Origin of the sequence: Streptomyces longwoodensis, from assembly GCF_001514125.1 — a bacterium.
Lineage (GTDB): Bacteria > Actinomycetota > Actinomycetes > Streptomycetales > Streptomycetaceae > Streptomyces > Streptomyces longwoodensis.
Window position 1 is genome coordinate 1 of the sequence record NZ_KQ948567.1, and the last position, 57,533, is coordinate 57,533.

46 protein-coding genes and 1 riboswitch (1 of these 47 running past the window's edge) are annotated in these 57,533 nt (G+C 72.5%); of the genes, 15 read left to right on the plus strand and 31 right to left on the minus strand.

The genetic code is table 11. From position 1 onward, the window contains the following. Positions 1-237: 237 nt before the first annotated feature. Positions 238-1,479 (plus strand): MFS transporter, encoded by a 1,242-nt coding sequence (locus AQJ30_RS34700; protein WP_067241811.1) that lies wholly within the window; start codon positions 238-240, stop codon positions 1,477-1,479. Continuing rightward, positions 1,439-2,758, plus strand: a complete 1,320-nt coding sequence (locus tag AQJ30_RS34705; protein WP_067241813.1) for a D-arabinono-1,4-lactone oxidase — start codon at positions 1,439-1,441, stop codon at positions 2,756-2,758. Before AQJ30_RS34700 ends, AQJ30_RS34705 begins: the two co-directional genes overlap by 41 nt. Here AQJ30_RS34705 and AQJ30_RS34710 read toward each other — a convergent pair. Next, positions 2,682-3,545, minus strand: a complete 864-nt coding sequence (locus AQJ30_RS34710; protein WP_067241815.1) for a hypothetical protein — start codon at positions 3,543-3,545, stop codon at positions 2,682-2,684. The two genes, AQJ30_RS34705 and AQJ30_RS34710, sit on opposite strands and share 77 nt — an antisense overlap. A 518-nt stretch (positions 3,546-4,063) precedes the next feature. Between AQJ30_RS34710 and sepH the strand changes: the two genes are divergently transcribed. Next, positions 4,064-5,098 carry a septation protein SepH gene (gene sepH / locus AQJ30_RS34715; RefSeq protein ID WP_067241816.1) on the plus strand — a complete coding sequence of 345 codons (1,035 nt, stop codon included), beginning with the start codon at positions 4,064-4,066 and terminating at the stop codon, positions 5,096-5,098. A 70-nt stretch (positions 5,099-5,168) separates the two neighbouring features. Here sepH and AQJ30_RS34720 read toward each other — a convergent pair whose 3' ends face one another. Continuing rightward, the gene (locus AQJ30_RS34720; RefSeq protein WP_067241818.1) at positions 5,169-6,020 is read right to left on the minus strand and encodes a sulfurtransferase; all 852 of its coding nucleotides are present in this window, start codon (positions 6,018-6,020) and stop codon (positions 5,169-5,171) included. Positions 6,021-6,316: 296 nt separating this feature from the next. Here AQJ30_RS34720 and AQJ30_RS34725 point away from each other — a divergent pair, with 296 nt between their 5' ends. Then, positions 6,317-7,120, plus strand: coding sequence for a VOC family protein (locus AQJ30_RS34725; protein WP_067241820.1), 804 nt, complete (start codon positions 6,317-6,319; stop codon positions 7,118-7,120). A 95-nt stretch (positions 7,121-7,215) separates the two neighbouring features. Continuing rightward, positions 7,216-8,049: an SAM-dependent methyltransferase gene (locus AQJ30_RS34730; RefSeq protein ID WP_067241822.1), complete on the plus strand. Its 834-nt coding sequence runs from the start codon at positions 7,216-7,218 to the stop codon at positions 8,047-8,049. 13 nt (positions 8,050-8,062) lie between these two features. Here the strand turns inward: AQJ30_RS34730 and AQJ30_RS34735 are convergent, their stop codons facing one another. The 4 genes from AQJ30_RS34735 to AQJ30_RS34750 form a co-directional block, all read right to left on the minus strand. After that, complete coding sequence (locus AQJ30_RS34735; RefSeq protein WP_067241824.1) at positions 8,063-8,710, minus strand: thymidine kinase; 648 nt, start codon at positions 8,708-8,710, stop codon at positions 8,063-8,065. 61 nt (positions 8,711-8,771) lie between these two features. After that, positions 8,772-9,965 carry an alkaline phosphatase family protein gene (locus AQJ30_RS34740; protein WP_067241825.1) on the minus strand — a complete coding sequence of 398 codons (1,194 nt, stop codon included), beginning with the start codon at positions 9,963-9,965 and terminating at the stop codon, positions 8,772-8,774. Further along, positions 9,965-10,561, minus strand: a complete 597-nt coding sequence (locus AQJ30_RS34745; RefSeq protein WP_211279163.1) for a DUF5998 family protein — start codon at positions 10,559-10,561, stop codon at positions 9,965-9,967. The genes AQJ30_RS34740 and AQJ30_RS34745 overlap by 1 nt, the downstream gene beginning before the upstream one ends. 43 nt (positions 10,562-10,604) lie before the next feature. Further along, the gene (locus AQJ30_RS34750) at positions 10,605-13,517 is read right to left on the minus strand and encodes a bifunctional acetate--CoA ligase family protein/GNAT family N-acetyltransferase (protein WP_067241829.1); all 2,913 of its coding nucleotides are present in this window, start codon (positions 13,515-13,517) and stop codon (positions 10,605-10,607) included. Between the two features lie 179 nt (positions 13,518-13,696). On the opposite strand from AQJ30_RS34750, the gene AQJ30_RS34755 reads away from it, so the two are divergent. After that, positions 13,697-13,978: an HPr family phosphocarrier protein gene (locus tag AQJ30_RS34755; RefSeq protein WP_029382363.1), complete on the plus strand. Its 282-nt coding sequence runs from the start codon at positions 13,697-13,699 to the stop codon at positions 13,976-13,978. A gap of 285 nt (positions 13,979-14,263) precedes the next feature. Here the strand turns inward: AQJ30_RS34755 and AQJ30_RS34760 are convergent, their stop codons facing one another. From AQJ30_RS34760 to AQJ30_RS34775, 4 genes are all read right to left on the minus strand, one after another. Then, positions 14,264-14,959 carry a GntR family transcriptional regulator gene (locus AQJ30_RS34760; protein ID WP_067241830.1) on the minus strand — a complete coding sequence of 232 codons (696 nt, stop codon included), beginning with the start codon at positions 14,957-14,959 and terminating at the stop codon, positions 14,264-14,266. 187 nt (positions 14,960-15,146) lie between these two features. Further along, positions 15,147-15,899, minus strand: coding sequence for a M23 family metallopeptidase (locus AQJ30_RS34765; protein WP_067241832.1), 753 nt, complete (start codon positions 15,897-15,899; stop codon positions 15,147-15,149). Positions 15,900-15,912: 13 nt separating this feature from the next. Continuing rightward, positions 15,913-16,076: riboswitch (cyclic di-AMP (ydaO/yuaA leader) on the minus strand. A 227-nt stretch (positions 16,077-16,303) separates the two neighbouring features. After that, positions 16,304-17,692 carry a M16 family metallopeptidase gene (locus AQJ30_RS34770; protein ID WP_067241833.1) on the minus strand — a complete coding sequence of 463 codons (1,389 nt, stop codon included), beginning with the start codon at positions 17,690-17,692 and terminating at the stop codon, positions 16,304-16,306. Further along, a complete protein-coding gene (locus tag AQJ30_RS34775) occupies positions 17,689-19,080 on the minus strand; it encodes a M16 family metallopeptidase (protein ID WP_067241835.1) in 1,392 nt (463 codons plus the stop codon). The genes AQJ30_RS34770 and AQJ30_RS34775 overlap by 4 nt, the downstream gene beginning before the upstream one ends. 332 nt (positions 19,081-19,412) lie before the next feature. Here AQJ30_RS34775 and AQJ30_RS34780 point away from each other — a divergent pair, with 332 nt between their 5' ends. Continuing rightward, positions 19,413-21,869 (plus strand): DNA gyrase/topoisomerase IV subunit A, encoded by a 2,457-nt coding sequence (locus tag AQJ30_RS34780; protein WP_067241837.1) that lies wholly within the window; start codon positions 19,413-19,415, stop codon positions 21,867-21,869. Here the strand turns inward: AQJ30_RS34780 and AQJ30_RS34785 are convergent. Beyond that, the gene (locus AQJ30_RS34785) at positions 21,866-23,110 is read right to left on the minus strand and encodes a CobW family GTP-binding protein (RefSeq protein ID WP_067241839.1); all 1,245 of its coding nucleotides are present in this window, start codon (positions 23,108-23,110) and stop codon (positions 21,866-21,868) included. The genes AQJ30_RS34780 and AQJ30_RS34785 overlap by 4 nt on opposite strands. A 320-nt stretch (positions 23,111-23,430) precedes the next feature. On the opposite strand from AQJ30_RS34785, the gene AQJ30_RS34790 reads away from it, so the two are divergent. After that, positions 23,431-23,937, plus strand: coding sequence for a DUF6082 family protein (locus tag AQJ30_RS34790; RefSeq protein WP_067241841.1), 507 nt, complete (start codon positions 23,431-23,433; stop codon positions 23,935-23,937). A 37-nt stretch (positions 23,938-23,974) separates the two neighbouring features. Here AQJ30_RS34790 and AQJ30_RS34795 read toward each other — a convergent pair whose 3' ends face one another. Further along, positions 23,975-24,211: a hypothetical protein gene (locus AQJ30_RS34795; RefSeq protein WP_067241843.1), complete on the minus strand. Its 237-nt coding sequence runs from the start codon at positions 24,209-24,211 to the stop codon at positions 23,975-23,977. A gap of 395 nt (positions 24,212-24,606) precedes the next feature. Beyond that, positions 24,607-25,770 (minus strand): citrate synthase/methylcitrate synthase, encoded by a 1,164-nt coding sequence (locus AQJ30_RS34800; RefSeq protein ID WP_067241846.1) that lies wholly within the window; start codon positions 25,768-25,770, stop codon positions 24,607-24,609. 131 nt (positions 25,771-25,901) lie between these two features. On the opposite strand from AQJ30_RS34800, the gene AQJ30_RS34805 reads away from it, so the two are divergent. The 4 genes from AQJ30_RS34805 to AQJ30_RS34820 all read left to right on the plus strand — a co-directional run bounded on the left by AQJ30_RS34805 (position 25,902) and on the right by AQJ30_RS34820 (position 30,813). After that, positions 25,902-27,161 carry a citrate synthase gene (locus tag AQJ30_RS34805; protein ID WP_067241848.1) on the plus strand — a complete coding sequence of 420 codons (1,260 nt, stop codon included), beginning with the start codon at positions 25,902-25,904 and terminating at the stop codon, positions 27,159-27,161. A gap of 198 nt (positions 27,162-27,359) precedes the next feature. Then, on the plus strand, positions 27,360-28,304 hold the full coding sequence (locus AQJ30_RS34810; RefSeq protein ID WP_067241850.1) for a ferredoxin family protein: 945 nt from the start codon (positions 27,360-27,362) through the stop codon (positions 28,302-28,304). Between the two features lie 161 nt (positions 28,305-28,465). Beyond that, positions 28,466-30,136 (plus strand): ATP-binding protein, encoded by a 1,671-nt coding sequence (locus tag AQJ30_RS34815; protein WP_067241852.1) that lies wholly within the window; start codon positions 28,466-28,468, stop codon positions 30,134-30,136. Next, the gene (locus AQJ30_RS34820) at positions 30,133-30,813 is read left to right on the plus strand and encodes a response regulator (RefSeq protein WP_067241854.1); all 681 of its coding nucleotides are present in this window, start codon (positions 30,133-30,135) and stop codon (positions 30,811-30,813) included. Before AQJ30_RS34815 ends, AQJ30_RS34820 begins: the two co-directional genes overlap by 4 nt. A 40-nt stretch (positions 30,814-30,853) precedes the next feature. Here the strand turns inward: AQJ30_RS34820 and AQJ30_RS34825 are convergent, their stop codons facing one another. The 3 genes from AQJ30_RS34825 to AQJ30_RS34835 form a co-directional block, all read right to left on the minus strand. Then, complete coding sequence (locus AQJ30_RS34825) at positions 30,854-31,909, minus strand: ABC transporter substrate-binding protein (RefSeq protein WP_067241856.1); 1,056 nt, start codon at positions 31,907-31,909, stop codon at positions 30,854-30,856. A 71-nt stretch (positions 31,910-31,980) separates the two neighbouring features. Next, positions 31,981-32,844 carry an ABC transporter permease gene (locus AQJ30_RS34830; protein ID WP_067241858.1) on the minus strand — a complete coding sequence of 288 codons (864 nt, stop codon included), beginning with the start codon at positions 32,842-32,844 and terminating at the stop codon, positions 31,981-31,983. Next, positions 32,834-33,649 carry an ABC transporter ATP-binding protein gene (locus AQJ30_RS34835; protein ID WP_067241860.1) on the minus strand — a complete coding sequence of 272 codons (816 nt, stop codon included), beginning with the start codon at positions 33,647-33,649 and terminating at the stop codon, positions 32,834-32,836. Before AQJ30_RS34835 ends, AQJ30_RS34830 begins: the two co-directional genes overlap by 11 nt. 165 nt (positions 33,650-33,814) lie before the next feature. Here AQJ30_RS34835 and AQJ30_RS34840 point away from each other — a divergent pair, with 165 nt between their 5' ends. Beyond that, complete coding sequence (locus AQJ30_RS34840; RefSeq protein WP_067241862.1) at positions 33,815-34,507, plus strand: response regulator; 693 nt, start codon at positions 33,815-33,817, stop codon at positions 34,505-34,507. A 46-nt stretch (positions 34,508-34,553) separates the two neighbouring features. Here the strand turns inward: AQJ30_RS34840 and AQJ30_RS34845 are convergent, their stop codons facing one another. The 6 genes from AQJ30_RS34845 to AQJ30_RS34870 all read right to left on the minus strand — a co-directional run bounded on the left by AQJ30_RS34845 (position 34,554) and on the right by AQJ30_RS34870 (position 41,505). After that, positions 34,554-36,146 (minus strand): solute symporter family protein, encoded by a 1,593-nt coding sequence (locus tag AQJ30_RS34845; RefSeq protein WP_067241864.1) that lies wholly within the window; start codon positions 36,144-36,146, stop codon positions 34,554-34,556. Continuing rightward, positions 36,143-36,688 (minus strand): DUF485 domain-containing protein, encoded by a 546-nt coding sequence (locus tag AQJ30_RS34850; RefSeq protein WP_067241866.1) that lies wholly within the window; start codon positions 36,686-36,688, stop codon positions 36,143-36,145. Before AQJ30_RS34850 ends, AQJ30_RS34845 begins: the two co-directional genes overlap by 4 nt. A 94-nt stretch (positions 36,689-36,782) precedes the next feature. Continuing rightward, on the minus strand, positions 36,783-37,469 hold the full coding sequence (locus AQJ30_RS34855; protein ID WP_067241868.1) for a response regulator transcription factor: 687 nt from the start codon (positions 37,467-37,469) through the stop codon (positions 36,783-36,785). After that, the gene (locus tag AQJ30_RS34860; RefSeq protein ID WP_067241870.1) at positions 37,466-38,617 is read right to left on the minus strand and encodes a sensor histidine kinase; all 1,152 of its coding nucleotides are present in this window, start codon (positions 38,615-38,617) and stop codon (positions 37,466-37,468) included. The genes AQJ30_RS34855 and AQJ30_RS34860 overlap by 4 nt, the downstream gene beginning before the upstream one ends. Beyond that, the gene (locus AQJ30_RS34865; RefSeq protein ID WP_067241872.1) at positions 38,614-39,141 is read right to left on the minus strand and encodes a CcdC protein domain-containing protein; all 528 of its coding nucleotides are present in this window, start codon (positions 39,139-39,141) and stop codon (positions 38,614-38,616) included. Before AQJ30_RS34865 ends, AQJ30_RS34860 begins: the two co-directional genes overlap by 4 nt. A 240-nt stretch (positions 39,142-39,381) precedes the next feature. Then, positions 39,382-41,505 carry a DNA gyrase/topoisomerase IV subunit B gene (locus AQJ30_RS34870; RefSeq protein WP_067241874.1) on the minus strand — a complete coding sequence of 708 codons (2,124 nt, stop codon included), beginning with the start codon at positions 41,503-41,505 and terminating at the stop codon, positions 39,382-39,384. 442 nt (positions 41,506-41,947) lie between these two features. Here AQJ30_RS34870 and AQJ30_RS34875 point away from each other — a divergent pair, with 442 nt between their 5' ends. Further along, positions 41,948-42,178, plus strand: coding sequence for a DUF7455 domain-containing protein (locus tag AQJ30_RS34875; RefSeq protein ID WP_067241876.1), 231 nt, complete (start codon positions 41,948-41,950; stop codon positions 42,176-42,178). 112 nt (positions 42,179-42,290) lie between these two features. Here AQJ30_RS34875 and AQJ30_RS34880 read toward each other — a convergent pair whose 3' ends face one another. The 8 genes from AQJ30_RS34880 to AQJ30_RS34915 all read right to left on the minus strand — a co-directional run bounded on the left by AQJ30_RS34880 (position 42,291) and on the right by AQJ30_RS34915 (position 55,614). Next, positions 42,291-43,157: a S1 family serine peptidase gene (locus tag AQJ30_RS34880; RefSeq protein ID WP_067241878.1), complete on the minus strand. Its 867-nt coding sequence runs from the start codon at positions 43,155-43,157 to the stop codon at positions 42,291-42,293. Between the two features lie 133 nt (positions 43,158-43,290). Beyond that, positions 43,291-44,832: an RNA polymerase sigma factor gene (locus AQJ30_RS34885; protein ID WP_067241981.1), complete on the minus strand. Its 1,542-nt coding sequence runs from the start codon at positions 44,830-44,832 to the stop codon at positions 43,291-43,293. Between the two features lie 452 nt (positions 44,833-45,284). Then, positions 45,285-46,172 (minus strand): FadR/GntR family transcriptional regulator, encoded by an 888-nt coding sequence (locus AQJ30_RS34890; protein ID WP_079084509.1) that lies wholly within the window; start codon positions 46,170-46,172, stop codon positions 45,285-45,287. 162 nt (positions 46,173-46,334) lie between these two features. After that, positions 46,335-48,263, minus strand: a complete 1,929-nt coding sequence (locus tag AQJ30_RS34895; protein WP_067241882.1) for an ABC transporter ATP-binding protein — start codon at positions 48,261-48,263, stop codon at positions 46,335-46,337. A gap of 132 nt (positions 48,264-48,395) precedes the next feature. Further along, the gene (locus AQJ30_RS34900; RefSeq protein ID WP_067241884.1) at positions 48,396-49,154 is read right to left on the minus strand and encodes an NUDIX hydrolase; all 759 of its coding nucleotides are present in this window, start codon (positions 49,152-49,154) and stop codon (positions 48,396-48,398) included. Between the two features lie 140 nt (positions 49,155-49,294). Then, a complete protein-coding gene (locus AQJ30_RS34905) occupies positions 49,295-51,211 on the minus strand; it encodes a glycogen debranching N-terminal domain-containing protein (protein ID WP_067241983.1) in 1,917 nt (638 codons plus the stop codon). Between the two features lie 413 nt (positions 51,212-51,624). After that, positions 51,625-53,253, minus strand: a complete 1,629-nt coding sequence (locus tag AQJ30_RS34910; RefSeq protein WP_079084511.1) for a DUF4192 domain-containing protein — start codon at positions 53,251-53,253, stop codon at positions 51,625-51,627. A 201-nt stretch (positions 53,254-53,454) separates the two neighbouring features. Then, positions 53,455-55,614, minus strand: coding sequence for a RecQ family ATP-dependent DNA helicase (locus tag AQJ30_RS34915; protein ID WP_067241886.1), 2,160 nt, complete (start codon positions 55,612-55,614; stop codon positions 53,455-53,457). Between the two features lie 352 nt (positions 55,615-55,966). Here AQJ30_RS34915 and AQJ30_RS34920 point away from each other — a divergent pair, with 352 nt between their 5' ends. Further along, complete coding sequence (locus tag AQJ30_RS34920) at positions 55,967-56,578, plus strand: hypothetical protein (RefSeq protein ID WP_067241888.1); 612 nt, start codon at positions 55,967-55,969, stop codon at positions 56,576-56,578. Positions 56,579-56,934: 356 nt separating this feature from the next. Here the strand turns inward: AQJ30_RS34920 and AQJ30_RS34925 are convergent, their stop codons facing one another. After that, a protein-coding gene (locus AQJ30_RS34925) for a hypothetical protein (protein ID WP_079084512.1) crosses the window boundary here: on the minus strand, positions 56,935-57,533 show its 3' portion. Its footprint extends 31 nt past the window's final position; 599 of the gene's 630 nt are visible here — the last part of the coding sequence; its start codon lies beyond the right edge, outside the window; it ends in the stop codon at positions 56,935-56,937.

Below are 57,533 nucleotides of genomic sequence, written 5' to 3' on the forward strand. Positions count from 1 at the left end.
CAGCAGGAGCAGGGCGTCGTACGGGGTGGCATCGAGCACGTCTGGCATGGGTCGATCCTGCCACCAGCCGCTGACACCGGGAAAACGGCGGGGCGGCCGACGGAGTTCCCGGCCCCCTCCCGGGTGGTGCATGAGGGTGCCCTCACTCGTAAGCTGTATCGACTGCATTCGCACCTTACGAGCTCACCGCGCACCCCGCCGTCCCCGCGCGCGTGACCGCACCGACCGGAGCCGCCCGTGCCCAGCCCCTACCGCGCCCTGTTCGCCGCCCCCGGCTCCAGGAGCTTCTCGGCTGCCGGGTTCATCGGCCGGATGCCGCTGTCGATGATGGGCATCGGCGTGGTCACGATGGTCTCGCAGCTCACCGGGCGCTACGGACTCGCGGGGGCGCTGTCGGCGACCATCGCGCTCTCGGCGGCGCTGATCGGGCCGCAGATCTCGCGCCTGGTCGACCAGCACGGGCAGCGCCGGGTGCTGCGCCCGGCGACCCTGGTGGCGCTCGCGGCGGCGGCCGGGCTGCTGCTCGCCGCGCACTTCGACTGGCCGGAGGCGGTGCTGTTCGTGTGTGCGGCCGGCATCGGCTCGGTGCCGAGCCTCGGCGCGATGATCCGGGCGCGCTGGGCGGCGGTGTACCGGGGCACGCCCCAGCTGCACACGGCGTACTCGTTCGAGTCCGTGGTGGACGAGGTGTGCTTCATCTTCGGGCCGATCATCTCCATCGGCCTGTCGACGGCGTGGTTCCCGGAGGCGGGCCCGCTGCTGGCGGCGGGCTTCCTGGCGGCCGGTGTCTTCTGGCTGACCGCCCAGCGCGCCACCGAGCCGGAGCCGCACCCGCGCGGGCGCGACGGCCGCGGTGGCACGGCGCTGCGCTCCCCCGGCCTGCAGGTGCTGGTCGCCACCTTCGTGGCCACCGGTGCGATCTTCGGCGCGGTCGACGTGGTGACCGTCGCCTTCGCCGACGAGCGGGGCCACAAGAGCGCCGCGAGCGTCGTGCTCGCCCTGTACGCGGCGGGCTCCTGCGTGGCCGGGCTGGTCTTCGGACTGCTGCACGTGAAGGGGGCGCCGGAACGCCGCTGGCTCCTGGGCGTGCTCCTGATGTCCGTGAGTATGATCCCCCTCCTACTGGTCGGAAACTTGCCGTTTCTGGCCGTGGCGCTCTTCGTCGCGGGCCTGTTCATCGCTCCCACGATGATCACGACCATGTCCCTGATCGAGGAGCACGTACCACGCGCACAACTGACCGAGGGCATGACCTGGGTGAGCACGGGGCTCGCGGTCGGTGTGGCGCTGGGTTCGTCGGCGGCCGGCTGGGTCATCGACGCGGCCGGCGCCCGGGCCGGGTACGGGGTCCCGGCGGTGTCCGGGGCCGTCGCGGCCCTGGTCGGTTTCCTGGGGTTCCGCCGGCTCAGCAGGCCGGCTCCGGGTCGGGGAGGCACCGTTGAGCAGCACGACGAGCGGCAGGAACGGAACGTGGCGTAACTGGGGCGGCAACGTCGTCGCCCGGCCCGCGCGGGAGGTCACGCCCGCCTCCGTGGACGAACTGGCCGCGGAGGTCCGCCGGGCGGCCGAGGACGGCCTGACGGTCAAGGCCGTCGGCACGGGGCACTCCTTCACGGCGATAGCCGCCACGGACGGAGTGTTGATCCGCCCTCAACTGTTGACGGGCATCCGCGACATCGACCGTGACGCCATGACCGTCACGGTCGAGGCCGGGACGCCGCTCAAGCGACTCAACGTGGCCCTCGCGCGCGAGGGCCTGTCGCTGACCAACATGGGCGACATCATGGAGCAGACGGTCTCCGGCGCCACCAGCACGGGCACGCACGGCACGGGCCGCGAGTCCGGCTCCATCGCCGCCCAGATCCGGGGCCTGGAGCTGGTGACCGCCGACGGCTCGGTGCTCACCTGCTCCGAGAAGGAGAACCCGGACGTCTTCGCCGCCGCCCGGATCGGGCTCGGCGCGCTCGGCGTGGTCACCGCCCTCACCTTCGCCGTGGAGCCGGTCTTCCTGCTCTCCGCGCGCGAGGAGCCGATGCCGTTCGACAAGGTGCTCGCCGACTTCGACGAACTGTGGGCCGAGAACGAGCACTTCGAGTTCTACTGGTTCCCGCACACCGGCAACACCAACACCAAGCGCAACAACCGCAGCGCGGGCCCCCGGAAGCCGGTGCCGCAGCTCGCGGGCTGGTTCGAGGACGAGTTCCTCTCCAACGGCGTGTTCCAGGCGGCCCAGTGGGTCGGCCAGGCGGTGCCCGCGACCATCCCGGCGATCGCCCGGATCTCCAGCAAGGCGCTCTCCGCGCGCACCTACACCGACATCCCGTACAAGGTCTTCACCTCCCCGCGCCGGGTGCGCTTCGTGGAGATGGAGTACGCCGTTCCGCGCGAGGCGGTGACCGGGGCGCTGCGCGAGCTGAAGGCCATGGTCGAGCGATCCGGGCTGCGCGTCAGCTTCCCGGTCGAGGTGCGCACGGCGCCGGCCGACGACATCACCCTGTCCACCGCGTCCGGCCGGGACAGCGCGTACATCGCCGTCCACATGATGCGGGGGACGGCCTACCAGCGGTACTTCACCGACGCCGAGCGGATCTTCACCGCCCACGAGGGCCGGCCGCACTGGGGCAAGGTGCACACGCGCGACGCGGCGTACTTCGCCTCGGTCTACCCGCGCTTCGGGGAGTTCACGGCGCTTCGGGACCGGCTGGACCCGGACCGGCTGTTCCAGAACGACTACCTGCGGAGGGTGCTGGGCCAGTAGGGGCGGTGCCGGCCCCGTCGGAGGCGCCGGGTGCCGGGGTCTGCGAGGCGTCCGACCCGGTGTCCCCCGTGGCACCCGGCGTGGGGGTGGGGCTGGGGGTCGCGCCGGACGGCGTGCCGCTGTCCGTGGCCGTACCGCCCTCGTCCGTCGGGGTGCCGGAGGACGGACCGGCCGAGGGGGTCGGGTCGCCGTCGGCGGACGGTGTCGCGGCGGGCGGCGTCGGGGAGGGGTCGCCCCCGGAGCCGGACCGGGAGGTGCCGCCGGTGACCGCGTCGCTGACGGTGGTGCCCCGGCCGCCGCTGAAGCTGTCGCCCGACACCAGTTCGTACGCGGTGATCCCGGCCATGGTGACGCCGAACACCAGTGCGGCCGCGACGACCGGGCGCTTCCAGCTCCGGGTCCGCGCGCGGTAGACCGTGCCCGCCGAGTACTCCCCCGGCGCCCGGGGTCCGCGGGGCCCGCCGGGTGCCGAACGCGCCCTCGGTGCCGAGGTCTCGCGCGGCCGGGCGGCGACGGTCGCCCCACGGAGCTGCTCACCGGTCCGGCTGAAGAAGTGCTGGAAGACCGTGCCGCCGCAGGTGGCGACGATGCTGACGACACCGGCGCCCAGGATCGTGCCGTAGACCCCGAAGTACGAGGCGAGCTTGGCGGCGATCACGGCCGCCACGGCGCTGCCGGCCACCTGGGGGACGCTCAGGTCGAGGCGTTTCCCCGGCGGCGCCGCCACTTCCTCGGCGCTCTCCCCTCCTGGGGTCGACGTGTCGACGGCATCGGGCCTTTCGCGCATTCCGGAACCTTGCCTGCCTTTCCCGTACGTGATCCACGATCCACATGATCCACACGTTGACCGGCCAATCACCCTTGATCGGCCAACTGCACAAGAAGGGGACGTACGAGCGAAATCGATGGTTCCGATTCCGGGGATTCCGTGAAGTACGCCACGTGAACGATCACGACGGCCGCGTGACGGTCGGCCAAGTCGCACGCCTTGCCAGAAGTTGGGCGGCGCGCCAATCCACGCACGTGGCCCAAATGGAGTACTGTTGCGAGCCCTGGGTCCGGACTCCCGCCAGGGGTGTCCGGGGCCTTGCTGGACCGCCGGGAGGGGGCTTGTTGCTCAGGGTGAGCGAGTTGGTCACTCAGCGTGGCGAACAGGTAACCGTGCCATAACGGCGATCCGGGGTCCGAGCCCGACACGCCGGGCAACTCGGCAAGGTTGTGGCAGGCTGCACCCGGGCAGGCCACACTCGACTAGCGGAAGCAGCGACGCACGTGACGTCGGCAGGCACCACCCGGGAGGTCCCCATGCCCGAACTGCGTGTCGTGGCCGTCTCGAATGACGGCACACGGCTGGTGCTGAAGGCTGCGGACAGCACGGAGTACACGCTTCCGATCGACGAACGGCTCCGCGCCGCCGTGCGCGGCGACCGTCCCCGCCTCGGCCAGATCGAGATCGAGGTGGAGAGCCATCTCCGCCCCCGTGACATCCAGGCGCGCATACGTGCCGGCGCGACCGCGGAAGAGGTCGCCCAGATGGCCGGCATCCCCGTCGACCGCGTGCGCCGCTTCGAGGGGCCCGTGCTCGCCGAGCGCGCTTTCATGGCCGAGCGGGCCCGCAAGACGCCCGTCCGCCGCCCCGGTGAGAACGCCGCGGGACCCCAGCTCGGCGAGGCCGTCCAGGAGCGTCTGCTGCTGCGCGGCGCCGAGAAGGACACCGTGCAGTGGGACTCCTGGCGCCGCGACGACGGCACCTGGGAGGTCATGCTGGCCTACCAGGTGGCGGGCGAACCCCACTCGGCGAGCTGGACGTACGACCCGCCCCGGCGGCTCGTCCAGGCCGTCGACGAGGAGGCGCGCTCGCTGATCGGCGAGTCCGACGACCTCGCCGCGCCGGAGCCCAGCTTCCCGTTCGTCCCGCGCATCGCGCGCCTGCCGCGCGACCGCGGGATGGACCGCGCCCTCGACCGGCCGAGCTTGCCCGCGCAGGCCTCCGAGTCGGCCGAGGAGAGCACCGAGCGCGAACGGGACTCGCTGACCAGCCTCTTGGAGGCGGTGCCGAGCTTCCGCGGCGACCTGGTCGTCCCGGAGCGCCCCTCGGACGAGCCCGACGACGAGCCCGTGCCGGAGCCGGCCGCCGAGGAGCCCCCGGCGCCGGCCGCGTCCGCCGGCTCCGCCTACGCGGACGTCCTCATGCCGCGCTCGGTCGGCAGCCACCGCGACCGCCTGGTCGGCGCGACGGACCGTCAGGCCGAGGCGGACGGCGTCCGCCCGGGCCGCCGCGCGGCGGTCCCGAGCTGGGACGAGATCGTCTTCGGGACGCGCCGCAAGAAGCAGGAGTAGAGGCAGAGCAGGACAGGGCCAGGACACAGCGGTGAGGGCCGCGCCGGGAACGGTGCGGCCCTCAACCGTGTCACTGCGGGTCCGGTCCCACGGCCACCGGACGCGACGGGTCCGACGACCACTCCGACCAGGAACCGACGTACAGCGCCGCCTGGATGCCCGCCACCGCCAGCGCCAGCACCTCGTGCGCCCCCGACACGCCCGAGCCGCAGTACACGCCGACCTCGGTGCCGTCGGTGGCGCCCAGCGCCTTGAAGCGCGCGCCGAGCTCCTCGGCGGGCAGGAACCGGCCGTCCGGGCCGACGTTGTCGTTGGTGGGCGCGGAGACGGCGCCCGGGATGTGCCCGCCGACCCGGTCGATGGGCTCGACGTCGCCGCGGTACCGCTCACCCGCGCGCGCGTCGAACAGGACTCCGGAGCGGGCCAGCGCCGCGGCCCCGTCCGCGTCGAGCAGGCCTGCGGCCGCGGGAACGGGTGCGAAGTCGCCTTCGGCCGGCGAGGGGACGTCCGTGGAGAGCGGTCCCTCCCACGCCGTCAACCCGCCGTCGAGCACACTCACGTCCGGGTGACCCGTCCAGCGCAGCAGCCACCACGCGCGTGCCGCCGCCCAGCCCTGCCCGCCGTCGTACACGACGACCGGCCGCGCCGCCGACACGCCCGCCCGGCGCATCGCGGCGCCGAACTCCGCCAGGTCCGGCAGCGGATGGCGCCCCGCGGCACCAGCGGTGCCGGCCAACTCCCGGTCCAGGTCGACGAAGACGGCGCCCGGGAGGTGTCCGGCCAGGTATTCGGCGCGGCCGTCGAAGGGCGGCTCCCCGGCCGCCTTCGCCACGCTGAGCTGCCAGCGGACGTCGAGCAGCACCGGCGGGGTCCCGCCGGCCAGGGCGCTCGCGAGTTCGGATGCGGAGATGATGGCGTTCATGGGCCCATCCTCGCGCACGGGGTGGCCCCGCCGTCGATGTCCGGCTACTCTGCTCCGCCGGGCAGGCCCGGTCACGTGGCGTACGGGACCGGGCACGTGCCGTACAGCCGATCGACAGGCATCGGCCACCGCACCGAAACGGACGGGACACCGCACATCGGGCATCCTCCGGTCGCGGGCCACCGTGCGACGGCGCGCCCCGTGGCGCGCGGTACCACCGGTGGTGCGACCATCTGCGCGACGGCCGGAGGGCGGAAGCGACGCGGCCACCACGAGGGGCCGAGAAGAGAGTGACGATGACCGGGGCACGTGGGTCGGCCGGACACAACGGCGAAGCGCACGCTCGGTACGCGCCCGGCACACCCTGCTGGGTGAGTTTGATGGCGCACGGGTTGACGGCCACGCAGGAGTTCTACGGAGCCGTGTTCGGCTGGGAGTTCGTGCCCGGACCACCGCAACTGGGCCCGTACGCGCGGGCCCTGCTCGACGGCCGTGAGGTGGCCGGCATCGGCCAGCTCTCGCCGGACCGGCACCTGCCGGTCGCCTGGACGCCCTACCTCGCCTCGGACGACGTCGACGCCACCGCCGAGACGGTGCGGCTGTGCGGCGGCACCATCGGCGTGGGCCCCCTGGAGGCCGCCGACTTCGGCCGCCTCGCCATCGGCTCCGACCCCTCCGGCGCGGTGTTCGGCATCTGGCAGGGGGCCGCCCACCTCGGCACCGGCATCACGGGTGTGCACGGCACGCCCGCGTGGAACGAGCTGGTGACCATCGAGACGGCCGGCGTCGTCAAGTTCTACGAGACGGTGTTCGGTTACGAGCGCCGGGCCCCGGACCCCGCCGACCCGGACCACGTGACCCTCTGCCTCGACGGCCGCCCGGTCGCCGGCCTGCACGGCGTCGGTACCGCACTGCCCCGGGACCGGGGGCCGCACTGGATGACGTACTTCCAGGTCACGGACGTCGAGGCGGCCCTGTCCCTCGTCACCGAGCTGGGCGGGCGGGTGCTCACCGCGCCCCACGACGGCGCCCACGGGCGCGTGGCGACGGTCTCCGACCCCGAGGGGGCCGAGCTCGCCCTCGTGGAGGGGCCGCGCTGAGGGCCACCGCCGCGGGGCCCGCACGGGACGTCTTCGGGGATCCCTCCGCCCTCCGCGCCCAAAACCATGGTCAGGGAGGGCGTTTGCGGGAAAGAATGACGCCCATGACCGAAGGCCTCTCCATCGACCCCACCAAGCCGAGCATCGCGCGCGTCTACGACTACCTGCTCGGCGGCAAGGACAACTACGCGGTCGACCGGGAGGTGGGAGACGTGTTCAAGCGTGACCTGCCCGGTTCGGTTGCGATCGCGTTCGCCAACCGCGCGGCGCTGACCCGGGCGGTCCGGGAGATCGCTACGACCACCGGCGTACGGCAGTTCGTCGACCTGGGGAGCGGCCTGCCGACCGCCGACAACGTGCACGAGGTGGCGCAGCGGCACGCGCCGGGGTCGCGGGTCATATACGTCGACACCGACCCGCAGGTGCTGGTGCACGGCCGCGCGCTGCTGGAGAGGAACGAGCACACGCGCGTGGTCGCGGCGGACGTGCGCGAACCCGAGGCGATACGCCACCACCCGGACACCGTCGAGCTCATCGACTTCGAGCGGCCCGTCGCCGTGATGTTCAGCGCCATCCTGCACCACGTGAACGACGAGGAGGACCCGGCCGGCATCGTCCGCTACTGGAAGGACCAGGTGCCGTCGGGGAGTTACTTCTTCGTCAGCCACTTCCGGTCCGGCAACAACGCCGAGACGGCGGAGGCAGAGACGGTCCTGCAGCAGACGTTCGGCCGGGGCCGGTGGCGCACCGACGAGGAGATCCTGGCCCTGCTGGACGGCCTGGAGATACTCGAACCGGGCGTCGTCCCGGCGTCCCTGTGGCACCCCGACGAGGTGACCGAGGCCGACGGTCCGTGGCGCGGTCAGGCGCCTCGGGAGCTGACCGTCTGGGAGCACCTCATCGCCGCGACGCTGGCGCGCAAGCCGTAGGCGCCGCCGCTCGTCAGGCCTGGGTGACCGGCAGCACGTCGGGCGACAGGGCCGCCGCGCGGGCCGTCGCCGCCGTCATGCGGCGGCGGTGGTGGCGTCGGCACAGCACCTCGTAGCCCACGGTGGCCGACTGGTCGACGTCGCCGACGACGACCTGCGCGCCCTCGACGACCATGACACCGCCCACCGTACGGGCGTTGTGGGTGGCGCGGGCGCCGCACCAGCACAATGCCTCCACTTGGAGGACCTCCACCCGGTCGGCGAGTTCGACGAGGCGCTGGGAGCCGGGGAACAGCTTCGAGCGGAAGTCGGTCGTGATGCCGAACGCGTAGACGTCGATGCCCAGGTCGTCGACCACGCGCGCGAGCTGGTCGATCTGCTCCTCCGCCAGGAACTGCGCCTCGTCGGCGATCACGTAGTCCGCGCGGCCGCCCTGCGACAGGTGCTCGACGAGGTACGCGTACAGGTCCCGTCCGTCCTCGACCTCGACCGCGTCGGTGACCAGGCCGAGCCGCGAGGACAGCTTCCCCTGGCCGGCGCGGTCGTCCCGGGTGAAGATCATGCCGACCAGGCCGCGCGAGGAGCGGTTGTGCTCTATCTGGAGCGCCAGGGTGGACTTCCCGCAGTCCATGGTTCCGGAGAAGAACACCAGCTCGGGCATGGGGAGTCGAGCACCTTTCGGCATGGGGGGAGCAACGGGGCGTGGACGGGGGCGGGAGGCGTCAGGTTCGTACTTCGAGCAGCGGGACGAACTGCTCGGCAGGAGTGAGCGAGCCGTGGTTGCCGACCATGGCGGACTCCTTCGGCTCGCGCTCCGAGGCGATCAGGAGCACGTCGTCGTACGCGGCGGCGACCACGTCACCGATGCGCGCGTACACCCGGTCGTCGACGCGCGGCCCGAACCAGCCCGCCTCGATCGCCTCGTCCCGCGAGGCCACCCAGAACTGCTCCCCCAGCACCTCGCGCCAGCAGGTCAGCACGTCGTTCGCGGCGCCCGGCACCGCGTAGACGTGGCGGGCGCGGCCCTCGCCGCCGAGCAGGGCCACGCCGGCGCGCAGCTCCCAGTCCTCGTCGAAGTCGATGCGGTGTTCCTCGTCGAACGGGATGTCGACCATCCCGTGGTCGGCGGTGACGTACAGCGCGCTGCGCGGCGGGAGTTGCTCGGCGAGGCGCTGCGCCAACCGGTCGACGTACATGAGCTGGCCGCGCCAGGTGTCGGAGGCGACGCCGTAGCGGTGGCCGGCGCCGTCCAGCTCGGCGTAGTACGTGTAGACCAGCGCGCGGTCGGCGGCGGCGAGTTGCCCGGCGGCGAAGTCCACGCGCTCCTCGCCGGTGAGGCGTCCGTGGAAGGTGCCGCCGCTGAGCGCGACCTTGGTCAGCGGGGTGTTCTGGAAGGTCGGCGAGGACACCTGGGCGGCGTGCACGCCCGCGTCGTGGGCGAGCTGGAAGACCGTCGGGTACGGCTGCCAGGCGCCCGGTGCGGTCCACGGCTGCCAGCGCAGCTGGTTCATCAGCTCGCCGGTCTGCGGGTTGCGCACCGTGTAGCCGGGCAGGCCGTGGGCGCCGGGCGGCAGGCCGGTGCCGACGGAGGCGAGGGAGGTCGCGGTGGTCGCCGGGTAGCCGGCGGTGATCGGGCGACCGGTGCCGCCGCGGGAGGCGGGCAGCAGCGAGGTGAGGAACGGCGCCTCGTCCGGGTGGGCCCTCAGCTGCTCCCAGCCGAGGCCGTCGACCAGGAACACGCAGTTGCGGTCGGCCGGGGACAGTTCCTCGATGGTGGCCGTCAGGCCGGGCACGCCCGCGCCCGCGGCGAGCGTGGGCAGCAGGTCGGCGAGGGAGCCGCTGCCGTACTGCGGAGCGGGGGCGGAGCCGACGGCCAGCGGCTCGGCGTGCTGGTCCCAGGGCGCGGACTGGGTCATCAGCGGGTGAGGTCCGCGGTCGCCTCGGAGAGCGACTGGGCGAAGGCGAGCGCCTGGCGCACCGTCTCGGGCCCGTCGCCCGCCTCGCTCACGCGCAGGCTGAGGTCGTCGGCCGTCGAGTTGCCCGTGTAGCCGTGGTCGGCGTCGCAGTTGGGGTCGCCGCAGGCGGCCGGCTCCAGGTCGATGCGGGAGACCGCGCCCCAGCCGATGGTCAGCACGACCTCGCGCGGGAGGGTGCCCGGCGTGTACGACTCGGGGTTGGCGACCACCCGGCTGACCACCACCGAGGAGATCCGGCCGATCTTCACCGACTCCGTGGAGGTCGTGGCGTACGGCGTCGGGGAGGTGTCGTCGGCGGCCTGCTCGTCGGTGTGGCTGACGATGAAGCGGTGGGCGGTGAGGACCAGTACGGTCACGTGGCGGCGGACCTCGTTCTGGTCGAACGTGGTCTCCTGGTGGACCAGGTACGACCGGATGGGCTCGCCGCCCACGGCGGCCTCCACCGCCTCGGCCACGAGGGCCGGGTAGTAGCCGCTGCGCTCGATCGCCGCACGCAGCCCCTGGGTCGTCGTACTGGTCTTGGCCATGTGCTCCATCCTACGGGGACCCACTGACTGCGAGGGACGCCCGCGCGTCGTCTCAGTACACGGGGAGTGTCCGCGGGCCCAGGTCGTCGCGGGCGGGCGGCGGGGCCAGGCGGACGGACGCGTCGAGCACGCTCAGGCCGTGCGGGGCGACGACGACCGGCTCCAGGGTCACCGCGACGACCTCCGGGTGGTCGTCGACCAGCCGGGACAGCCGCAGCAGCAGGTCCTCCAGGGCCGGGGTGTCCACGGGCGTGGACCCGCGCCAGCCGAACAGCAGCGGTGCCGTGCGGATCGACCGCACCAGCGAGGTGGCGTCGCGGTCGGTGACCGGCACCAGGCGGTGCGCCATGTCGTCGAGCAGCTGGGAGGCGGCCCCGGCGAGCCCGAAGGACAGCACCGCTCCGGCCGCCGGGTCGATCACGGCCCGTACGACCGTGTCGACCCCGCGCGGCGCCATGCCCTGGACGACCGGCCGCAGCTCCTCGGGCTTGCCGAACAGCCCGGTCAACTCGGCGTACGCCCGGCGCAGTTGTTCCTCGTCCGCGAGGTCGAGCCGGACGCCGCCGAGGTCGGCGCGGTGCCGCAGGTGCGGGGCGGTGGCCTTCAGGGCGACGGGGTAGCCGAGGTCGCGGGCGGCGCGGGCGGCGTCGTCCGGGGTGGGCGCGGGCAGGGCACGGCGGACCCGGATGCCGTAGCGGCCGAGGAGTTCGCAGGCGTCGTCGGGGCCGAGGGTGAGGCCCTGTCCGCGGGCGAGCAGGCCGTCGATCAGGCGGGCGGCGCCCTTCTCGTCGATGTCCTCGTACTCGGGCACCCTGCCGGGGTCGGCGGCGTCGCGGCGCCACTGCCCGTAGCGGACGGCCTCGGCGAGGGCGCGCACCGCGCGTTCGGCGGCGGGGTAGGCGGGGATGAGGCGGGAGTCCTCGGGGGCGGGGGGCTGGGGGGTGGGGGTCTGTGGGGCGGGGGCCGCTGCCGCGCCGCTCGGCCCGGTGGTGGTGGCCGTGGCCGGCGTCGGTACGGCGGCCGGTTCCGCGGGCGGCCCCGTGGTCGTGTCGGGCGCGCGCGTGGTGCCGCGGGCGGGGGGCGCGGAGCCGGTGGCCTGGGGCGCGGTGCTGGTCGCTGCGGACAGGGCCTCGGCCAGGCCGCCCAGCTCGACGTGGACGACGAGCACCGGCTTGGTGGGCACCGCGGCCGCGGCGGACCGCAGGGCCTCGGCCAGCTCGGCGTCCCCGGGGGAGGACTCGCCGATCGCCGGGATCGCCGTCACCACCACCGCGTCGCAGGTGTCGTCGGCCAGGGCGCGCGAGAGGGCCGCGTGGAAGTCGTCGGCGGAGGCCTGGGTGGTGAGGTCGCGCGGGGGCTGGGGGCGCAGCCCGGCGGACACGCAGGCGTCGTACGTGAGGACGCCGAGCGACTCGGAGTTGCCCAGGATGGCCACCTTGGGCCCGCGGGGCAGCGGCTGGCGGGCGAGCAGCAGGCCGGTGTCGACGAGTTCGGTGATGGTGTCGACGCGGATGACGCCGGCCTGCCGCAGCAGCGCGGAGACGGTGGTGTGCGGCAGGCGCGTGGCGCGCACGGCGTGGCCCTGCGGTGCCGATCCGGCGCCCTGTACGACGACCAGCGGCTTGGCGACCGCCGTGCGCCGCGAGAGGCGGGTGAACTTGCGGGGGTTGCCGATGGACTCGAGGTACATCAGGACGACGTCGGTGTCCGGGTCGTCGTACCAGTACTGCAGGACGTCGTTGCCGGAGACGTCCGCGCGGTTGCCGGCGGAGACGAATGTCGACACGCCGGTCACGCCGGTGACGCCGCCGCCGCGCCGGTGCAGCCGGGACAGCAGGGCGGTGCCGATCGCGCCGGACTGGGTGAACAGGCCGATCCGGCCGGCCCGGGGCAGCTCGGGTGCGAGGGAGGCGTTGAGGAGCACCTCCGGAGAGGTGTTGATGACGCCGAAGGAGTTCGGGCCGATGATCCGCATGCCGTACGCGCGTGCCTGGCGGACGAGCGCGCGCTGGCGTTCGCGCCCCTCGGGGCCGCTCTCGGCGTACCCGGCGGAGACCACGACGAGTCCCTGCACGCCGTGGGCGCCGCACTCGGTGACGGCCTCGGGCACGTGCTCGGCGGGGACGGCGACGACGGCGAGGTCGACCGGGCCGTCGATGTCCCGCACGGACCGGTGGGCGGGCACGCCGTCGAGTTCCCGGAGGTCGTCGGGGAACGCCTTGTTGACCGCGTGCAGGCGTCCGGTGAAGCCGGACGCGCGGATGTTGTGCAGCAGGCCGCGGCCGACGCCGCCGGGGGTGCGGCCGGTGCCGATGACGGCGACCGAGCCGGGTGCCAGCAGCCGCCGGACCGAGCGGGCCTCGGCACGCTGTTCCCGCGCGCGCTGCACGGCGAGGGAGCGCTCGGTGGGCTCCAGGTCGAACTCCAGGCGGACGACGCCGTCCTCGAAGCTGCGCTTCTGGGTGTAGCCGGCGTCGGTGAACACCTTGATCATCTTGGTGTTGGCGGGCAGCACCTCGGCGGCGAAGCGGCGGATGCCGCGCTCCCGCGCGACGGCGGCGATGTGTTCGAGCAGGGCGGAGGCGACGCCCCGGCCCTGGTGGGCGTCCTGCACGAGGAAGGCGACCTCGGCCTCGTCGGCGGGCGCGGAGGCGGCCATGCCGTCGGCGCCGATCCGGTCGTAGCGTACGGTGGCGATGAACTCGCCGCCGACCGTGGCGGCGAGTCCCACCCGGTCCACGAAGTCGTGGTGCGTGAAGCGGTGGACGTCCTTGGCGGACAGGCGCGGGTAGGGCGCGAAGAAGCGGTAGTACTTCGACTCGTCCGACACCTGCTCGTAGAAGCTGACCAGGCGCTCGGCGTCGTCGACGGTGATCGGGCGGATGCGCGCGGTGCCGCCGTCGCGCAGCACCACGTCGGCTTCCCAGTGGGCGGGGTACTCCGGCCGGTCCGAGGCGCTCTGCATGGGGCCCAGCGTACGGCTAGCGTCCGACAACGGCGCGAGGCAGTCTGTGGAGGACGCAGCCCGGGTCGAGGCCGCGGCCCGGCGCCCCCTCCGGAGGGGATCGCAGGACCCTCGAGGGCACGCGTCACGATGTGGAACACTGGTCTAGACAACCCTGAGACACTGAAGGGCAGCATCACATGGCTGAGCGCCGCGTCAACGTCGGCTGGGCCGAGGGCCTCCACGCCCGCCCCGCTTCCATCTTCGTCCGGGCCGCCACGGCCACAGGCGTCCCCGTGACGATCGCCAAGGCCGACGGCAACCCCGTCAACGCGGCCTCCATGCTGGCCGTGCTGGGCCTGGGCGCCCAGGGCGGCGAGGAGATCGTGCTCGCCTCCGACGCCGAGGGCGCGGACGCCGCCCTCGACCGGCTGGCGAAGCTGGTCGCCGAGGGGCTCGAGGAGCTTCCCGAGACCGTCTGAGCACCGGGCCGTCACTCCCCGCGCGGGAGGACGCCCACCGCCGTACGCCGAGCCGCGCCGCCCGCACCGGGCGGCGCGGCTTCGTCGTCCCCCCGGATGCCGTCCGACCGTTTTCGGAGCCGTTCTCGGACCGTGCCACGATCCCGCCCGGGAAATGCTCGGGCGCCCGGAATTCCGCGCGCGGGCACACGGAAGGAGCGCCGTCGCGAATTCACGACGGACGCACAAAAAGACAGCCCGAAAACCCGGCCGTCGAATAACTCTTCTTTGTATACGGCGCTCGTGTTAATGCCGCTGGCCCGAGATGTTTACGGGATGTTGCGAAGTCCTCACACGGTCCTGGCGGTCCCCGCCGCCGGAGAAGCGCAGCCGGTGCGCGCTCGTGGAGCGCTCGGTGTGCAGCGCCGTGACCGCCCGCGCGCGCTCGCCGTCGCCGCGCGCCACCGCGTCGACGATCGCCCCGTGCTCCGCCCAGGTGTCCGCCGGGCTCGCGGGGGCCTCCACGGAGTACATCCAGGCGATCTTGTGGCGCAGCTGGGTGAGCGTGGACGTCAGGGCGTGGCTGCCGGAGGCCTGGGCGAGCGTCTCGTGGAACCAGCCGCCCAGGGACCGCAGGTCGTCGCTGCTGCCCCGCCGGGCCCGCTCCTGGCCGAGCCGCACCAGGCCGCGCAGCACCTTGAGGTGTGCCTCGGTGCGACGCTGGGCGGCCCGGGAGGCGCCGAGCGGCTCGAGGAGCAGGCGCATCTCCAGCAGGTCGGCGGCCTCCTGCTCGGTCGGCTCGGCGACGCACGCGCCCGCGTGCCGCCGCGTGACCACGAAACCCTCGGCCTCCAGGGTGCGCAGGGCCTCCCGGACGGGGACCCGCGAGACGCCGTAACGGCGGGCGAGGAGTTCCTCGGTCAGCCGGCCTCCGCGCTCGTAGACACCCGCGACGATGTCGTCGCGGATGGCCGTGCACACCGAGTGCGCGGGAATGCGCATGACCGACCTCCGCATTAATCCCCGTGAAACGTCGATGACGACGTGTGCTCAGCGACTCTAATGCAAACGGCCGGAATTTCCGACGCCGGTCCGGAATCCAGGGATATTTTTTGGACAACGGGCCGTGAGAAACGCGAAAGCCCCGGCTCGGGGAGCCGGGGCCGCGGGTGTCCGTCGCCGGGTGGCGTCAGACGTTCACGCCGTGCTTGCGCAGGTACGCGATCGGGTCGATGTCCGAGCCGTACTCGGCCGTGGTGCGCGCCTCGAAGTGCAGGTGCGGGCCGGTCGCGTTGCCGGTCGCGCCCGAGAGGCCGAGCTGCTGGCCGGGGACGACCGTCTGGCCGACGGAGACGGCCAGCGACGACAGGTGCCCGTACTGGGTGTACACGCCGTCGCTCATGCGGATCACGACCTGGTTGCCGTAGGCGCCGCCCCAGCCGGCCGCGACGACCGTGCCGTGGCCGACCGCGTGCACGGTGGTGCCGCTCGCGGCGTGGAAGTCGATGCCGGTGTGGGTGCCGGAGGACCACAGGGAGCCGCCGGTGCGGTACCCGGTGGACACGTAGGAGTGCGCGATCGGCGTCACGAACGTGTTGAGCCGCTTGCGCTCGGCCTCGCGGGCGGCGCGGGCCCGGGCCTCGCGCTCCAGCTTCGCCTTCTTCACGGCCCTCTCGCGCGCGGCCTCCGCGGCGGCCTTCTCCGCGGCCGCCTGCTTCTGCGCGGCGGCCTGGTCGTCGACCTGCTGGGCGACCGAGTCGTTCACGGTGAGGACGGGGATGAGGCCGGTCTGCTCGACGGTGGGCTCGGCGGCCAGGGCCGGGGAGGCCACGGTGGCGAGGACGCCGGTGGTGGTGAGCGCCGCGACGCCCGCCGCACGGGCGGTGGTGCGCTGGAGACGGCCGGGACGACGGTGCTTACCCGTGGCGCAGCTGAACGCCATGTAGTGGTGCTGTCCTTTCCTTCCCTCTCGCCTACCGGGTTAGCTGACGGGTTCGGAGCAGGAAGGTCTCCTACGGGCCCCCCTCGCGACACGCGCGGGCGCCCGATTCACCCCAGGGACTGATGGGTCCCCGGCTCCCCTGGCTCGCGCCGTACGGGGACTCGGCGATGACTGTCCGGTGCCGCGGGTGCGGCGCACTGCCTGACGGACAGCCCGGACGAACTTAGAGTGGGCCGCCTTCGATTCCCAAACGGAACCGGGCTTTTGTAGCGCATCCCACAGGGCAGAGCGGCAACCACTCGCCCAATTCGGACACGCAGGGGCCCTGGTGACGCTTCCGTCGCCCAGGGCCCCTGTACCGCACGCGGTGTTGACGCGCCGTACGCGCGGCGTGCCGACCCGGCCTACTCGGCCGCGACCACCGTCACCTCGCCGATGCCCAGCGCCTCGACGGGCTCCTTGATCGTGGCGGCGTCGCCGACGAGCACCGTCACCAGGCGGTCCACCGGGAAGGCGTTGACCACGGCCGCGGTGGCCTCGACGGTGCCGGTGGCGGCGAGCTGCTGGTAGAGCGTGGCCTGGAAGTCGTCGGGCAGGTGCTGCTCGACCTGGTCGGCCAGCGTGCCGGCGACCGCCGCGGCGGTCTCGTACTTCAGCGGCGCCACCCCGACGAGGTTCTGCACGGCGACGTCGCGCTCGGCGTCGGTCAGGCCCTCCTCGGCGAGCGTGCGCAGCACCTTCCACAGGTCGTCCAGCGCGGGACCGGTGTTGGGCGTGTCGACGGAACCGCTGATGGCGAGCATCGAGGCGCCCGACCCGTCCGGCGCGGAGCGCAGCACCTGGCCGAACGCGCGCACGCCGTACGTGTAGCCCTTCTCCTCGCGCAGGACGCGGTCCAGGCGGGAGGTGAGGGTGCCGCCGAGGCAGTACGTGCCGAGCACCTGCGCGGGCCACACCCGGTCGTGCCGGTCGGGACCGATGCGGCCGATGAGCAGCTGCGTCTGGACGGCGCCGGGCCGGTCCACGATCACCACGCGCCCGGTGTCGTCGGCGGTCACCGGCGGCACGGGACGCGGCTGCGCGGCGGAGCCGGTCCAGGCGCCCAGGGTGTCGCCGAGCAGCGCGGTCAGGTCCACGCCGGTGAGGTCGCCGACGACGACGGCGGTGGCCGTGGCCGGGCGGACGTGCCGCTCGTAGAAGGCGCGCACGGCCGCGGCGTCGATCGCCTCGACCGTCTCCGCGGTGCCCTGGCGCGGGCGCGACATGCGGGCCGTCGCCGGGAACAGCTGCCGGGAGAGCTCCTTGGCGGCCCGGCGCGAGGGGTTGGCCAGCTCGTGCGGGATCTCGTCGAGGCGGTTGCGCACCAGGCGCTCGACCTCGCCGTCGGCGAACGCGGGCGCGCGCAGCGCGTCGGCGACCAGCCCGAGCCCCTTGGACAGGCGCGAGACGGGCACTTCGAGGCTCAGCCGGACGCCGGGGTGGTCAGCGTGCGCGTCGAGGGTGGCGCCGCAGCGCTCCAGCTCGGCGGCGAACTCCTCGGCGGAGTGCTTGTCGGTGCCCTCGGAGAAGGCCCGCGCCATGATCGTGGCGACGCCGTCCAGGCCGGCCGGCTCGGCGTCCAGGGGCGCGTCGAGCAGGACCTCGACGGCCACGAGGCGCTGGCCGGGGCGGTGGCAGTGCAGCACCGTCAGACCGTTGTCGAGCGTGGCGCGCTCGGGCGCGGGGAACGCCCACGGCTTGGCCTCGCCCGCGCTCGGCCGGGGGTGGAACTCCATCGTGGCGAGCTCGGTCACTTGGCCGCCTCCTCGTTGTCGTCGGCTTCCACGGTGGCCGCGGACTCCGGGTCTTCGGTGCCCTCGACGTCCTCGACGTGCTCCGGGGCGAGCGGTTCGTAGACCAGCACCGCGCGGTTGTCGGGGCGCAGTCGCGCCTGGGCGATCTCGCGCACCTCCTCGGGCGTCACCTCCAGCACCCGCTGGACGGCCGTCAGGGCGAGCTGCGGGTCACCGAACAGGACCGCGAAGCGGCACAGTTCGTCGGCGCGGCCCGCGACCGTGCCGAGCCGGTCCAGCCACTCGCGCTCCAACTGCGCCTGGGCGCGCTCCATCTCCTCGGCCGTGGGGCCCTCCTCGGCGAACCGGGCGAGCTCCTCGTCGATGGCCGCCTCGATGACGGGCACCTCGACGTCGCCGGACGTCTTCACGTCCAGCCAGCCCAGGGAGGGCGCACCGGCCAGCCGCAGCAGGCCGAAGCCGGCCGCGACGGCCGTACGGTCGCGGCGCACCAGGCGGTTGTACAGGCGGGAGGACTCGCCGCCGCCGAGGACGGTCAGGGCGAGGTCGGCGGCGTCGCACGCGCGCGTGCCGTCCTGGGGCAGGCGGTAGGCGGCCATGAGGGCGCGCGCCGGGACCTCCTCCTCGACGACCTCGCGCAGCTGCTCGCCGATGACGTCGGGCAGCGAGCCGTCGCGCGGGGCGGGCTTGCCGTCGTGCGCGGCGATGGAGCCGAAGTACTTCTCGACCCAGGCGAGCGTCTGCTCGGGGTCGATGTCGCCGACCACGGACAGCACGGCGTTGTTCGGCGCGTAGTAGGTGCGGAAGAACGCGCGCGCGTCCTCCAGCGTCGCCGCGTCCAGGTCAGCCATGGAGCCGATCGGCGTGTGGTGGTACGGGTGGCCCTCGGGGTAGACCAGCGCGGTCAGCTTCTCGAACGCCGTGCCGTACGGGACGTTGTCGTAGCGCTGGCGGCGCTCGTTCTTGACGACGTCGCGCTGGTTCTCCATCGACTCGTCGTCCAGGGCGGCCAGCAGCGAGCCCATGCGGTCGGCCTCCAGCCAGAGGGCGAGCTCCAGCTGGTGGGCCGGCATGGTCTCGAAGTAGTTGGTGCGCTCGAAGCTCGTGGTGCCGTTGAGCGAGCCGCCCGCGCCCTGCACCAGCTCGAAGTGGCCGTTGCCCTTGACCTGGGCGGAGCCCTGGAACATCAGGTGCTCGAAGAGGTGAGCCAGGCCGGTACGGCCCTTGACTTCGTGGCGCGAGCCGACGTCGTACCAGAGGCACACCGCGGCGACCGGGGTCAGGTGGTCCTCGGAAAGCACCACGCGCAGGCCGTTGGCCAGGCGGTGCTCGGTCGCTGTCAGGCCCCCGGAGCCTGCCTGGGCTGTGGCCGTGTGACCCATGGGCATGTACGTCCCTTCGATCGCGGACGCGGTCGTCGAACCGCGCTGTTCCTGCCGGTCCTGTCACTGTATGCAAGCGTGCCGACGGTCGGCGAAGTCCCCGCCGCACGTACGCCCACAGCGGATCGCGTAGCCTGCGGTCAGCCGCGGGGAGGGACGTCCACGGGCCGGCCGGTCCGCCGGGACCGGGTCCTCGCCCGCGTTGTCAGTGCCGCGGTCCACAATGGACCGCACAGATCGCGTCACACGCTACAGATCCCGTCACACGCTTCAGCGAGAGCGAGCCGGAGGGGCGCCCCCGTCGGCGAGCTACCAGGAACCAGGAGGAGCCGGCAGCGATGGCCCGCCGCAGCACGAAGACCCCGCCGCCCGACGACGCGTTCGAGGAGAGGATCCTCGACATCGACGTGGTCGACGAGATGCAGGGCTCCTTCCTCGAGTACGCGTACTCGGTCATCTACTCCCGCGCCCTGCCGGACGCCCGCGACGGACTCAAGCCCGTGCACCGCCGCATCGTCTACCAGATGAACGAGATGGGCCTGCGGCCCGACCGCGGGTACGTCAAGTGCGCGCGCGTGGTCGGCGAGGTGATGGGCAAGCTCCACCCGCACGGCGACGCGTCGATCTACGACGCCCTGGTGCGCATGGCGCAGCCCTTCTCCATGCGGGTGCCGCTGGTCGACGGCCACGGCAACTTCGGCTCGCTGGGCAACGACGACCCGCCCGCCGCCATGCGGTACACCGAGTGCCGGATGGCCGCGGCGACGGGCCTGATGACCGAGTCCATCGACGAGGACACGGTCGACTTCCAGCCCAACTACGACGGGCAGGAGCAGGAGCCGGTCGCGCTCCCGGCCGCCTTCCCGAACCTGCTGGTCAACGGCGCCTCCGGCATCGCGGTCGGCATGGCGACGAACATGCCGCCGCACAACCTGGGCGAGGTGATCGCCGCCGCCCGGCACCTGATCCGCCACCCGGGCGCGGACCTCGACGCCCTGATGCGGCACATCCCGGGCCCCGACCTGCCCACGGGCGGCCGGATCGTCGGGCTGGACGGCATCCGCGACGCCTACGAGACGGGCCGCGGCACGTTCAAGATCCGCGCCACGGTGTCGGTGGACACCGTCACCGCCCGCCGCAAGGGCCTGGTGGTCACCGAGCTGCCCTTCACCGTGGGCCCCGAGAAGGTCATCGCCAAGATCAAGGACCTGGTGGGCTCGAAGAAGCTCCAGGGCATCGCCGACGTCAAGGACCTCACCGACCGCGAGCACGGCCTGCGCCTGGTCATCGAGATCAAGAACGGCTTCGTGCCGGAGGCGGTCCTGGAGCAGCTGTACAAGCTGACGCCCATGGAGGAGTCCTTCGGCATCAACAACGTGGCGCTGGTGGACGGCCAGCCGCTCACGCTCGGCCTGAAGGAGCTGCTGGAGGTCTACCTCGACCACCGCTTCAACGTGGTGCGCCGACGCAGCGAGTTCCGCCGCGGCAAGCGCCGCGACCGGCTGCACCTGGTGGAGGGCCTGCTCACCGCCCTCGTCGACATCGACGAGGTCATCCGGCTGATCCGCTCCAGCGACAACAGCGCGCAGGCCAAGGAGCGCCTGATGGAGCGCTTCTCGCTGAGCGAGGTCCAGACGCAGTACATCCTCGACACCCCGCTGCGCCGCCTCACCCGGTACGACCGCATCGAGCTGGAGGCGGAGAAGGACCGGCTCACCGAGGAGATCGCCGAGCTGACCCGGATCCTCGACTCGGACGCGGAGCTGCGCAAGCTGGTCTCGGCCGAACTGGCCGCGGTGGCCAAGAAGTTCGCCACCGAGCGGCGCACGGTGCTGCTGGAGTCGGCCGGCAGCACGGCCGCGGCCGTACCGCTCCAGGTCGCCGACGACCCGTGCCGGGTGCTGCTGTCCTCCACCGGCCTGCTGGCGCGCACGGCCAACGACGAGCCGTTCGCGGCCGACGAGGACGCCCGGCGCACCAAGCACGACGTGATCGTCTCGGCCGTGCCGGCCACCGCGCGCGGGGAGATCGGCGCGGTCACCTCGGCGGGCCGGCTGCTGCGCATCAACGTCGTCGACCTGCCGCAGCTGCCGGACACGGCCACCGTGCCGAACCTCTCGGGCGGCGCCCCGCTGGCCGAGTTCGTCACCCTGGAGGACGACGAGACGGTGGTCTGCCTGACCACGCTCGACGAGTCCTCCCCCGGGCTGGCGCTCGGCACGGAGCAGGGCGTGGTCAAGCGGGTGGTGCCCGACTACCCGACCAACAGGGGCGAGCTGGAGGTCATCACCCTCAAGGAGGGCGACCGGATCGTCGGCGCGGTCGAGCTGCGCACCGGCGAGGAGGACCTGGTCTTCATCACCGACGATGCGCAGTTGCTGCGCTACCAGGCCTCGCAGGTCCGCCCGCAGGGCCGCCCGGCGGGCGGCATGACGGGCATCAAGCTCGCCGAGGGCGCCAAGGTCATCTCGTTCACCGCGGTCGACCCGGCGGTGGACGCGGTGGTCTTCACGGTCGCCGGCTCGCGCGGCACGCTGGACGACTCCGTCCAGACGACGGCCAAGCTGACCCCGTTCGACCAGTTCCCGCGCAAGGGCCGGGCCACCGGTGGCGTGCGCTGCCAGCGGTTCCTGAAGGGCGAGGACTGTCTGTCCCTGGCCTGGGCGGGCGCCACACCGGCCAAGGCCGCGCAGAAGAACGGCACACCGGCCGAGCTGCCGGAGATGGACCCGCGCCGCGACGGCTCGGGTGTCTCCCTGCAGAAGACGGTGGCGGTGGTGGCCGGGCCGATCTAGGCGGTGGCCTGGGCGCCGCCGCCGGGGGCGTCCGCAGGGTCGGCGGGCCCGGTGGGCTCGATGGGTGCAGCGGGGTCGGTCGGCGTGGCTGGGCCGCTGGGCTCAGCGGGCTCGCCGGGCTCCTCCTCGGAGCCCTGGACGAAGCGCAGGACGCCCCACATGCCGTACTCGTCGGCGGTGCCCGGGGTGTCGTTCCGGCACGCCTCCAGCTCCTTGCCGAGGGCGGAGGTGTCGATGCCGGTGCCGATGAGGACGAGCTGGGTGAGACGGGACCCGGCTCGCTCCCCGTCACCGGCGGGAGCGTCCGCGGGGGCCACGGCGGCGGCCCACGGCTCGGGGTAGAAGCGCAGGAACCGGCCGACGGCGTGGACGCCGTACCGGTGGTCGGGGTCGTACGCGCCGAAGTCGACGTACCCCTTGATCCGGTACAGCCCCTCGGGCCGGCTGTCGAGGAACTGCATGAGCCGGCGGGGGGCGAGGGGCACGTCGGAGACGAACGACAGGCTGTCGTAGGCGCTGTGGAGGTGCCCGCCGTGGCCCCCGGCGTGACCTCCGGCCTGCTCGGCGGGGTCGGCGGGGTCGGTGTCCCCGGTGTGGAGGTCGTCGAAGGACAGCTGCCCGACGCGTTCCTCGTCGGGGCGGCAGTCGAAGAGGAACTCCGGGTCGATTCGGCCGTAGGTGGCGGGGACGACCGCGGCACGGTCGGCCAGCGAGCGGACGAGGTCCAGGACGCGCGTGCCGTCGGGCGCGCGGTCGAGCTTGTTCACGACGACCAGGTCGGCCAGGGCGAGGTGCCGGTCGATCTCGGGGTGCCGGACGCGGGTCTCGTCGAACTCGGCCGCGTCGACGACCTCGACGAGACCGCCGTAGACGATCCCGGGGTGTTCGCTGGCCAGCACCATCCGTACCAGTTCCTGCGGTTCGGCCAGGCCGCTGGCCTCGATGACGATGACGTCGATGCCGGCCGAGGGACGCGCGAGGCGTTCGAGGTAACCGTCCAGTTCGCTCGCGTCGACCGCGCAGCACAGGCACCCGTTGCCCAGGGAGACGGTGGAGTCGCCGAGGGCGCCGGCCACGGCCATCGCGTCGATCTCGATCGCGCCGAAGTCGTTGACGATCGCGCCGATCCGGCTGCCGCCGCTGCGGTGGAGCAGGTGGTTGAGCAGGGTCGTCTTGCCGGAGCCGAGGAATCCGGCGAGGACGACGACCGGGATCTGCGGTGTGCTGCGGCTGTGCGGCACGTACGACCTCTCTCACGCCTTGGCGCGCACCGGCTCACGGCGCGGGCGCGCGGTCGGAAACGGAATGCCGTCCCAGGATACGAGCGGGGCCGACGACCACGGAGTGAACGATTGTTAGCTGCGCGCGCGGGGCAGACGTTGGTCAAGGCGCCGGGGTGTGCGACCCTCGCTTCCTTCCGTGCGCCTCCTCTCCGCCTCCCCGCCGATCAGAGCCGCTCGGCACCCTGGGAGACGGCAAGCGCCGCCCACCGCTCGCCGGTCCCCGTCCGCCCACCCGCACCCCGACGACCGGCGGACGGCCGCCTGAACCGGGGGTTGACATGGCCACACAGAGTTCGGGAGTCCGGAAGATCGTCTCGGCCGCGAAAGGCACGCTCGCGGCCGTCTCGGGCTCCCTCAGCACACGCAGCACCCGCCACCGCAGGAGGGCCGTCCTCGCCCAACAGCACCGGCTGCACTTCGACCTGATCTGCAAGGCCATGGACGACCCCGCCCTGGCCGCGGTCCTCGACACCTACGAGACCGACGTGCCGCTGGAGAAGCAGCGGCAGTTCCTCTTCGCCAACGCCCTCTACATCAACGCCCTGTACTTCCACCGCATCGGGGCGATGACCCGCGCGGAGCTCTACGGGCACCTGCGGGTCATGTGCCAGAACGAGGTGTTCCGCGAGTACTGGGAGGCGACCCGGCACCACCGCAAGAGCCTGCCCGAGGCGTCCGAGGAGTACGCCCTCGGCCTGATGATGGACGACCTCATCCAGGAACTCCTCGACGCCGACACGGACGAGTGGTGGGTCGTCGGCGAGCCGCCCGAGCAGTCCGCGTGACCCCCGGGCGGCCCGGCCGTCGTGTGGCCGTCCGGGGTCAGACGTCGGGGATGTCGCGCTTGGCGCGTACGAGCGTGTCCCGGGAGATGACGACGATGCGCTCGTACTCGGCCCGTGCGGCGTCCGACGGGAGCTCCGGATCGAGTTCCGCGGTCGCTTCGCGCCCGATCACGGCGAAGTCACCGTTGCTGAGCTCGAAGATGTCGGGGCAGGTCTGCCCGGTGGCGCTGCCGCGCTCCCGGGGGGAGGCCCCGACACGTCGCACGATCTTCACAGAGGGATACCGCCTTGTGGTTCGAAAGAGGGACGGAGGCAGCCCGGACTCGGACGGCGTCGTGCCCGCTTCGGGTGTTCCACGGTGGGTTGTCCACGGGGTCCACGGGGTCCATGGCGGTTCGTCGCACTGCGCTCTCCGAGCGCAAGGGTGTTCGCCGGAGCGCCTGGAGAGGGCCAGGCGACAAGATACGCGAGTGACGGCTGTTACGGGTGCGTCATGGCGGCGGCGCGCGGTGTGGTGTGTTGGTTGTGTCGGTGGTGGGGTCGATCCGTGCGCTCCGGCGCGCCGGGTGGGCCGGGTGCGCCGGTTGGGCGGGGGTGAGTTGGGTGGGCCGGGTGGGCCGGGGGTCGGGCGGGCCGGGTGCTTCGCTCCAGGGGGCGGGGGCGGCACCGTCACGCCGTCGGTACCGGCACGGGCGCGTGCGGGCCGACGTACCGCGCGGCCGGTCGGATGATCTTCCTGTCCTCCGCCTGTTCCAGGACGTTGGCGCTCCAGCCGACCACGCGTGCCGCGGCGAACGTCGGGGTGAACATTGCGCGGGGAAGGCCGCAGAGTTCCATGACCACGCCCGCGTAGAACTCGACGTTGGTGTGCAGTTCCCGGCCCGGCTTCAGTTCGGCGAGGATCGCCTCCACCCTCCGCTCCACCTCGATCGCGAAGTCCACGCGCGGGCCGCCGAAGCGCCGGGCGATGTCGCGGAGCATCCGGGAACGGGGGTCCTCGGTGCGGTAGACGGCGTGCCCGAAGCCCATGATGCGCTCACCCGCGAGGACGCGTGCACGGATCCAGGGGTCGATGCGGCCCGGGGTGCCGATGGCGTCGAGGGTGTCCAGCGCGCGGCTCGGGGCACCGCCGTGCAGGGGCCCGGAGAGGGCGCCCAGTGCGCCGACGAGGCAGGCCGCCACGTCCGCTCCGGTGGAGGCGATGACCCGCGCGGTGAAGGTTGACGCGTTGAACCCGTGATCAATGGTGGAGATCAAGTATTGCTCGACCGCGCGCACCCTCACCGGGTCCGGCTCCGAACCGGTCAGCATGTACAGGTAGTTCGCCGCGTACGACAGGTCCTCACGGGGCTCCACGGGCTCGCGTCCCTGCCCGAGGCGGTACAGCGCGGTCAGCAGGGTCGGTACGGCGGCCGTCGCGACGACGGTGTCCTCCCGGCGCCGGTCCGCATCGATGTCGTACACCGGCCGGAACCCCTTGGCGGCGCCGAGCAGCGACAGCGCCGTGCCCAGTCCGGCGAGCGGGTTGCCGCCCGCACCGGCCGCCGCGATCGTCGGCAGCGCAGCGGCCACCTCGCCGGGAAGGCGACGCAGGCCTGCCGTGTGCGCGGTGAAGGCGGCGGAGCGGGCCGCGTCCGGCAGGTCGCCGTGGACCAGCAGGTGCCAGACGTCCTCGAAGGTGCGGCTGCGCGCCAGGTCGACGGCCGAGTACTGGCGGTAGTGGTAGAAGCCCTCGAGCCCGCGGACGTCGCCCACTTCGGTGTCGGTGACGACGACGCCGGCGAGGCCGCGGGGCACCTCGACGAGTGTGGCTGCGGAACTGTGGACGGACATGGTTTCTCCCTCGACCTGAGCACGAGCTGATCTCGAACTGACCTCTTATTGATCCGACTGTGCATACTTGACTTGAGATCTGTCAATGTTGATTGAGTCAACATAGCTGCGCTGCGGATACGGTGACTGGCATGCGTGATCAGGAACACGGCCCCGGCCACCCCGAACGACGACTGAGCACCAAGGAGGCCGCCGAACTGCTCGGCGTGAAGCCGGAGACCGTCTACGCGTACGTCAGCCGCGGCCAGCTCAGCAGCCGCCGCGTGCCCGGCGGCCGGGCCAGCACCTTCGACGCCAAGGAGGTCGAGGCGCTCGCACGGCGCAACCGCCGGGAGAGCGCCGGGAGTCCGGGCTCCGGAGCGGAGCTGTCCGTGCGCACCAGGCTCACGTTCATCGACACCGACCGGTACTACTTCCGCGGCGTCGACGCCGTCGAGCTGGCCTCCCGGCACTCCTACGAGGAGGTCGCCGAGTGGCTGTGGACCGGCCGGCTCCAGCCCGGCGCCACCCTCACCGCGCCCGAGTCCTCCGTGGCGGCGGCCCGCCGCGCGGTCGACGCACTGCCTGAACACACCGGCCCCACCGACCGGTTGAGGGTGGCCGCGATCGCCGCCGCGACCGCGGACCCGCTGCGCTTCGACCTCTCCGAGGACGCCGTGCTCGCCACCGCGCGCATCCTCATCCCCACGCTGGTCGCGGCCCTGCCGCCCCGCCGGTACGACCACCGGGACCAGGGGCCGCTGGCCCAGCAGCTGTGGGGCCGGCTCAGCGGCCGGGACGCCGACGAGGCGTCACTGCGCGCCCTCGACACGGCCCTCGGGCTCCTCGCGGACCACGACCTGGCCGCCTCGACCCTGGCGGTCCGCGTGGCCGCCTCGGCCCGCGCGCACGCCTACGCGGCCGTGTCCGCCGGACTCGGCGTGATCGAGGGGCCCCTGCACGGCGCGGCCAGCGGTCTCGCCCACCGGCTGCTGCTGGAGGTCCTCGACCAGGGGGACGCGGGCCCCGTGATCGCCGAGGAACTGCGGGCGGGCCGCCGCGTCCCCGGCCTGGGCCACCGGCTCTACCCGGGCGAGGACCCCCGCGCGCGTGCGCTGTTCGCCCTGTTGGAGGACATCCCGGCCGCCGGACCGGCCCTGGCCGCCGCCCGCGACGTCGTCGCCACCACCGCCCGCCACGCCCCGCTGCACGCCAACGTCGACCTGGCCCTGGCGGTCCTCACCGTGTCGTCCGGGATGCCGTCCACGGCGGGCGAGACGGTCTTCGCCGTGGCGCGCACGGCGGGCTGGATCGCGCACGCCCTGGAGGAGTACGGCGAGCGGCCGCTGCGGATGCGGCCCAGCGGCCACTACGTGGGACCGAAGCCGCCCCAGGCGCTGCCGGAGGCGTAGGACGCGCGTCGATCCCTGCCGAGTGCCGCGAACCGCGCGGCCCGCGCATGGGAGGCGTGCGCACGGGAACCCAGAGGTCATGCACGGCCTCCGCACGCCGAACGCCCGCCCGGCCGACCCCGCGGCCCGAACCGGTCGGAGCAGGACACACCGGCGCCCGGAAGCCACCAGGGACCAACTCAGGTTAGGCTCACCTCTGTGAGTACGTGCGCGACCGACTCGCGAGACCTCGGCGAGCCGCTTCCCGGAACCGCGGCCACGGCAAGGACCTGGATCCTGCTGGAGCAGCCGGGCCCCTGGGGTGCCGAAGCGCTCACGTCGAGCCATCTCGACCCGGCGCTGGGCCGGGCCCTGCGCCGGGCCGCCAAGGGCACCGGCGTACGCATCGCCCTGATCCGCCGCCCGGGACGCCACGCCGACTTCGGCACGCCGCCCGTGCGCCGGGTGTTCGCGGCCCACACGGTGCCCGGCCGCGTGTGGCTGCGCACCGCCACGACCAGCGACCCACGGCGGCTCCTGGACCTCGACTTCGACGCGCTGAGCCGCGGCGACCACCGCACCTTCGACGCCGCGCTCGACGGCCGCGCCCACACCGGTGACCCGCTCGCCCTCATCTGCACCAACGGCAAGCGCGACCGCTGCTGCGCCCTCCTGGGCCGGCCGCTGGCCGCCGAGCTCGACGCGTCGGACGTACCGGGCGTGTGGGAGGTCACCCATCTGGGTGGTCATCGCTTCTCCCCCACGGTGCTCGTCCTGCCGTACGGCTACGCCTACGGCCGCGCCGAGGCCCACGGCGTCAAGGAAGTCCTGCGCGGCGTCAAGGAGGGCCGGATCGTCGTGGACGGCTGCCGGGGCAGCTCGGCCTGGGACCGGCCCGGTCAGGCGGCCGAGCTGGCCGTGCGCCGGGCGGCCGACGAGTACGCGGCGGAGGCGCTCGCCGTCGTACGGACGACCGGTGAGGGACCGCGCCGGGAGGTGACCGTGGCACACGTGGACGGACGCCGGTGGCTCGTGACGGTCGCCCAGGGCGCCTCGCTCCCGCCCCGCGCGGAGAGCTGCGGGGCGTCGGTCCTCGGCGCACCGGCGCAGATGGACGTGGTGGCGGTGCGCGAGCTGGGACGAGTGGCGGCGCTGGCGAGCTGACGCGGGGAACGGTGCGAGCCGTCATCTGCGCGGACCGTCGGCGTCTGCGGATCAATCAACCGGTGGATCAATGGATCACTCAAGAGATCCATGCCACACCTTGCACCGATCCACGCCCCGCCCCTACGACTCGGCCGACCCGTCCACGTACCGTCGTCGGCATGAGCCCCACTCCCCCCGCCCGCCGCCTGCGCCTGGGTCTGCCCCGGCGGGTCTTCTCGCAGGTGCTGCTGATGCAGGTGGCGATCGCCGCGGGAGTCGCGGTGCTCGCGACCGGCCTGTTCCTCGCGCCGCTCAGCGACCAGCTCGACGACCAGGCGATGCGCCGCGCCCTGGCCATCGCGAGGACCACGGCCGAGATACCGCAGATCGCGGAGGACCTGCGGAGCACGCCGCCGACGGTCGACGGCCCGGTGCAGCGGCAGGCGGAGCGGATCCGCAAGGCAAGCGGGGCCGAGTACGTGGTCGTGATGGACACCGCCGGCGTGCGCTGGTCCCACCGCGACCCCGACCAGGTGGGCGGTCACGTTTCGACCGACCCCGGGCCCGCACTGGCGGGTCACGACGTCATGCAGATCGACACCGGCACCCTCGGCCGCTCGGCGCGCGGCAAGGTGCCGCTGCGCGACAGCACCGGCAGGATCGTCGGCGCGGTGTCCGTCGGCATCGAGTACGACAGCGTGCGGGACCGGTTGTTCCACGCGATCCCGGGGCTGCTGGCGTACGCGGGCGGTGCGCTCGCCGTGGGCGCCCTGGCCGCGTGGCTGATCTCCCGACGGGTCCAGCGGCAGACACGCGACCTGGCCTTCTCCGACATCTCGGCGCTGCTGGCGGAGCGCGAGGCGATGCTGCACGGCATCCGGGAGGGCGTGGTCGCCCTGGACCGCGCGGGCCGCGTCCGGCTGCTCAACGACGAGGCGCAGCGCCTGCTGGGCATCGGCGAGGAGTCCGTCGGCCGGACCCCCGACGAGGCCCTGGGCGAGGGGCGTACGGCCGACGTGCTGGCCGGCCGGGTGACGGGCACCGACCTGCTCACCGTGCGCGGCCAGCGCGTCCTGGTCGCCAACCGCATGCCCACGGACGACGGCGGTGCCGTGGCCACCCTGCGCGACCGGACCGAGCTGGAGGAGCTGGGCCGGGAGCTGGACTCCACGCGCGGTCTGATCGACGCCCTGCGCGCACAGGACCACGAGCACGCCAACCGCATGCACACGCTCCTCGGACTGCTGGAGCTGGAGATGTACGACGATGCCGTGGAGTTCGTGGGCGAGGTCGTCGGCGACCACCGGGTCACCGCGGAGCAGGTCACGGAGAAGGTCCATGACCCGCTGCTGGCCGCTCTGCTGGTCGGCAAGGCGACCGTCGCGGCCGAGCGCGGGGTCGCCCTGTGGGTGTCCGACGGCACCCGGCTGCCCGACCGTCTCGTCGATCCGCAGGGGCTGGTCACGGTCGTCGGCAACCTGGTCGACAACGCCCTGGACGCCGTGGCGGGCACGCGCCACGCGCGCGTGGAGGTGGAGCTGCGCGTGGAGGGCCGTACCGCGGTGCTCAGCGTGTGCGACACGGGTCCCGGGATCCCGCCGGAGCAACGGGAGTTGATCTTCACCGAGGGCTGGTCCACGAAGAAGCCGCCCGCCCACGGCAAGCGGGGCATCGGGCTGTCCCTGGTGCGCCGGCTCGCCGAGCGGCAGGGTGGCAGCGTGTCGGTGGACGAGGCGGACGGCGGCGGCGCGCGGTTCACGGTCGTCCTGCCCGAGGCGCTGGCCGCGCCGGACCTGGAGCCCGCCCTGACCGCGGGCCCGCACGACACCGCCGAGGAGGAGTCCCGATGATCGAGGTGCTGGTCGTGGACGACGACGCCAGGGTCGCCCAGGTCAACGCCGCGTACGTGGAGAAGGTGCCCGGCTTCCACGTGGTCGGCGAGGCACACAGCGCGGCCGATGCGCTGCGCCGGATGGAGGCGCTGCCCCGCCTGGACCTCGTCCTGCTGGACCACTACCTGCCCGACGAGACCGGTCTGGAGATGGTCCAGGAGATGCGCCGGCGCGGTCACCAGACGGACGTGATCATGGTGACGGCGGCGCGTGACGTCTCGACGGTGCAGGCGGCGATGCGCCACGGCGCCCTGCAGTACCTGGTCAAGCCGTTCGCGTTCGCGGGCCTGCGGGCCAAGCTGGAGGCGTACGCGGAGCTGCGGCGCACCCTCGACGGCGGCGGTGAGGCCGAACAGTCCGACGTGGACCGCATCTTCGGCGCCCTGTCGGCGCCCTCGGAGCCGGGGCTGCCCAAGGGCCACTCCCCCACCACTGCGGAACTGGTCCGCCGGTGCCTGATGAATGCCGACGGTCCCCTGTCGGCCCAGGAGATCGCCGACCGGACCGGGGTGAGCCGCCAGACCGCCCAGCGCTACCTCAAGCTGCTGGAGCGCACGGGCCGCGCGCGGCTGACCCTCAAGTACGGCGACGCGGGCCGCCCGGAACACCGTTACGTGTGGGCGACCCGCGGCTGAGGCACGACGGCACGGCTCGCCGCGCGTGCCGGCCGGGTGGTCAGCCGGTCGCCTTCTGGACGAACTCGGTCGTGTACGTCCGGCTCAGGTCCACGTCGGCGTTCTTGATCGTGGGGTTGAACGCCTTGAGGACCTTCTCCACGGTCTCCGGACCGTTCTTCGGCATCACCCCGTCGTCGGTGAACATCGGCAGCGTGCTCTTGATGGCCGACGCGTAGAGCACCTTGTTGCCCTGCGAGTAGTCGGCCGGCATCTTGTCGGCGATCTCCGTGGCGCTGTGGGTGGACATCCACTTGAGCGTCTTGACGAATGCATTGGCCAACTTCTGCACGGTGTCCTTGTGGCCGTTCACCCAGTCCGTCTGCATGTACAGACTGGACGACGGGTACGGTCCGCCGAGCGCCGCCTCCGACCCCGCGGGGGTGCGCATGTCGAGGAGGATCTTGCCGGCACCCTTGTCCAGGACCGTCGCGACGGTCGGGTCGGTCGTCATGCCGCCGTCGATGGCGCCCTTCTGCAGCGCGGAGATGAACGTCGGCCCGGCACCCACGGCGACCGGGGTGAACTCGCTGACGTCCACGCCGTTCTTCACGGCGAGGTACTTGGTGAGGAAGTCCGTCGAGGAGCCGAGGCCTGTGACGCCGAGCTTGCGGCCCTTGAAGTCCTTCGGCGAGGTGATGTCGTCCGCCCGCTCGGTGGAGACGACCTCCACCTCACCGGGGGCGTGCGAGAACTGCACGACCGATTCGACCTCCTTGCCCTTCACCTGGAGGTCCAGCGTGTGGTCGTAGAAGCCGACGGCCCCCTGCACCTGCCCCGAGACGAGCGCGGTCTCGGCCTGGACGCCGGCCGGTTCGCTGAGCAGTTCCACGCTGAGGCCCTCGGCGTCGAAGTAGCCGAGCCGCTGGGTGAGCATGGCGGGGAGGTAGATGACCTTGTCGAGTCCGCCCACCATGATCTTGACCTTGGTGCCCTTGCCGTCCCCGCCGGAGCCGGACGAGGCGGTGCCGGCGGCGTCGTTGGCGCAGGCGGTGAGGGAGGCGAGGGCGAGCAGGCCGGCGGCGGCCAGGGCGGTGCGCCTGACGGTTGTGCGCATGACGGTTCACGTCCTTGAGGGAGGCGGTGCGGCGAAGGGAGGGGGAGGAGGTGGCGCGGGGGCGTCCGGGTTCAGTGGTCGGAGCCGGACGTCTTCCACCGGAAGATGCGGCGCTCGGCGAAGGTGAGCAGCCCCTCGGCGACGAGGGCGACGGCCGCGAGGATCACCATGGCGGCGTACACACCGGCCGCGTTGAAGGTGCCCTGGGACTGCGCGACGAGCAGGCCGATGCCCTTGGTCGCGCCGATGTACTCGCCGACGATGGCGCCGATCAGGGCGAAGCCGAAGCTGACGTGGAGGCTGGTGAAGATCCACGAGGTGGCCGAGGGGATGACCACCTGGAGGGTCACCCGGCGGTCGCTGGCGCCCAGGATGCGGGCGTTGGCCACGAGGTTGCGGTCCACCTCGCGGGCGCCCTGGAAGGCGTTGAAGAACACCGGGAAGAACACCAGCACGACGGCCGAGGCGACCTTGGAGGCCGGACCCAGTCCGAACCAGATCACGAAGATGGGCGCGAGGACGATCCTGGGGATCGAGTTGAGCACCTTGATGTACGGACCAAGGACGTCGGCGAGGAAGGTGATCCGTCCCAGGGCGATGCCGAACACGACGCCGGCGACCACCCCGATGATCCAGCCGAGCAGCGCTTCGTGGAGCGTGTACCAGATCTGTTCGCCCAGCGAGCCGAGCGCGGTGCCGTGGGTGACCCAGGTGGAGATCTGGTCCCAGATCTTCGACGGCATGGAGAAGTTGAACGGGTCGATGACCTCGGCTCGGGACAGCACTTCCCATAGGCCGAGCACGGCGACCAGCAGCAGGACGCGCGCGCCGGTGACGACGATCCTGCGTCTGCGGGCGGCACGCGCGCGTGAGTGGGCGCGGTCCGGTGTCTTGACCGTGTCGACGACAGGTTGACTGAGCACCTCAGGCGACATGAGCGGCTCCCCTTTCGCGGGTGATGCGGACCTCTTCGCCGAGGGACTCCCAGATCTCGCGGTAGATGTCGATGAACCGGGGCTCCAGGCGCACCGACTCGACCTTGCGCGGCCGCGGCAGGTCGATGTCGAAGACCTGCTTGACGGTGGCGGGCCCCGCGGTCATCACGACGACCTTGTCGGCCAGCGCGATGGACTCCTCCAGGTCGTGGGTGACGAAGACGACGGAGGCGCCCGTGCCCTCCCACAGCTCCAGCAGCTCGTCCGACATCAGCGCCCGGGTCTGCACGTCTAGCGCCGAGAACGGCTCGTCCATGAGCAGGATCTCGGGGTCGTTGACGAAGGTCGCGGCGAGCGCGACCCGCTTGCGCTGGCCGCCGGAGAGCTGGTGGGGATAGCGGTCCTCGAAGGCGGACAGGCCGACCCGGGCCAGCCACTCGCGCGCCCTGCTCTTGGCCTCGGCCTTGGGGACGCCCCGGAAACGGGGGCCCGCCATGACGTTGGACAGGACGGTGCGCCACGGGAAGGTGGCGTCCTGCTGGAAGACGAAGCCGACCTTGTCGCCCACGCCCCGCACCGGCTGCCCGGCGACGAGCACCTCGCCGTCGGTCGGTTCCTCCAGGCCGCTGACCAGGGTCAGCGTGGTCGACTTCCCGCAGCCGGTCGGCCCGACGACGGCCACGAACTCGCCGCGCCCGACGGTGAGGTCGAGTTCCCGGACGGCGGTGTGCAGACCCCCCGACGGGGTCCTGAACGTCTTGCTCGCGCCCCGCAGCTCGATGGCGGGGCTGGTGTGTGCGCTCATGGCCGGGGACGGTAGGTGTGCCCGGCGTCACGGCATCAGCCTTGTGCGCACATGCCCTTCTTTTGCTTGCAACAGGCTGTTGTGCTCGTTTTGCTCGCGCTAGAACAACGGAGCCGAAACACGGGCGTCACACGCGCCCGCCAGGCCTTGAGGGAAAGAGGCCCGATGATTGACGTCCTGGTGGTGGACGACGACTTCCGTGTCGCAGAGATCAACGCCAAGTACGTGGGGAAGGTTCCCGGCTTCCGGGTCGCCGCCCGCGCGCACAGCGCCGCCCAGGCGCTGGCCGCCGTCGAACGCGGCGGCATCGACCTGGTGCTCCTCGACCACTACCTGCCCGACCGGACGGGCCTGCACCTCGTGCACCGCATGCGGGAACAGGGCCACGGCACCGACGTCATCATGATCACGGCGGCCAGCGACGTCACGACGGTCCAGGCGGCGATGCGCCTGGGCGCCCTGCACTACCTGGTGAAACCCTTCACCTTCGCCGCCCTGCGGGCCCGCCTCGACTCCTACGCCGCACTGCGCCGCACCGTCGACCGCGTGGGCGGCCACGGCCTCACCGGACAGGAGCAGGTGGACCGTATCTTCGGCGCCCTGCGCACCGCAGCGGTGCCGCCCTCCCCCGGCCTGCCCAGCGGCCACTCGGAGCCGACGACCGACCTGATCTGCGCCGTCCTGCACCGCGCGGGCCACCCCCTGTCGGCCCACGAGGTCGCCACGAAGACGGGCCTGAGCCGTTCCACCGCGCAGCGCTACCTCCGCCACCTCGAACAGGCCGGCCGCCTGCGCCTCTCCCTCAAGTACGGCGACACGGGCCGCCCGGAACACCGCTACGCCTGGGTGGCCCCGTAGCGGCTGCGCGACAGGCCATCCCGGCCCCGGCTGCACGGCCCACCGACTACACGGCTCCCGCACCCGTCAGCGACCGCACCTCGGTCTCCGCGTGCTTGGCCTCGTCGGCGACCTCGGCCGAGGTGACCGTGCCGAGCCAGCCCGCGAGGAAGCCCAGCGGGATGGACACGAGGCCGGGGTTCTGGAGCGGGAAGTACTGGAAGTCCACGCCCGGGAACAGCGACTCGGGACTGCCGGAGACCACCGGGGACAGCACGACGAGCACCAGGGCCGGCACCAGTCCGCCGTACACCGCGTACACCGCTCCCCGGGTGGTGAAGCCTCGCCAGAACAGCGAGTAGAGCAGGACGGGCAGGTTGGCGGAGGCGGCCACCGCGAAGGCGAGCCCCACCAGGAAGGCGACGTTCAGGTCGCGGGCGAGCAGGCCGAGCGCGATCGCCACCACACCGATGCCGACGGCGGCCGCCCGCGCTACGGCCACCTCGCTGCGGGGCTCGGCCCGTCGGCGGCGCAACGACGCGTACAGGTCGTGGGCCACCGACGCGGAGGACGCGAGCGTGATGCCGGCGACGACCGCGAGGATCGTGGCGAAGGCGACGGCGGCCACGACGGCGAACAGGACGGTGCCGCCCGTCGAGTCCGACCCGCCGCCCAGGTCGAGCGCCAGCAGCGGGACCGCCGTGTTCCCGGCCGCGTTGGAAGCGCGCACCGCTTGCGGGCCCACGATGGCCGCCGCGCCGAAGCCCAGGACGATGGTCATCAGGTAGAACCCGCCGATCAGCCCGATCGACCACACCACGGACCGCCGCGCGGCCCGGGCGGTCGGCACGGTGTAGAAGCGCGACAGGATGTGCGGCAGGCCTGCGGTGCCCAGCACCAGGGCCAGCCCGAGACTGATGAAGTCGAACCGGGCCGTCCAGTCCCCGCCGTACTTCAACCCCGGCGCGAGGAACGCGTTCCCGTGCCCGCTGCGCTCGGCCGCCGTGAGCAGCAACCGGTCGAAGTCACCGTGGAACCGCACCAGCACCAGCGCCGTCAGCGCCACGGTGCCGCCGAGCAGCAGGACCGCCTTCACGATCTGGATCCAGGTGGTGGCCCGCATCCCGCCTAACGACACGTAGATCACCATGAGCGCGCCGACGCCCACCACGGTCCAGCACTGGGCCGCCGCGCTGGTGCGTCCGAGCAGCAGCGCCACCAGGCTGCCCGCACCCACCATCTGCGCGACCAGATAGAGAACGGACACGGTGACCGACGAGGTTCCCGCGGCGATCCGCACCGGCCTCTCGCTCATCCGGGCCGCGACGACGTCGGCCAGCGTGAACCGGCCGCAGTTGCGGACCAGTTCGGCGACCAGGAACAGCACCACCAGCCAGGCCACGAGGAAGCCCACCGAGTACAGCAGCCCGTCGTAGCCGAACAGCGCGATGAGCCCGGAGATCCCGAGGAACGACGCGGCCGACATGTAGTCGCCCGCGATGGCGAAGCCGTTCTCCATGGGCGAGAACAGGCGCCCGCCCGCGTAGAACTCCTCGGCCGAACCGTGCCGGTCGCGGCTGACCCAGGTCGTGATGCCCAGCGTGACCGCGATGAACGCGCTGAACAGCACCAGGGCCAGTGTCTGATGGTTGCCGGTCACGCCGCACCGCCCCTTGCTCCTCGGGTCAACTCCTGGGTGTCCCAGCGCAGTTCCAGCGCGGCCCGGTCCCTGCGCAGCCGGGCGTGGCGCGCGTAGGCCCAGGTGAGCAGGAACGTGCTGAGGAACTGTCCGAGTCCCGCCACCAGCCCCACATTCACTGCCCCGGCGACGGGACGCGCCATGAAACCCGGCGCCGCCGTCGCCGCCACGACGTAGGCCACGTACCAGAGGAAGAACGCGACGCTCGCTGGCACCACGAACCGCCGGTACCTGCTGCGCACTTCCTGGAAAGCCGGGCTGCCCTGCACCTCGAGGTAGACCTCGGCCGCCGCCACGTCGTCGTCCTGCCCCTGCCGAGCCGCCGGCACCGGGGCGGCCACCGTGCTCGGCTCGCCCCATCCCGAGGAAAGCGCGTCGTACCAGGGGTCGTCGAACGGCACGTCCCCCGGCATGTCGGCGGAGGCCGGACCCCGCGCCTCGTGGTGCCCCTCCGATGGGCCGGAACCGTCCCCGCCGCGCACGCGACCTTTGCTGAACTGCATGCCCAAGGATGGACAGAACGGGCCGATCCCTGACTTCTCTTCCCCGCGCTCTTCACCCCATCAGGTGACCTGTCCGGGGCGGCCCCGTCGGGCTTCACTCCGCCGGTGGCCGCACCAGCCCCTTCCCGTACGCGTACCGCACGGATTGGGCCCGGTCCTTGATGCCGATCTTGGCGAACAGGTTGTTGATGTGCGTCTTCACGGTGGCCGTGGACACGTGCAGCTTCTGGGCGATCTCGTGGTTGCTGAGCCCTTCGGCGATCAGGACCAGCACCTCGGCCTCCCGCGCGGTGAGCCCGTCGGGCGGTTCGGAGAGTGGGGGCGGCGGTGCCGGCGCGGGTTCCGAGAGGCGCTCGAGCAGCCGTCTCTGGATGCTCGGGGACAGGCCCGCGTCCCCGGACAGCACGCTCTCAACCGCCCGCAGGATCTCATCGCCCCCGGCGTCCTTGGTGAGGTAGCCACGCGCCCCGGCTCGCAGCGCGGGGAACAGCGAGTCGTCGTCGGCGAACGTGGTGAGCACCACGACCTGCGTCTGCGGGTGCTCCGCCCGGATGCGCCGGGTGGCCTCCACGCCGTCGCACCGGGGCATGCGCAGATCCATCAGCACCACGTCGGGGGCGACCTCGGCGACGAGCCGCACGGCCTCCTCCCCGTCGCCGGCCGCGCCCACCACCTCGATGCCCGGCAGCAGCCCCAGCAGCATCACGATGCCCTCACGGACGACCGTCTGGTCGTCCGCGACGACGACCCGTGCGGGCCGCCTCCCGGCCTCCCCGGTCATACCGGCACCCTCAACCTCACCGCGAACCCTTCCTCGTCCGGTCCGGCCTCCAGCGAGCCGCCCAGCAGTTCGGCGCGTTCTCTCATCCCGAGCAGACCGTACCCGCCGCCCGCGCCCGCCAGTTCGCCCGGCGGGCCGCCCGAGTCCCGGACGTCCAGGGTCACTTCGCCCGGCCCGTACTCCAGCCGTACCCGCACCTCGGCCCCCGGGGCGTGCTTACGGACGTTCGTGAGCGCTTCCTGGGCGACTCTGCGCACCGCCTGGGACGCCTCGGCCGGCAGCGGTCTGCGCTCTCCCCCGATCGTGACCTCGGCCCGGGGCGCCGTGCTGACGAGCTGGGCCAGGAAGTCCTCCAGCGGGGTCAGTTCACCGCGCAGCGCGGACAACGCCTGCCGGGTCTCGTCGAGGCCGTCCCGGGCCATGCCCCGCGCCGCGACCACTCGCTCGAGGACCTGCTCGCGCTCCGCGCCCCGCTCGATCAACAGCCGGGCCGCTTCCAGGTGCACCAGCTGAGCCGAGAGGCTGTGCGCCAGCACGTCGTGGATCTCCCGGGCGATCCGGGCCCGCTCCGCCAGGGCGGCCGATTCCGCCTCGGCCACGCGGGCCGCCCTCTCCTGGGCCAGCAGTCGCTGGGTGTTGCCGCGCGCCTCGGCGTCCAGCCGGAGCGTGTACCCGGCCAGCGCCATCCCTCCGGCGGTCACGGCCGCCGTGGGCCAGCTGTCGTTGTCGACCATCGCGAACGAGGCCAGCGCGAGCGCGGCGGTCGGCAAGCCTGCTCCCAGCGGCAGCCGCTCCAGCGCGGTGATGGCACACCCGCAGCACAGGACGAGTGCGGGCGAACGGAAACCCAGGGCGTATCCCCCCACCGCGAGGCCCAGCAACAGGGCAATGTGGGCCAGGGAGGGCCACAGCCGGTGTTCGAACGTCGTCCGGAAGAAGGCCCAGGCGAGGGCTCCGGCGAGGAGAACGCCGGCCACTCCGGCCACCAGGCCCCAGCCGTGGGCCCGGCTGCTGTGGAAGGCGGCCGTCAGCAGGACCCCGAGGACGAGGAGCCGTACGGCCCAGGCGATCAGACGCCGCGCCCGGGAGGTTCCCTCACGGCCGAGGGCTTCGCGGGACGGCCAGCGGGTCAGGGCGCTGTCGGTCACACGCGCTCCTTCCGCCATCGCGGGGACCGGGACACCTCGTCACCGTACGCCGGGGAACCGGCGGGCCCCTGTGCCCAGCGCGCCCGCTGGACGAGGACCCCGGAGCGGACGAGCAGGGTGGCCGCGAGCGCGATCATCAGGGCGGCGCTGCCCTGGTGGACACCGAGGGCCGTGCCCAGTGCGAAGAGACCCACCCGCACGGCTATGCCCACGAGCCACACCGCCGCACTCGCCTTGGTGCTCTTGCTCCACACCGTGCCGTCCGGTTCCGTCCACAGACGGGTGGTCCAGGCCCAGCCGGCTCCGATCGCGAGGCCCACCAGCAGTTCAGCAGCGAGCAGGGCGGCCGAGGTGACGCCGTGGCGGGCGTAGAGCAGTCCCGGTTCGCGCAGTGCCACGACGACGAGGATCCCGGGCAGGAGCCACCAGCGCCGGTCGGCGTCGATCCGGACGGCGCGCATCTGCCGTGCGATCACCAGGGCGGCCACGGCCACGATCACCAACGCGTCGACGAGCCCGGACATCACTGCCTCCGTGAACGGGGAAGGGGAGCCGACAGCGAGCGCTGCCGACGCCTTCGACGCTACGGATCGGCGGAGCTCCGGTGATCGGAGCACGGGTGGATCACGGGTGGATTCAGCGGGGCTGGGGCTCTCCACCCACGGGTGGAGAGCCCCAGCCCGCCCGGCCCGCGAGGAGCCGGCCGAACGCGAAGCGCCGGACGACGTCCCGACGTGTGATGTGCCGGACGCCCGGCGCAGTCGTCAGGCGTCGATCCGGGAGCGGTCCAGCGTCGCCGCCGAGCTGGAGATGAACTCCTTGCGCGGCGCCACGTCGTTGCCCATGAGCAGGTCGAACACCTGCTCGGCCGCCTCCAGGTCGGAGAGGTTGATGCGGCGCAGGGTGCGGTGGCGCGGGTCCATGGTCGTCTCGGCCAGCTGGTCGGCGTCCATCTCGCCGAGGCCCTTGTAGCGCTGGATGGAGTCCTTGTAGCGGACGCCCTTGCTCTGGAACTCCATGAGCTTGTCGCGCAGCTCGCGGTCGGAGTACGTGTAGACGTACTTGTCCTGGCCCTTCTTCGGCTGGACGATCTCGATGCGGTGCAGCGGCGGCACCGCGGCGAAGACCCGCCCGGCCTCGACCATGGGCCGCATGTAGCGGTGGAACAGGGTCAGCAGCAGGGTGCGGATGTGGGAGCCGTCGACGTCGGCGTCGGTCATCATGATGATCTTGCCGTAGCGGGCGGCGTCGATGTCGAAGGTCCGCCCGGAGCCGGCTCCTATGACCTGGATGATCGCGCCGCACTCGGCGTTCTTCAGCATGTCGGTCACGGACGACTTCTGGACGTTGAGGATCTTGCCGCGGATCGGCAGCAAGGCCTGGAACTCGGAGTTCCGGGCGAGCTTCGCCGTGCCGAGCGCCGAGTCGCCCTCGACGATGAACAGCTCGCTGCGGTCGACGTCGTCACTGCGGCAGTCGGCGAGCTTGGCGGGCAGCGAGGACGACTCCAGGGCCGTCTTGCGGCGCTGCGCGTCCTTGTGCTGGCGGGCCGCGATCCGCGTGCGGGCGGCGGCGACGGCCTTCTCCATGACGACCCGGGCCTGGGCGGCGGCGTCGCGCTTGGTGGAGGTCAGGAACGCCTTGAGCTCCTTGGAGATCACCGTGTTCACGATCCGGCGGGCCGCCGAGGTACCGAGGACCTCCTTGGTCTGCCCTTCGAACTGCGGCTCGGCGAGGCGGACCGTGACGACGGCCGTGAGGCCCTCGAGGGCGTCGTCCTTGACGATGTCGTCCTCGGCGACCCGGAGGAGCTTCTTGGCGCGCAGGACCTCGTTCATGGTCTTGGCGACGGCCTGCTCGAACCCGGCCACGTGGGTGCCGCCCTTGGGCGTGGCGATGATGTTCACGAACGACCGGAGGGTCGTGTCGTAGCCGGTGCCCCAGCGCAGGGCGACGTCGACACCCAGTTCGCGGGTGACCTCGGTGGGGGTCATCTGGCCGTGTTCGTCGAGGACGGGCACGGTCTCCTTGAAGGTCCCCTGGCCGGTGAAGCGGAGGACGTCGCAGACGGGCTTGTCGGTGGCCAGGTACTCGCAGAACTCGCTGATGCCGCCGTCGAAGCGGAAGGACTCCTCACCCTTGCTGCCGCCCTCGCCGAGGCCGTACTCGTCACGGACGACGATCGTCAGGCCCGGCACCAGGAAGGCGGTCTGGCGGGCGCGCTGGTGCAGCGTCTCCAGGGAGAGCTTGGCGTCCTTGAGGAAGATCTGGCGGTCGGCCCAGTAGCGCACGCGCGTACCAGTGCGGGTCTTGGCGATCCGCTTGGCCTTGCGCAGGCCGCTCCCGCTCTCGAACTTGGCGTCCGGGCCGTCGGCGGCGAACGCGCCGGGCACGCCGCGCCGGAAGCTGATCGCGTGCGTGTGCCCGGCCCGGTCCACCTCGACGTCCAGGCGGGCGGAGAGGGCGTTGACGACGGATGCGCCGACGCCGTGGAGGCCGCCGGAGGCGGCGTAGGAGCCGCCGCCGAACTTGCCGCCGGCGTGCAGCTTGGTCATGACGACCTCGACGCCGGACAGGCCGGTCTTGGGCTCGACGTCGACCGGGATGCCACGGCCGTTGTCCCGGACCTCCACCGAGCCGTCGTCGTGGAGGATCACCTCGATGTGGTCGCAGTAACCGCCGAGGGCTTCGTCGACGGAGTTGTCGATGATCTCCCACAGGCAGTGCATCAGGCCGCGGCTGTCGGTGGAGCCGATGTACATGCCAGGGCGCTTGCGTACGGCCTCGAGCCCCTCGAGGACGAGCAGGTGCCGCGCGGTGTAGTTGGAACCGTCCCGGTCTGCTCCTGCCAGGAGAGCTGTGGACGGCACGGACGTGTCGGCGGTCACGCGGTTCGCTCCTCGCTGAATTTCAGGTGGGGCCCTTCTGGGTAAGGGCACGGCTTCGGTCGCCGCCACGAGGGTACCGAGGCCTGGTAGAGCCGTTGTCACGCCACCCTCGCGGTGAACTCAGCCTAGTCCAGACTCGTATGCATGTTCGATCCCTCGATGGGGTGAAGTACATATCACGTTCCCTTCCAGGCATGAACCATTTAGGCTCCGGGCACGTCCTCATGAACAAACCGGCAAGCCGGCCGGGAGGACCTGACCATGACCGACAGAGCGAAACCGTAAGCACCGCAGAAACGCACTACGGCACATTCGCCGCCAGACCGGCTGCACCCAGCCACCACGAAAGATTTTTTCGTGGAACGGCCACGAGCGGGAACGTTTGGGGCTGGTTGGATGTTGACCCTGGTACGACAGCTCGTCGAGCTAGAGAAGAGGCGACGTGACTACTGTTCTGACCCCCGCGAGCCAGCTGACGGCCGCTGACCGCTGCGACCGCTGCGGCGCCCAGGCTTACCTGCGCGTCGTCCTGCTCAGTGGCGGAGAACTGCTCTTCTGCGCCCACCACGGTCGCAAGTTCGAGCCGGAACTCAAGAAGATCGCCGCTGAGATACAGGACGAGACCGAGCGCCTGACGGCCGTTCCCAACACCGTCTCCGAAGAAGAGCGCTGATCCTCGGCGTCCACGACGAGCCAGACCCGGCACAGGCCGGTCAGCGGGCGGCCGCCCCTCGACGGAGGGGCGGCCGCCCGCACTCGTGGCTCCTCAGACGCCCTGAACCGCCTCAGGAGGCCCCGTGCGGCGTCCGGGAGCCGCGGTCCCAGCCCAGCGTCCGCAGAGCGTCGGAGACGCGCGTGTAGACGCCCGGGCTCCCCGCCCGTCCGCAGCCGCTCCCCCACGACACCAGACCCACCAGCCGCCCCTGGGCGACCAGCGGCCCCCCGCTGTCCCCCTGGCACGAGTCGACGCCACCCTGCTCCTCCCCGGCACAGAGCATGCTGCCGGCGGCGTAGCGGCCCTCGAAGGAGCCCGGGTAGGCCCTCTCGCACACGGCGTCCGCCAGTACGTGGACGGACGCGGCCCGCAGGCTGTGCGGGTAGGCGCCGTTCCCCGTGATGTCGCCCCAGCCGTAGACCGTGGCCTGGGTGCCCGGCGCGTACGCCGGGTCGCCCGCCGGGGCCATCCGGAGGATCGCGGACGCCGGCAGGGGCTCGCTGAGTGTCAGCACGGCGAAGTCGCCGGACTTGCTGGAGGAGTCGTAGCCCGGGTTGACCCAGACCTCACGCACGGCGATCTCCTGGCCCGCCGTCGTGGACAGATCGGTACGCCCCGTCACGACCCTCAGGTCCCGCGCCTTGCTCGCGGACGTCCCCAGCACGTCCCGGCTCATGCAGTGGGCCGCGGTGAGCACCGTCGTCAGACCGACGGCCACGCCTCCGCAGAACTGCCCCGACCGCGTACCCCCGAACTGGTCACGGCTGGACAGCGCGACCGTCCACGGGCTCTGGGACACGTCGACCGGGAAGCCGCCCACCACGACACCACCGGGGGCCGCCTCCGCGGCCTGGACGGCCGTCCCCAGCGGTATCGCCATCACCGCGGCTGCCATGACCACCGGCCGGACCAGGGCCCGCACGAACGAACGACGCATGGATCCTCCTCACTCAGGGCTGACCACAGGAAACCCAGAGTGATCCAGTACCGGCCGCGCCGCACGCGCGCCGACACGCCGAAGGCCCGGTTCCCCCACGGGAACCGGGCCTTCGGCGTCGTACGACGGTGACCTAGTCGAGGTAGTCGCGCAGCACCTGCGAACGCGACGGGTGGCGCAGCTTCGACATGGTCTTCGACTCGATCTGGCGGATCCGCTCACGCGTCACGCCGTACACCTTGCCGATCTCGTCGAGGGTCTTCGGCTGACCGTCGGTGAGACCGAAACGCATGGAGACGACGCCCGCCTCGCGCTCGGACAGGGTGTCGAGCACGGAGTGCAGCTGCTCCTGCAGGAGGGTGAAGCTGACCGCGTCTGCCGGGACGACGGCCTCGGAGTCCTCGATGAGGTCACCGAACTCGCTGTCGCCGTCCTCGCCCAGCGGCGTGTGCAGGGAGATGGGCTCACGGCCGTACTTCTGGACCTCGATGACCTTCTCCGGGGTCATGTCGAGCTCCTTGGCCAGCTCCTCCGGGGTGGGCTCGCGGCCCAGGTCCTGGAGCATCTGGCGCTGCACGCGCGCGAGCTTGTTGATGACCTCGACCATGTGCACCGGGATGCGGATGGTGCGGGCCTGGTCGGCCATCGCGCGGGTGATCGCCTGACGGATCCACCAGGTGGCGTACGTGGAGAACTTGTAGCCCTTGGTGTAGTCGAACTTCTCGACCGCGCGGATCAGACCGAGGTTGCCCTCCTGGATGAGGTCCAGGAAGAGCATGCCGCGGCCGGTGTAGCGCTTGGCCAGGGAGACGACCAGACGGAGGTTGGCCTCCAGCAGGTGGTTCTTGGCGCGGCGCCCGTCCTCGGCGATGATCTCCAGCTCGCGCTTGAGCTTCGGGGCCAGCTTGTCGGCGTTGGACAGCTTGTCCTCGGCGAAGAGACCGGCCTCGATGCGCTTGGCGAGCTCGACCTCCTGCTCGGCGTTGAGCAGGGGGACCTTGCCGATCTGCTTCAGGTAGTCCTTGACCGGGTCGGCGGTGGCACCGGCGGCGGCGACCTGCTGGGCCGGCGCGTCGTCCTCGTCCTCGTCGGAGAGCACGAAACCGGCGCTCTCGGCGCCCTCCGGCTCGTCACCGGGCTTGGCGTCCTCGAGGACCTCTTCCTCGATCAGCTCGGCGTCGTCCTTCTTGCCCGCCGTCTTCTTGGCGGGCGCGGCCTTCTTGGCGACGGTCTTCTTCGCCACCGCCTTCTTCGCGGTGGTCTTCTTGGCAGCCGCCTTCTTGGCGGTGGCGGCTTCCTCGGTGGCAGGGTCGTCGACGGCGGGAGCGGCCGGAGCGGCGGGCGTGGTGGCGGTGGCCTTGCTCGCGGTCACCGTCTTCGCCGCGACCGTCTTGGTGGCGGTGCGCTTGGCCGGACTCTTCGCTGCGACGCTCTTTCGGGTGCGCTTTGGCTCCGCGGCACTGACCATCAGCGTCACACCCTCTTCCTCGAGGATCTGGTTGAGGCTGCGCAGTACGTTCTTCCACTGAGTGGCCGGAATCTGGTCAGCTTCGAAGGCCCGACGCACATCGTCGCCGGCGATCTGCCCCTCAGCCTTTCCCCGCTCAATGAGCGCCATGACAGAGACGGACTCGGCGATCTCCGGCGGGAGCGTACGGGATGTGCTGGCCGACACGAACAACCTCTCGGAACGTTGGAAAACGGCTTCCGGCCCCGTCCACGACGGACAGGAGCCGACCACCGACCTGGGGATGGGCCGACGGTGCGGGCGGGGGCCGGGAGAAGCACAGCGCCTTGACCGGCGTCCGTATTCCCTCCGCGGCTGTCACCTCTTAGGTCATCGCATAGTTCCCGTGAGCGTTACGCCCAATCTTCGTGGCCCGAGTCACACCGCTTAAGCGCTCAAAATCGGTCAGATACGGGCAGACGAGGTAACCGGAGGGTGCGAGGGACAGCCAGGGATGCGGGTCGGCAGTTCGCACCGTCGGACCCCGCAGGGCCGCGAGGGCCTGCGGGGTCCGATGAAGGGACGGGGCGACGGCCGGAGGGCGACACGAGGTCGACGGTCGGAGGACGACACGGGGAGAAGACAGACGTCCACGGACGCACCGCCCGGGGTGCGCGCCTTCAGTGCTCGCGCGGGGCCGGCACCACGCGCTCGACCTCGGGGTGCACGGTGAGCAGCTGGCGCATGGCCGCCTCGGCGCCGGCACCGTCACCCGCCGCGAGGGAGTCGACGATCCGCAGGTGGTGCGTCAGCGACGCCTCGGTCGGCCGGTCGCAACCGGTGACCGGCCCGCCCGAGACCTGGAGGGCGGCCGACACGATCCCGTGCAGGTGCTCCAGCATGCGGTTGCCCGCGACCTGGATGAGCAGGGTGTGGAACTCGGCGTCGGCACGCGCGTACGTCAGGGCGTCGCCCTGCCCCATGGCGTGCCCCATGATCTCGACCATGTCACCCAGCCGCTGCTGGATGTCGTCGCGCCCGTGCCCGGCAGCCAGGCGCGCGGCGAGCGGCTCGATGGTCCAGCGCAGCTCGCTCAGCTCGCGGCGCTGGTCGTCGCGCTGCGGCCCGTAGGCGCGCCATTCGATGATGTCCGGATCCAGCAGGTTCCAGTCACTGACGGGACGCACACGCGTCCCGACGTTCGGCCGCGCACTGACGAGGCCCTTGGCCTCCAGGACGCGGAGCGATTCACGGACGACAGTGCGGGAGACCTCGAACCGCTGCCCGATCTCCTCGGGCACGAGCGGACGGTCGGCTCCCAGGTCACCCGAAACGATCATCTGGCCCAGCTGCTGCACGAGCTGGCCGTGCAGCCCGCGGCCGCGACTGCCGGAGGCACGTCGGCCCACTCGGCCCAGCTCGGGTTCCGCGGCTTCCCAGGCAGCGGGTCCGACGCGCTCGGCGGAGGGGGCCTCGGCGTAGGGGTAGCGGTCGAGATCGCCCGGGCCTGCCAGACCGGAGTCGGAGGAGCGGGCGGCGGTCATCATGGTGTGCGCAAGGGTACTCACGCATCTTTTGTCGGCGCCGTCTCCAACTGCCTTGAGGTCTTTGGTGAAAAGCACACGAAAGGGTGATCGCTCACACCGTCGCAATTGACGCCTTATCGGAAAGAAATGGACGTTCTCCGGGGAGTTGCGCACAGTGGGGGCACGAACGGTCGACGACGGTCGTCATCGCACCCGACTCCGCAGTGTGGTGAGCACATACGCGCACAGGAGAACCGTCAGCGACAACGTCAGCGCCCCTCCGACAGGTTGGGCGATCACCCTGGCCACCGCGGACAGATAACGCTCACCACCGAAGGGCCACTGGTACAGGAAGACCTGGCGCATGCGCATCGGCAGCCCGGCGGCACTCCGCACGGACGCCCCGTCCCAGGCCTTGTGCACGACCGGTACGACCACCACCGGCACGGCCAGCACCGCCGCCAGCCCCGCCGTGGTGGACCGGAACACCCCCGCCGCCAGCACCCCCGCCCAGGCGCACCCCACCACCAGCCCGATCCAACTCGCCCCCATCGACAGCCACTCCCCGGGAACCTTCACGAACTCCCGTCCGTAGACGAGGTACAACGCCTCGGCGTCACACCCCACCGTCACGAACGCCAGCATCAACGCGGTGGCCGCGGCGACGAGGAGCTTCGCACTCAGCAGCCCCAGCCTCCGGGGCACGGTGCCACGGTCGGCCGCCAGCGCGGGGTGGCGGAACTCGTCCCCGAACGCCAGCGCCCCCAACAGCCCCGCACCCAGCGCGGCCGGCGGCAACGGCAGCTCGGCCGGCCACGCGGCCAGCAACCGCTCCTGCGGCGTGTGACCGATGCGGGCGAGGAGCAGCGCCATGACGGCGGAGGTCGCCAGCACGGCACCTGCGGTGAGGAACCCGGTGCTGATACCGGCGGCGCGACGCAGTTCGTAGCGCAGGGGGCGGAGGGGGCTGGGAGCGGGACGGACGGAGATGGGGGGTGGGAGGTCGGGGAGGGGGGCGGGCGAGGGCCGGGTGGTGGCTCCTCCGGGGTGCGGGGTGGGGTGGGGCGGAGGGAGGGGGGAGGAGGGGGAAGCTACCGGGAGGGAGACTTCGCGGTGCTCTTCGGCGGCAGGCTGATCACCGCCGGTTCCGTCCACCGGTGAAAGGCGGTCGGCGCTTGCAACACTTCCGATCGGCGCCCGTTCACCTTCGATCGCCGCCGCGCCGACCGGGACAGCAAGCTCGACGTCCGTCGTGCCGGGCCCCAGGTCACCGACCTCGTCCGCGAGTTGGTGGACCAGTACGCCGTGCCGGAACGCCGTCTCGCCGACATGGGCGCAGCTACTGCCGTACACGGAGAGCCGGTTGCCGCCGTCCTGCACGACCTGGACGGAGCGCTGTGCCGCGCGGGCCTCTTTGGTGAGGACGGCGGCGAGGCGAGCGGCGTGGGGGGTGCGGACGGCGACCCGGGGCCGCAGGCGGGTGCGGGCGAAGTCTTGGACGTCCTGGTCGGCGACGATCCGGCCCTGGTCCAGGGTGACGACGTGGTCGGCGGTGCGTGCGGCCTCTTTGGGGTCGTCCATCGTGAGCAGGACCGTGCCGCCTTGGGCGGCGTGGGCCTTCAGCATGTCGTACAGCCAGCGGGCCTCTTGGACGGAGAGTCCGTCGCCGGGGGCGTCGAGCACGAGGGTGTGCGGGCCGGGGAGGAGGGCGCAGGCCAGGCCGAGTCTGCGGTCCACTCCGCGTGAGAGGGTGCCGAGGCGTTCCTCGCGCAGGCTGGCGAGGCCTACGACTTCGAGGACTTCGTCGGCTCGCCGTACGGACACTCCGGCCGCTGCGCACAGCATGCGGAGGTGGCCGCGCACCGTGCGGCCGGGGTGGCCGGGCACGTCGCCCAGCAGGACGCCGACTTCGCGCGAGGGGTGGGCGATGTGGTGCAGCGGGCGCCCCGTGAAGTGGGTGATACCCCGGCCTTGTTGGAGTTCGAGCATGAGTCTGAGGACCGTGGTCTTGCCCGCGCCCTGGGGTCCGAGGAGCGCGGTGACATGGCCCGCGCGCGCCTCGAACGAGACGTCGTCGACGGCGGGCGGAAGGTCCTTGCGGGGGACGCTGGTCAGTCCGAAGGCCTGGATCACCCGTAGCAAGATAGCGCCCTATGCCCGTTTTGTCGGGAACCTAGCGATGGGTCGATCTGCCGGGTCGGCAACGGGGTCTCCACCGCTCAAGCGCGAGCGCCGTACACGGGGAACGGCGCGGTCGCTCCGCTGTCAGACTTCCGGCCGCAGCATCGGCGGGTTGAGGAGGGTGGCCCCGCCGGCGCGGAAGAGCTGGGCGGGGCGTCCGCCCTGGCGGGTGGTGGTGCCGCCGGTCGGGACCAGGAAGCCGGGGGTGCCCGTCACCTTGCGGTGGAAGTTGCGCGGATCGAGCGCCACGCCCCAGACCGCTTCGTAGACCCGCCGCAGCTCGCCGACGGTGAACTCGGGCGGGCAGAACGCCGTGGCCAGGGACGAGTACTCGATCTTGGACCGGGCGCGTTCCACGCCGTCCGCGAGGATCTGGGCGTGGTCGAAGGCGAGGGGCGCCACGGGCTCGCCCTCACGGCCGTAGCCGCCCTGCTGGAGGAGTTCCTCGACCGGCGCCCAGCGGGCGTTGCTCGCGTCGCCGCCGGCGCGGGGTGCGGGCAGGTCGGGGGCGAGCGCCAGGTGGGCGACGCTGACCACCCGCATGCGGGGGTCGCGCTTGGGGTCCCCGTAGGTCGCGAGCTGTTCGAGGTGGGCGCCGTTGTCCTGGACCGGGACCGAGGGGTCGTGGGCCTGCAGCCCGGTTTCCTCGGCCAGTTCGCGCGCCGCCGCCTGGGACAGGTCCTCGTCGGGCCGTACGAAGCCACCAGGGAGGGCCCAGCGCCCCTGGAACGGCGCCTCGCCCCTGCGGACCGCCAACGCACACAGGGCGTGGCGGCGTACGGTCAGCACGACCAGGTCCACGGTGACAGCGAAGGGCGGAAAGGCTGACGGGTCGTAGGACATGCCGCGATCATAGTCGTCTTCCTGACGATAAACACTCCCTTCGTCGGTCCCGTCGATGGCTGATCCACAACGCATCGTGTCGGTCGGCACGGCCTGGTCCAGGGTGTGCCCGCTGTCGTACGTTCGACTGTCATACGAGGTCAGGAGCCCAGTTGCAGCCCCTCGGCCGCCTCCTCGACCATCGCGAGTCCGAGTCGGCTGACCCGGACGGAGAAGGGTGCGCCCGCGACGCGGAGACCGGTCAGGACGATCTCGCCGAGGGGTGCGCTGCGTACGGGGCGCAGGGTGACGGTGCCGGCGGGGGCGTCGGGGCGGATGCCGGCGAGGGTGGTCAGCAGCAGGATTCCAGCGGCTGCCGCGGTGGAGGTGGGGCGGCAGGCGGCAGGGTGGGGCAGCGGGGCACCGCCGTCGGTGCGCTGCTCCCCCGCGTACATCTCCGGCAGGCGGTGGCCGAAGGCCTCGGCGGTGGCGAGGAGGCCGTCGAGCAGGGCGGACGCCTGCTTCTCGTAGCCGGCCGACATCAGCCCCGCCACGGCGAGTGCTGTCTCGTGGACGCGGACGGCTCCGCTGCGGTGGCCGAACGGGTTGTATCCGGGTTCCTTGGTGCTCAGGGAGCGCAGTCCCCAGCCGGAGTCCATCGACGGGCCCTCCAGAAGCCGGGCGAGCTGTTCCGTCTGTGTCTTGTCCAGGAGGCCGGGTGCCAGGTGTCCGCTGCCGAGGAGACCGGTGTCGAGCAGGTGGGCCACGCCCGCGCCGAAATGGGGCAGATGCCGTCCGTCCGGGAGGCGCGCGACGGCGGGACGCCCGCCGCCTGGGGCGTCGATCCAGAAGTCCTGACGGAACGCGCTGCCGAGGGTCTCCGCCCACTGTCGTAGTCCGGTGCCGTCCGGTCTCGAGCAGGCGTCGAGGAGGTCGGCGCCGAGGAGGGCGGCTCGGTGGGCGTGCGCCTGGGTCTCGCAGCGCACGGGTCCGCCGGGCTGTGGGTCGGGCAGGTAGGTGCCGTTGCCGACGGCTTGTCTCAGCCAGGTCAGGCAGCGCTCGGCAGCCGGCAGCAGTTCGTCTGTCTCGGCTTCGGGAAGTCCCCAGCGACGCGCCTCGGCGAGGAGGACGGGGAAGAGGAGGGTGGCTTCCGTCGCCGTGCAGCCGGGCGGCAGGTGGGGGCCGGCGTCCCGGCGTGGGCCGGGGATCATGCCGCACTGCGGTCCCGGGCCGGCGAGTTGGGTGCGCGCGAGGGTGCGCAGGGTGCCGACGGCGAGGCGGGTGCCGAGCGGAAGGGTCATGCGAGCCGCGGCCAGCGCCTCGGCCGGGGCCAGGCCGCACCGCCACGGTGCACCGGCCGCGAGGTGCATGTCGGCGGGCCGCACGGGGTCGCGTACCAGCAGGGCTTGCAGGTCTTCGACACTGGCCCGCAGCAGCGCCTGGACGCGACGGTCGTCACCGCTGGCGTGTGCGGGCGCCAGGGGGTTCGTCGTCGCACGACCGGCAGGACGGACGGGGCCGCTCCCGTCCAGGCGCACCCTCAGCTCCACTTCGGCGCTGCCGCCCGGGGACAGGTCGAACTCCCAGCGCAGCATGCCGGCGGAGGCGAGGGCGTCGGAGGGCGGAGGGTCGGCGGTCACGGACACCGATGCGGTCGGACAGGTCCAGCGCAGGCCGGAAGCGCGGACGCCGGCGGGCAGGTCGCGGCCCGCGGTGCCCGAGGCGATCGCGCTCAGGTCGGCGAGATCCGTCCCCAGGGTGATCTCGACCGGCACACGCAAGGGGTGTGCCGCCGCGCTGCGCACTGTGATCGTTTCCGTGCCGTCCGCCGAACGGGTCCGCTCGACGACGACGTCCGGGTCGGGGCCGCCGTGCGGAGCTGCGCGCAGGGCGCCGGTGAAGCGGGCTCGGTCGGCGGAGACCATCCGGGCCTGGACGGGGAGCGGCTCCCGTCCCGCGACGCGCAGGTGGCAGCGGGAGAGCAGGCGTCGGCCGGCCCGGTAGAAACCTTCCAGACCGCGACCGGCGAGTTGTCCGTCCGCTGTGGAGAGGGCCAGTCCGGGCAGGGCGACGCAGATCAAGGCGTCGTGGGCGGGGGGCAGGTCCCTCGGCCTGCGGGGCGTGGACGGTGTGGAGGCCGGGAGGGGTGTCGGGGGTGGGGGTGTTCTGGGTGTCGGCGCGGGAGGGGGCACACCGGCGTCGGGTCGGAGGGCCGGCACGGGCTGTTCAGCGGTGCGGCAGGTGTCGGCAGAGGGGGGCGTCGGCTGATGCATGCGCTGGTTGCTTCCGCTCTGTGTGGGGTCCGGCGTGTTCGACGGCAGGCAGGCATTCCGGCTGGGATGACGGGCGGGTGGCGGGACGCCCCGCACGGGCACTCCGCCACTCAGGTGAACGGGGCGGGTCTCCCCCAGGTCACGCCCGGCAGCGGGCGAGCCCACCGAACGGCGGCATGCGGCCTGGTGGACGGCGGAGTGTCGTCCCGCTGCCCCCTCTACATGACGTCGTCGCCAGCGGCGGGTTCGCTTTCTGGGGTGCCTCCGTCCGTACGCAGGACGTTCGCTTCCTGCGCGTCCACGCGGTCCGCGCGTCGGCGTGGTGTCGTCGGCTTCCCTGCCGTTCGAGGGCCGGTGTTGCCCCGGCCTGCGGTGAGGGGCCGGCTGCCGTCCGCCGCTGAGGTGCGCGGGCGTCGGGCTGATGGGCTCGGCACATGCCCTTCGCCGCTCGCGGCGAGGGGTGAGGTGCCGGAGCGGGTTCGGCGGCGACGCCGTTGTTCCGGTACGTGCGGGGAGGGGCTCATCGGTGCAGGGGTTGCCGGGTCCGGAGGGCTGACAGGCTCCTCGCGTTCGGCACGGCCGCCGCGCTCAGCACGCTCGGCGCGCTCGGCACATTCCGCGCGCTCGGCACGCTCGGCACGCTCCACACGCTCGGCGCGCAGGCAGCGGCGGACCGACTCGGGGTCCAGGCCTTCGTTGCAGGCCTGGTGCAGGAGACGGGCGAAGAGGTAGTCGGGGTCCGCTCCGAGGGCCATGGCCAGGGCTTCCCTGGCTTCGAGTTCGTCGCCGGTGGACCAGGCGACCCAGCCGGCGAGCGTGAGCAGCGCCGCGGCGTGTTCCGCGTAGGGGCCGACGCAGCGACGGGCCAGTGCGCGCCACAGACGGAGGGCGGGCCCCGCTTCGTCGCCCTCCATCCACTCGGCCGCCCGGTCGCGCGTGGTGCGGTCCTGGAGGCCGAGGATGAGGGCCGCGGCTTCGTCGGCACGGAGCAGGTCGTCGTCACGCCGGTCCGCTGCGGCGGAGTCGGGGACGGGTGCCGTAGCGGCGAGGCGGTGCATGAGTCGTTCGGCCAGCTCGATCGTCTCGTCGGCCACCTCGGCCCGGCCGTTCTCGTCGAAGATCCGGGGGACGAGGGACATGCCCGCGGTGTCGAGTGCGACCTCCTGTTCGACGGCTACGGCGGTCTCGAGCGGCATCAGCCTGGCCCTGAGCTCGCGCAAGGTACCGCGCACCTGGATCCCGGCGTAGGCGGCGGCTGCGGCCAGGACCGAAGTGCCGGGCAGGCCCATGGGCTCCCCCTCGTCGGGGCAACAGCCCTGCCCGCCGCAGCAGTAGGACCAGAAGCGGCCGTCGGAAATGCACAGCGCCTCGATCACCGGCACGTCGAGACGACCGCAGGCCACGCGCAACTGGTGCGCCAGTGGCTGGAGCCGCTCCATGACGCTCCGGCCGGTCTCGCCCTTGGCGGGTTCCTGGCAGAGGTAGGCGACGATCTGCTCGGGGCGCGCTCCTCGGCGTTCGCCGCCCGTCACCAGCCCGTGGGCCAGTTGCTGCGCCACCGCGGCCCAGTCGTCGGAATGGGTGGGGATGCCGAGGCGGGCCCGGCCACCGAACCGCCCGCGGCCGCCCCTGTCGTGGAGGCTGACCAGGATGATGCTGTCCTCGGGCCGGTATCCGAGGAGGTACGGCAGGGCGTCGGCCAGTTCGGCGGGTGAGCGCAGGGTGACCTGATGGGTGCCGAGGTCGCCGTCGAAGGGGGTCGGGCCGTGGGGCGCGTACGGGGGTCGGCCTTCGTACGCCACGTCGTCGTTGTCGAAGGAGCCGGTCATTTCGTCGTGGTTCGTCATGCGCCGACGATCTCGCGGATCGCGAGATCCGCTGCGAACCTGTGGACAAGTCATAGCAGGGACACGTCACGACGGACAGTTCCCGCAGGTCAGGGCATTTCAGATGGTCACACTGGCCCTGTCGGCCGATGGTCACACCGCCCCTGCCAGCCGCCTCACTTGCCTCCCAGCCTCTCCCATATCCCTCCCAGCTCCTCCCCCTCAGCCCGCCGCAGCCAACACCAACGGCAGCACCTGCTCGCCCCCCGCCCGGCGCAACAACCGCGCCGCGACGGCCAACGTCCACCCCGAGTCGGTGTAGTCGTCCACGAGCAGGACGGGTCCGGGAGCGGCGGCGATCGCCTCGGCCAGCTCCTGCGGCACGGCGAAGGCGCCGGACAGTGCCCGCAGACGTTGCGCGGAGTTGCTGCGGCGGGCCGCGTGGGCGCCGTCGGGCCCGGTGTACGCCATGGTGCCGAGGAACGGGAGGCGGCCCACGCTCGCGATGCCCTGCGCCAGGGAACCCACCAGCTGCGGACGGCTCAGGGACGGGACCGCGACGACACCCACCGGCCTGGCCATCGCATCCGGAGCCTGGGTGGCCCATCCGCCGGGCGAGCGCGCCCAGTCGGCCAGGACGGCGACCGCGGCCCTCAGCACGTCGTCGGGCACGGGGCCGTCGGGCGCGTTCTCGGACAGCAGGGGGCGCAGACGGTTGCCCCAGCCGATGTCGGAGAGCCGGCCCAGGGCGCGCCCGGTGGAGCTCTGCTCGCCGCCCGGGATGCGGCCCTTGAGGTCGATGCCCAGGGCAGGCATTCCCGTGGGCCACATCCGGCGCGGCTCGATCTCCACGCCCGGGCGGTCCAGTTCCTTCGCCGCTCCGGTCAGTGCTTCCTCGGAGACGGAGGCGTCGATCCACGCTCCGGCACAGTTGTCGCAGCGGCCGCAGGGCTTGGCGCCGTCGTCGTCCAGTTGCCGGCGCAGGAACTCCATCCGGCACTGGGACGTTGTCACGTAGTCACGCATCGCCTGCTGCTCGGCCGCGCGCTGCCGTGCCACCCGCTCGTAGCGCTCGGCGTCGTACACCCACGGCTCACCGGTGGAGTTCCAGCCGCCCTTGACCCGCTTGACCGCGCCGTCCACGTCGAGCACCTTCAGCATGGTCTCCAGCCGGGTACGTCGCAGGTCGACCAGGGCCTCCAGGGCCGGTACGGACAGCGGGCGTCCGGCGTCGGCAAGGGCCGCGAGGGTCTGGCGCACCTGGGCCTCGGGCGGGAAGGCGGTGTCGGCGAAGTACCGCCAGATCGCCTCGTCCTCCTTGCCCGGCAGCAGCAGCACCTCGGCGTGCTCCACGCCGCGGCCCGCTCGTCCTACCTGCTGGTAGTAGGCGATCGGCGAGGACGGTGAGCCGAGGTGCACCACGAAGCCCAGGTCGGGCTTGTCGAAGCCCATGCCGAGCGCCGAGGTCGCGACGAGCGCCTTGACGCGGTTCTCCAGCAGGTCGGTCTCGGCCTGCTGGCGGTCGGCGTTCTCCGTGCGCCCGGTGTACGAGGCGACCCGGAAGCCACGCTGCCGCAGGAAGGCGGTGGCCTCCTCGGCGGCGGCCACGGTCAGCGTGTACACGATCCCCGAGCCCGGCAGCTCGTCCAGGTGCTCGGCCAGCCAGGCCAGGCGGTGCGCGGCGTCCGGCAGGCGCACCACGCCGAGCCGCAGGCTCTCCCGCTCCAGGGAGCCGCGCAACACCAGTGCCTCACCGGCGCCGGTACCCAACTGTTCGGCCACGTCCGCCGTGACCCGCGCGTTGGCCGTCGCGGTGGTGGCCAGGACGGGCACGCCGGGGGCGAGGTCGGCGAGCATCGCGCGCAGCCGTCGGTAGTCCGGGCGGAAGTCGTGGCCCCAGTCGGAGATGCAGTGGGCCTCGTCGACCACCAGCAGGCCGGTCGTGGCTGCGAGCTTGGGCAGCATCTGGTCGCGGAAGTCGACGGAGTTGAGGCGTTCCGGGCTGACGAGGAGTACGTCGGTCTCGCCGCGTTCGACCTCCTCGTGGATGGTGTCCCACTCCTCGGGGTTGGCCGAGTTGATGGTGCGCGCCCGGATACCGGCGCGCGCGGCCGCCTCGACCTGGTTGCGCATGAGCGCCAGCAGCGGCGACACGATCACCGTGGGACCCGCTCCCCTGCGGCGCAGCAGGGCCGTGGCCACGAAGTACACGGCGGACTTGCCCCAGCCGGTGCGCTGCACCACCAGTGCCCGCCGCCGCTCCCGCACCAGCGCCGCGACCGCCTGCCACTGGTCCTCCCGTAGCCGCGCGGTATCTCCCGGAGCCCCGACCAGCTCGGCGAGGACGGCATCGGCTTCGGCGCGGAGCTCCTGGATGTCCATGCCTCCATGCAACCCGATACCCGGGGTCAGCTGCCAATCCGCCCTTCGGACGGGTCCGGCCTCCCACGGGTCGTCCGTCCCTGTGGATCACCCGTGACGGGGTGCGCTCGAACCGGTCGTGTGCGGGTGGAACAGGCGTCACGTGCGCCCGTCCTGGGTAGTGATATAAGCCACGCATCGCCGCATAACCGTCGGTGGCCCCAATTGCTCGTTGCCGCATCCCAGTTCGACAGGAAGAATTGAGTTCCGCTCCCCGCACGGCTCGGCCGTGGCCCCGGTAGGGGTCTGTTGCGGTGCGCGCTCCCCCGAATCCGACCCGCCCGCTGTGTGGGCCGTAGCCGAAGGGAGGACCGTGACCTTCGGATTCGCTCCGTCCTCGGCGGCATCGTTGTCCGCGTCCGACGCTTCCGCCAACCGCTTGCTCGAACCCGCGGAATGGGCCGCAGCCGGCATACCGCTGCTGCGCAACCCCCGCGAGGTCGTGAGCGGGCTGCACGCGCGGCACCGGCCCGGGCCGGCCACCGCGATCGTGGCCGTGCTCGACCCGGACGAGCGACTGGCGGCCAGCGCCTCGTTCATCCGCCGTTCGGCTCCCGCCGACGGGTGGATGTTCCGCAACGCCCTCCTCGCCCAGCTGCGCCGGATCATTCCGCACGACCTGCGCCGCCGTACACCGGTGCGCACGGCCGTGCTGCTCTACTGCCGCGAGGGCGACGCGCGCTGGACGGAGGAGGACGGAGCGTGGATGTGGGGGCTGCGTGACGCGTGCACGCTGCACGGGTTGCGCTGCGGGGCGTACATCACCCTGACCGACGACGGCTGGCAGGTGCTCGGCGAGGGGCGGGGCGGCCGCCGGCCCAGCCTCGGCTCGGCTCCGGAGCCGTTCGCCCTGTCCGAGGTGCCGCCGCTGCCCCGCACCGGCGGCGCCGCGTCCGACGTCCTGCGACGCGCCGCCGCACGCTGAGCGACACCGGTCGGCCGGGCCGGTACGGGACACCGGCGGCTTCCGGCCGACGCGCAAGGCCCCGGACCACCTGATGCACCGCATGCGGCATGCAGTGGGTAGCAGCCACGTGCATCCCAGCCTCTCGGCCAGTGCTCCAGGACGTTCCGGCGAAGACGGTCACCAGAACGCCCCCACGACGAGCGTCGGACGTCCGTACCGGCCGCTGACGGTGGCGACGGCTCGGCCGGACGCCAGAGCATGCCGAGCCCGCGCACGCACCGGTACGCGACGGCGCCGTCGCGCAGACGTCAGCCGGCACCGGCGCCCCTCCGGCCGTGACGCCGGAGGCACCTGTACGGCCCTCGGGGCTCGGCTCAGACTCCCGTGCCCAGCACCGCGTTGATCTGCTGCGGGTCTCCGCAGACGATCAGCAGGGCGCCGGCCCGGGCGTGGGCCAGGGGGAGGACGGTGGAGGCCGCGGAGGCGGGGCCTCCGTTGAGGGCGACCACGACGACGGGACGCTCGGACGCCCGGCCCACGGCCTCGGCACCGGCGTAGAAGACGTCGTCCCGCGCGTCGTGCTGCGCCCAGTAGGACGCCTCACCGAAGGACAGTTCGTGGGTGGCCCACGGGTGCTGCTCGCCGGTGGTGACCACCAGCACGTCACCCGGAGCGCGGCCCGAATCCAGCAGGAGGTCCACGGCCTCCTCGGCGGCGTCCAGCGCACCTTCGGCCGAGGCCGGGATCAGCTGGACCTGCGGAGCCGTCGAGGGGGTGGCAACGGCCTGGGCCTGCGGCCCGGGCTTGGGTGCGGCCACGTCGCGGGGCGTGCGCTGCGCCGGAGCCGTCGGCCGCGGAGGACCGGGGCGGCCGGGGCGCGACGGAGCCGCGGGACGGGGGCCGGGTACGGGGCGGGGGGTCGGCGCGGTACGGCCGCTGGCCGGCGTGGCGCGGGGACCCTGGGCACTCTCGT

What these genes read in the sequence shown, in the direction of transcription:
- AQJ30_RS34710 (WP_067241815.1), bottom strand. Translation starts at nt 3,545, where the DNA reads ATGCGCGAAAGGCCCGATGCCGTCGACACGTCGACCCCAGGAGGGGAG.
- sepH (WP_067241816.1), top strand. Translation starts at nt 4,064, where the DNA reads ATGCCCGAACTGCGTGTCGTGGCCGTCTCGAATGACGGCACACGGCTG.
- AQJ30_RS34720 (WP_067241818.1), bottom strand. Translation starts at nt 6,020, where the DNA reads ATGAACGCCATCATCTCCGCATCCGAACTCGCGAGCGCCCTGGCCGGC.
- AQJ30_RS34725 (WP_067241820.1), top strand. Translation starts at nt 6,317, where the DNA reads ATGACCGGGGCACGTGGGTCGGCCGGACACAACGGCGAAGCGCACGCT.
- AQJ30_RS34730 (WP_067241822.1), top strand. Translation starts at nt 7,216, where the DNA reads ATGACGCCCATGACCGAAGGCCTCTCCATCGACCCCACCAAGCCGAGC.
- AQJ30_RS34735 (WP_067241824.1), bottom strand. Translation starts at nt 8,710, where the DNA reads ATGCCCGAGCTGGTGTTCTTCTCCGGAACCATGGACTGCGGGAAGTCC.
- AQJ30_RS34740 (WP_067241825.1), bottom strand. Translation starts at nt 9,965, where the DNA reads ATGACCCAGTCCGCGCCCTGGGACCAGCACGCCGAGCCGCTGGCCGTC.
- AQJ30_RS34745 (WP_211279163.1), bottom strand. Translation starts at nt 10,561, where the DNA reads ATGGAGCACATGGCCAAGACCAGTACGACGACCCAGGGGCTGCGTGCG.
- AQJ30_RS34750 (WP_067241829.1), bottom strand. Translation starts at nt 13,517, where the DNA reads ATGCAGAGCGCCTCGGACCGGCCGGAGTACCCCGCCCACTGGGAAGCC.
- AQJ30_RS34755 (WP_029382363.1), top strand. Translation starts at nt 13,697, where the DNA reads ATGGCTGAGCGCCGCGTCAACGTCGGCTGGGCCGAGGGCCTCCACGCC.
- AQJ30_RS34760 (WP_067241830.1), bottom strand. Translation starts at nt 14,959, where the DNA reads ATGCGCATTCCCGCGCACTCGGTGTGCACGGCCATCCGCGACGACATC.
- AQJ30_RS34765 (WP_067241832.1), bottom strand. Translation starts at nt 15,899, where the DNA reads ATGGCGTTCAGCTGCGCCACGGGTAAGCACCGTCGTCCCGGCCGTCTC.
- AQJ30_RS34775 (WP_067241835.1), bottom strand. Translation starts at nt 19,080, where the DNA reads ATGCCCATGGGTCACACGGCCACAGCCCAGGCAGGCTCCGGGGGCCTG.
- AQJ30_RS34780 (WP_067241837.1), top strand. Translation starts at nt 19,413, where the DNA reads ATGGCCCGCCGCAGCACGAAGACCCCGCCGCCCGACGACGCGTTCGAG.
- AQJ30_RS34790 (WP_067241841.1), top strand. Translation starts at nt 23,431, where the DNA reads ATGGCCACACAGAGTTCGGGAGTCCGGAAGATCGTCTCGGCCGCGAAA.
- AQJ30_RS34800 (WP_067241846.1), bottom strand. Translation starts at nt 25,770, where the DNA reads ATGTCCGTCCACAGTTCCGCAGCCACACTCGTCGAGGTGCCCCGCGGC.
- AQJ30_RS34805 (WP_067241848.1), top strand. Translation starts at nt 25,902, where the DNA reads ATGCGTGATCAGGAACACGGCCCCGGCCACCCCGAACGACGACTGAGC.
- AQJ30_RS34815 (WP_067241852.1), top strand. Translation starts at nt 28,466, where the DNA reads ATGAGCCCCACTCCCCCCGCCCGCCGCCTGCGCCTGGGTCTGCCCCGG.
- AQJ30_RS34820 (WP_067241854.1), top strand. Translation starts at nt 30,133, where the DNA reads ATGATCGAGGTGCTGGTCGTGGACGACGACGCCAGGGTCGCCCAGGTC.
- AQJ30_RS34825 (WP_067241856.1), bottom strand. Translation starts at nt 31,909, where the DNA reads ATGCGCACAACCGTCAGGCGCACCGCCCTGGCCGCCGCCGGCCTGCTC.
- AQJ30_RS34830 (WP_067241858.1), bottom strand. Translation starts at nt 32,844, where the DNA reads ATGTCGCCTGAGGTGCTCAGTCAACCTGTCGTCGACACGGTCAAGACA.
- AQJ30_RS34835 (WP_067241860.1), bottom strand. Translation starts at nt 33,649, where the DNA reads ATGAGCGCACACACCAGCCCCGCCATCGAGCTGCGGGGCGCGAGCAAG.
- AQJ30_RS34840 (WP_067241862.1), top strand. Translation starts at nt 33,815, where the DNA reads ATGATTGACGTCCTGGTGGTGGACGACGACTTCCGTGTCGCAGAGATC.
- AQJ30_RS34850 (WP_067241866.1), bottom strand. Translation starts at nt 36,688, where the DNA reads ATGCAGTTCAGCAAAGGTCGCGTGCGCGGCGGGGACGGTTCCGGCCCA.
- AQJ30_RS34855 (WP_067241868.1), bottom strand. Translation starts at nt 37,469, where the DNA reads ATGACCGGGGAGGCCGGGAGGCGGCCCGCACGGGTCGTCGTCGCGGAC.
- AQJ30_RS34865 (WP_067241872.1), bottom strand. Translation starts at nt 39,141, where the DNA reads ATGTCCGGGCTCGTCGACGCGTTGGTGATCGTGGCCGTGGCCGCCCTG.
- AQJ30_RS34880 (WP_067241878.1), bottom strand. Translation starts at nt 43,157, where the DNA reads ATGCGTCGTTCGTTCGTGCGGGCCCTGGTCCGGCCGGTGGTCATGGCA.
- AQJ30_RS34900 (WP_067241884.1), bottom strand. Translation starts at nt 49,154, where the DNA reads ATGTCCTACGACCCGTCAGCCTTTCCGCCCTTCGCTGTCACCGTGGAC.
- AQJ30_RS34910 (WP_079084511.1), bottom strand. Translation starts at nt 53,253, where the DNA reads ATGACGAACCACGACGAAATGACCGGCTCCTTCGACAACGACGACGTG.
- AQJ30_RS34915 (WP_067241886.1), bottom strand. Translation starts at nt 55,614, where the DNA reads ATGGACATCCAGGAGCTCCGCGCCGAAGCCGATGCCGTCCTCGCCGAG.